The organism is Cupriavidus sp. a3 (assembly GCF_051015765.1).
In the GTDB taxonomy this organism is placed as follows: domain Bacteria; phylum Pseudomonadota; class Gammaproteobacteria; order Burkholderiales; family Burkholderiaceae; genus Cupriavidus; species Cupriavidus oxalaticus_A.
Window position 1 is genome coordinate 2,562,784 of sequence record NZ_CP170643.1, and the last position, 56,395, is coordinate 2,619,178.

General features: G+C 61.6%; 51 protein-coding genes and 7 pseudogenes (1 of these 58 cut by a window edge). 27 read left to right on the forward strand and 31 right to left on the reverse strand.

The window, feature by feature from the left end; translation table 11 throughout:
- Positions 1-73: 73 nt before the first annotated feature.
- The 4 genes and pseudogenes from ACAD63_RS12440 to ACAD63_RS12455 form a co-directional block, all read right to left on the reverse strand.
- Positions 74-967 (reverse strand): glycogen synthase, encoded by an 894-nt coding sequence (locus ACAD63_RS12440; RefSeq protein ID WP_434032749.1) that lies wholly within the window; start codon positions 965-967, stop codon positions 74-76.
- A 708-nt stretch (positions 968-1,675) separates the two neighbouring features.
- Positions 1,676-2,263: pseudogene (locus ACAD63_RS12445) on the reverse strand (TauD/TfdA dioxygenase family protein); the annotation flags it as partial.
- 144 nt (positions 2,264-2,407) lie between these two features.
- Positions 2,408-3,016: a plasmid pRiA4b ORF-3 family protein gene (locus tag ACAD63_RS12450; protein WP_434032750.1), complete on the reverse strand. Its 609-nt coding sequence runs from the start codon at positions 3,014-3,016 to the stop codon at positions 2,408-2,410.
- A gap of 221 nt (positions 3,017-3,237) precedes the next feature.
- Positions 3,238-3,636 (reverse strand): cupin domain-containing protein, encoded by a 399-nt coding sequence (locus ACAD63_RS12455; RefSeq protein ID WP_434032751.1) that lies wholly within the window; start codon positions 3,634-3,636, stop codon positions 3,238-3,240.
- A gap of 590 nt (positions 3,637-4,226) precedes the next feature.
- Between ACAD63_RS12455 and ACAD63_RS12460 the strand changes: the two are divergent.
- Both ACAD63_RS12460 and ACAD63_RS12465 read left to right on the forward strand, forming a co-directional pair.
- Positions 4,227-4,829, forward strand: a pseudogene (locus ACAD63_RS12460) (MFS transporter); the annotation flags it as partial.
- Positions 4,824-5,129: pseudogene (locus tag ACAD63_RS12465) on the forward strand (tyrosine-type recombinase/integrase); the annotation flags it as partial. The pseudogenes ACAD63_RS12460 and ACAD63_RS12465, both read left to right, overlap by 6 nt.
- 92 nt (positions 5,130-5,221) lie before the next feature.
- On the opposite strand, the gene ACAD63_RS12470 reads toward ACAD63_RS12465, so the two are convergent.
- From ACAD63_RS12470 to ACAD63_RS12495, 6 genes are all read right to left on the reverse strand, one after another.
- Complete coding sequence (locus ACAD63_RS12470; protein WP_135706525.1) at positions 5,222-5,458, reverse strand: XRE family transcriptional regulator; 237 nt, start codon at positions 5,456-5,458, stop codon at positions 5,222-5,224.
- A gap of 21 nt (positions 5,459-5,479) precedes the next feature.
- Positions 5,480-6,463: a tripartite tricarboxylate transporter substrate binding protein gene (locus ACAD63_RS12475; protein WP_434033985.1), complete on the reverse strand. Its 984-nt coding sequence runs from the start codon at positions 6,461-6,463 to the stop codon at positions 5,480-5,482.
- 32 nt (positions 6,464-6,495) lie between these two features.
- Positions 6,496-7,566: a cyclase family protein gene (locus ACAD63_RS12480; RefSeq protein ID WP_018008385.1), complete on the reverse strand. Its 1,071-nt coding sequence runs from the start codon at positions 7,564-7,566 to the stop codon at positions 6,496-6,498.
- A gap of 10 nt (positions 7,567-7,576) precedes the next feature.
- The gene (locus tag ACAD63_RS12485) at positions 7,577-8,509 is read right to left on the reverse strand and encodes an NAD(P)-dependent oxidoreductase (protein ID WP_434032752.1); all 933 of its coding nucleotides are present in this window, start codon (positions 8,507-8,509) and stop codon (positions 7,577-7,579) included.
- Complete coding sequence (locus ACAD63_RS12490; protein ID WP_434032753.1) at positions 8,506-9,204, reverse strand: RraA family protein; 699 nt, start codon at positions 9,202-9,204, stop codon at positions 8,506-8,508. Before ACAD63_RS12490 ends, ACAD63_RS12485 begins: the two co-directional genes overlap by 4 nt.
- A gap of 117 nt (positions 9,205-9,321) precedes the next feature.
- Entirely contained in the window at positions 9,322-10,239 is a 918-nt protein-coding gene (locus tag ACAD63_RS12495) for a Bug family tripartite tricarboxylate transporter substrate binding protein (RefSeq protein ID WP_240746111.1), read from the reverse strand.
- A gap of 146 nt (positions 10,240-10,385) precedes the next feature.
- On the opposite strand from ACAD63_RS12495, the gene ACAD63_RS12500 reads away from it, so the two are divergent.
- The gene (locus tag ACAD63_RS12500; protein ID WP_135706521.1) at positions 10,386-11,147 is read left to right on the forward strand and encodes an IclR family transcriptional regulator; all 762 of its coding nucleotides are present in this window, start codon (positions 10,386-10,388) and stop codon (positions 11,145-11,147) included.
- Positions 11,148-11,404: 257 nt separating this feature from the next.
- Here the strand turns inward: ACAD63_RS12500 and ACAD63_RS12505 are convergent, their stop codons facing one another.
- The 3 genes from ACAD63_RS12505 to ACAD63_RS12515 form a co-directional block, all read right to left on the reverse strand.
- On the reverse strand, positions 11,405-12,802 hold the full coding sequence (locus tag ACAD63_RS12505) for an ISKra4 family transposase (RefSeq protein ID WP_434032754.1): 1,398 nt from the start codon (positions 12,800-12,802) through the stop codon (positions 11,405-11,407).
- A gap of 36 nt (positions 12,803-12,838) precedes the next feature.
- Complete coding sequence (locus ACAD63_RS12510) at positions 12,839-13,447, reverse strand: plasmid pRiA4b ORF-3 family protein (protein WP_135706519.1); 609 nt, start codon at positions 13,445-13,447, stop codon at positions 12,839-12,841.
- Between the two features lie 135 nt (positions 13,448-13,582).
- Complete coding sequence (locus tag ACAD63_RS12515; protein ID WP_434032755.1) at positions 13,583-13,735, reverse strand: IS1096 element passenger TnpR family protein; 153 nt, start codon at positions 13,733-13,735, stop codon at positions 13,583-13,585.
- Positions 13,736-13,939: 204 nt separating this feature from the next.
- On the opposite strand from ACAD63_RS12515, the gene ACAD63_RS12520 reads away from it, so the two are divergent.
- A complete protein-coding gene (locus ACAD63_RS12520) occupies positions 13,940-14,176 on the forward strand; it encodes a hypothetical protein (protein WP_135706516.1) in 237 nt (78 codons plus the stop codon).
- Positions 14,177-14,609: 433 nt separating this feature from the next.
- Here the strand turns inward: ACAD63_RS12520 and aceE are convergent, their stop codons facing one another.
- Positions 14,610-17,306, reverse strand: coding sequence for a pyruvate dehydrogenase (acetyl-transferring), homodimeric type (aceE, locus tag ACAD63_RS12525; protein ID WP_434032756.1), 2,697 nt, complete (start codon positions 17,304-17,306; stop codon positions 14,610-14,612).
- Positions 17,307-17,554: 248 nt separating this feature from the next.
- Between aceE and ACAD63_RS12530 the strand changes: the two genes are divergently transcribed.
- The 4 genes and pseudogenes from ACAD63_RS12530 to ACAD63_RS12545 all read left to right on the forward strand — a co-directional run bounded on the left by ACAD63_RS12530 (position 17,555) and on the right by ACAD63_RS12545 (position 20,196).
- Positions 17,555-17,857 (forward strand): hypothetical protein, encoded by a 303-nt coding sequence (locus ACAD63_RS12530; RefSeq protein WP_135706514.1) that lies wholly within the window; start codon positions 17,555-17,557, stop codon positions 17,855-17,857.
- Between the two features lie 97 nt (positions 17,858-17,954).
- Positions 17,955-18,380, forward strand: coding sequence for a cupin domain-containing protein (locus ACAD63_RS12535; RefSeq protein WP_135706513.1), 426 nt, complete (start codon positions 17,955-17,957; stop codon positions 18,378-18,380).
- A gap of 211 nt (positions 18,381-18,591) precedes the next feature.
- Positions 18,592-18,850 (forward strand): annotated as a pseudogene (locus tag ACAD63_RS12540) (ISKra4-like element ISBte1 family transposase); the annotation flags it as partial.
- 386 nt (positions 18,851-19,236) lie between these two features.
- Positions 19,237-20,196, forward strand: coding sequence for a LysR family transcriptional regulator (locus ACAD63_RS12545; protein WP_434032757.1), 960 nt, complete (start codon positions 19,237-19,239; stop codon positions 20,194-20,196).
- 270 nt (positions 20,197-20,466) lie between these two features.
- On the opposite strand, the gene ACAD63_RS12550 is transcribed toward ACAD63_RS12545, so the two are convergent.
- A complete protein-coding gene (locus ACAD63_RS12550; RefSeq protein WP_434032758.1) occupies positions 20,467-21,864 on the reverse strand; it encodes an ISKra4 family transposase in 1,398 nt (465 codons plus the stop codon).
- 38 nt (positions 21,865-21,902) lie between these two features.
- A complete protein-coding gene (locus ACAD63_RS12555) occupies positions 21,903-22,511 on the reverse strand; it encodes a plasmid pRiA4b ORF-3 family protein (protein WP_434032759.1) in 609 nt (202 codons plus the stop codon).
- Between the two features lie 90 nt (positions 22,512-22,601).
- Here ACAD63_RS12555 and ACAD63_RS12560 point away from each other — a divergent pair, with 90 nt between their 5' ends.
- Positions 22,602-22,895, forward strand: a complete 294-nt coding sequence (locus tag ACAD63_RS12560; protein WP_434032760.1) for an ABC transporter permease — start codon at positions 22,602-22,604, stop codon at positions 22,893-22,895.
- 177 nt (positions 22,896-23,072) lie between these two features.
- On the opposite strand, the gene ACAD63_RS12565 is transcribed toward ACAD63_RS12560, so the two are convergent.
- On the reverse strand, positions 23,073-23,696 hold the full coding sequence (locus ACAD63_RS12565) for a CGNR zinc finger domain-containing protein (protein WP_135706510.1): 624 nt from the start codon (positions 23,694-23,696) through the stop codon (positions 23,073-23,075).
- Between the two features lie 174 nt (positions 23,697-23,870).
- Here ACAD63_RS12565 and ACAD63_RS12570 point away from each other — a divergent pair, with 174 nt between their 5' ends.
- The 4 genes from ACAD63_RS12570 to ACAD63_RS12585 are packed head-to-tail and all read left to right on the forward strand — an operon-like array spanning position 23,871 to position 30,649.
- Positions 23,871-24,725 (forward strand): alpha/beta fold hydrolase, encoded by an 855-nt coding sequence (locus ACAD63_RS12570; RefSeq protein ID WP_135706509.1) that lies wholly within the window; start codon positions 23,871-23,873, stop codon positions 24,723-24,725.
- Positions 24,726-24,772: 47 nt separating this feature from the next.
- Complete coding sequence (locus ACAD63_RS12575; protein WP_434032761.1) at positions 24,773-26,002, forward strand: efflux RND transporter periplasmic adaptor subunit; 1,230 nt, start codon at positions 24,773-24,775, stop codon at positions 26,000-26,002.
- A gap of 4 nt (positions 26,003-26,006) precedes the next feature.
- Positions 26,007-29,180 (forward strand): efflux RND transporter permease subunit, encoded by a 3,174-nt coding sequence (locus tag ACAD63_RS12580; protein WP_434032762.1) that lies wholly within the window; start codon positions 26,007-26,009, stop codon positions 29,178-29,180.
- On the forward strand, positions 29,177-30,649 hold the full coding sequence (locus ACAD63_RS12585; protein WP_135706506.1) for an efflux transporter outer membrane subunit: 1,473 nt from the start codon (positions 29,177-29,179) through the stop codon (positions 30,647-30,649). Before ACAD63_RS12580 ends, ACAD63_RS12585 begins: the two co-directional genes overlap by 4 nt.
- A 748-nt stretch (positions 30,650-31,397) precedes the next feature.
- Here ACAD63_RS12585 and ACAD63_RS12590 read toward each other — a convergent pair.
- Both ACAD63_RS12590 and ACAD63_RS12595 read right to left on the reverse strand, forming a co-directional pair.
- Positions 31,398-32,279, reverse strand: a complete 882-nt coding sequence (locus ACAD63_RS12590; protein ID WP_434032763.1) for an FAD synthetase family protein — start codon at positions 32,277-32,279, stop codon at positions 31,398-31,400.
- A gap of 91 nt (positions 32,280-32,370) precedes the next feature.
- Positions 32,371-33,342: a LysR family transcriptional regulator gene (locus ACAD63_RS12595; protein WP_133098452.1), complete on the reverse strand. Its 972-nt coding sequence runs from the start codon at positions 33,340-33,342 to the stop codon at positions 32,371-32,373.
- 148 nt (positions 33,343-33,490) lie between these two features.
- Between ACAD63_RS12595 and ACAD63_RS12600 the strand changes: the two genes are divergently transcribed.
- From ACAD63_RS12600 to ACAD63_RS12635, 8 genes are all read left to right on the forward strand, one after another.
- Positions 33,491-34,042, forward strand: a complete 552-nt coding sequence (locus ACAD63_RS12600) for a flavin reductase (protein WP_062799594.1) — start codon at positions 33,491-33,493, stop codon at positions 34,040-34,042.
- Positions 34,043-34,146: 104 nt separating this feature from the next.
- Positions 34,147-35,700, forward strand: coding sequence for a 3,5,6-trichloro-2-pyridinol monooxygenase TcpA (gene tcpA, locus ACAD63_RS12605; RefSeq protein WP_135706504.1), 1,554 nt, complete (start codon positions 34,147-34,149; stop codon positions 35,698-35,700).
- A 52-nt stretch (positions 35,701-35,752) separates the two neighbouring features.
- Positions 35,753-36,343 carry a malonic semialdehyde reductase gene (locus ACAD63_RS12610; RefSeq protein WP_062799591.1) on the forward strand — a complete coding sequence of 197 codons (591 nt, stop codon included), beginning with the start codon at positions 35,753-35,755 and terminating at the stop codon, positions 36,341-36,343.
- 17 nt (positions 36,344-36,360) lie between these two features.
- Complete coding sequence (locus ACAD63_RS12615; protein ID WP_434032764.1) at positions 36,361-37,191, forward strand: intradiol ring-cleavage dioxygenase; 831 nt, start codon at positions 36,361-36,363, stop codon at positions 37,189-37,191.
- Between the two features lie 97 nt (positions 37,192-37,288).
- Complete coding sequence (locus tag ACAD63_RS12620; RefSeq protein ID WP_434032765.1) at positions 37,289-38,269, forward strand: SphA family protein; 981 nt, start codon at positions 37,289-37,291, stop codon at positions 38,267-38,269.
- Between the two features lie 39 nt (positions 38,270-38,308).
- Positions 38,309-39,376 (forward strand): maleylacetate reductase, encoded by a 1,068-nt coding sequence (locus ACAD63_RS12625; protein ID WP_434032766.1) that lies wholly within the window; start codon positions 38,309-38,311, stop codon positions 39,374-39,376.
- A 97-nt stretch (positions 39,377-39,473) separates the two neighbouring features.
- Complete coding sequence (locus ACAD63_RS12630) at positions 39,474-39,698, forward strand: DUF2798 domain-containing protein (protein ID WP_062799582.1); 225 nt, start codon at positions 39,474-39,476, stop codon at positions 39,696-39,698.
- A gap of 70 nt (positions 39,699-39,768) precedes the next feature.
- Complete coding sequence (locus ACAD63_RS12635; RefSeq protein ID WP_062799580.1) at positions 39,769-40,113, forward strand: Dabb family protein; 345 nt, start codon at positions 39,769-39,771, stop codon at positions 40,111-40,113.
- Positions 40,114-40,133: 20 nt separating this feature from the next.
- Here ACAD63_RS12635 and ACAD63_RS12640 read toward each other — a convergent pair whose 3' ends face one another.
- A complete protein-coding gene (locus tag ACAD63_RS12640; protein WP_135706500.1) occupies positions 40,134-41,663 on the reverse strand; it encodes a PLP-dependent aminotransferase family protein in 1,530 nt (509 codons plus the stop codon).
- Positions 41,664-41,852: 189 nt separating this feature from the next.
- Between ACAD63_RS12640 and ACAD63_RS12645 the strand changes: the two genes are divergently transcribed.
- Both ACAD63_RS12645 and ACAD63_RS12650 read left to right on the forward strand, forming a co-directional pair.
- Positions 41,853-42,608, forward strand: a complete 756-nt coding sequence (locus tag ACAD63_RS12645; protein ID WP_062799577.1) for an SDR family oxidoreductase — start codon at positions 41,853-41,855, stop codon at positions 42,606-42,608.
- A 294-nt stretch (positions 42,609-42,902) separates the two neighbouring features.
- A complete protein-coding gene (locus ACAD63_RS12650) occupies positions 42,903-43,361 on the forward strand; it encodes a cupin domain-containing protein (protein ID WP_062799576.1) in 459 nt (152 codons plus the stop codon).
- Positions 43,362-43,630: 269 nt separating this feature from the next.
- Here the strand turns inward: ACAD63_RS12650 and ACAD63_RS12655 are convergent, their stop codons facing one another.
- Together ACAD63_RS12655 and ACAD63_RS12660 are read right to left on the reverse strand one after the other, a co-directional pair.
- Positions 43,631-43,795 carry a hypothetical protein gene (locus ACAD63_RS12655; RefSeq protein ID WP_434033986.1) on the reverse strand — a complete coding sequence of 55 codons (165 nt, stop codon included), beginning with the start codon at positions 43,793-43,795 and terminating at the stop codon, positions 43,631-43,633.
- Between the two features lie 614 nt (positions 43,796-44,409).
- Entirely contained in the window at positions 44,410-44,727 is a 318-nt protein-coding gene (locus ACAD63_RS12660; protein WP_135707082.1) for an H-NS histone family protein, read from the reverse strand.
- 738 nt (positions 44,728-45,465) lie between these two features.
- On the opposite strand from ACAD63_RS12660, the gene ACAD63_RS12665 reads away from it, so the two are divergent.
- From ACAD63_RS12665 to ACAD63_RS12680, 4 genes are all read left to right on the forward strand, one after another.
- The gene (locus tag ACAD63_RS12665; RefSeq protein ID WP_135706499.1) at positions 45,466-45,738 is read left to right on the forward strand and encodes an XRE family transcriptional regulator; all 273 of its coding nucleotides are present in this window, start codon (positions 45,466-45,468) and stop codon (positions 45,736-45,738) included.
- 1,166 nt (positions 45,739-46,904) lie between these two features.
- On the forward strand, positions 46,905-46,976 hold the full coding sequence (locus tag ACAD63_RS12670; RefSeq protein ID WP_434033987.1) for a hypothetical protein: 72 nt from the start codon (positions 46,905-46,907) through the stop codon (positions 46,974-46,976).
- A gap of 383 nt (positions 46,977-47,359) precedes the next feature.
- A complete protein-coding gene (locus ACAD63_RS12675; protein ID WP_135706497.1) occupies positions 47,360-47,734 on the forward strand; it encodes a PHA-granule associated protein 4 in 375 nt (124 codons plus the stop codon).
- Positions 47,735-47,911: 177 nt separating this feature from the next.
- Positions 47,912-48,790 carry a hypothetical protein gene (locus tag ACAD63_RS12680; RefSeq protein ID WP_240746076.1) on the forward strand — a complete coding sequence of 293 codons (879 nt, stop codon included), beginning with the start codon at positions 47,912-47,914 and terminating at the stop codon, positions 48,788-48,790.
- Between the two features lie 262 nt (positions 48,791-49,052).
- Here ACAD63_RS12680 and ACAD63_RS12685 read toward each other — a convergent pair whose 3' ends face one another.
- The 9 genes and pseudogenes from ACAD63_RS12685 to ACAD63_RS12725 form a co-directional block, all read right to left on the reverse strand.
- On the reverse strand, positions 49,053-49,520 hold the full coding sequence (locus ACAD63_RS12685; RefSeq protein ID WP_135706496.1) for a fumarate hydratase: 468 nt from the start codon (positions 49,518-49,520) through the stop codon (positions 49,053-49,055).
- Positions 49,521-49,780: 260 nt separating this feature from the next.
- Positions 49,781-50,659 carry a hypothetical protein gene (locus tag ACAD63_RS12690; RefSeq protein ID WP_167884633.1) on the reverse strand — a complete coding sequence of 293 codons (879 nt, stop codon included), beginning with the start codon at positions 50,657-50,659 and terminating at the stop codon, positions 49,781-49,783.
- Positions 50,660-50,707: 48 nt separating this feature from the next.
- Entirely contained in the window at positions 50,708-50,974 is a 267-nt protein-coding gene (gene rpsR / locus ACAD63_RS12695; RefSeq protein ID WP_434032767.1) for a 30S ribosomal protein S18, read from the reverse strand.
- A gap of 207 nt (positions 50,975-51,181) precedes the next feature.
- A pseudogene (locus tag ACAD63_RS12700) lies at positions 51,182-51,319 on the reverse strand (30S ribosomal protein S6); the annotation flags it as partial.
- Positions 51,320-52,090: 771 nt separating this feature from the next.
- Positions 52,091-52,232 (reverse strand): annotated as a pseudogene (locus tag ACAD63_RS12705) (DNA-binding protein); the annotation flags it as partial.
- A 67-nt stretch (positions 52,233-52,299) separates the two neighbouring features.
- Entirely contained in the window at positions 52,300-52,629 is a 330-nt protein-coding gene (locus tag ACAD63_RS12710) for a hypothetical protein (RefSeq protein ID WP_434034038.1), read from the reverse strand.
- Positions 52,630-52,666: 37 nt separating this feature from the next.
- Positions 52,667-52,984 (reverse strand): hypothetical protein, encoded by a 318-nt coding sequence (locus tag ACAD63_RS12715; RefSeq protein WP_434032768.1) that lies wholly within the window; start codon positions 52,982-52,984, stop codon positions 52,667-52,669.
- Positions 52,985-53,388: 404 nt separating this feature from the next.
- Positions 53,389-53,689, reverse strand: a pseudogene (locus tag ACAD63_RS12720) (universal stress protein); the annotation flags it as partial.
- Positions 53,690-53,724: 35 nt separating this feature from the next.
- A protein-coding gene (locus ACAD63_RS12725) for an SNF2-related protein (protein WP_434032769.1) crosses the window boundary here: on the reverse strand, positions 53,725-56,395 show its 3' portion. Its footprint extends 1,343 nt past the window's final position; 2,671 of the gene's 4,014 nt are visible here — the last part of the coding sequence; its start codon lies off the right edge, out of view; the stop codon is at positions 53,725-53,727.

Here is a 56,395-nt window from a genome sequence, read left to right on the forward strand (position 1 = left end):
TCCCCACCAAGTTCTGATGGTGACTACTCTGGATACATTCACCTTACGCGTCTACACGGCCTTCATCGGACGGTTACTTTCCGCGCAAGTCGCTGCAGGAATAATTGTGGGAGAGATGCGGATCGGTGCATGGATCCCACTGCTGCGCATCGATACCATTGAGAATGCCCACGAGATCAGCACGTCTGGCTCGAAACAGCCCATCCATGCCAAAACCGAATTCTGGCGTGCAGATTTCATTTGCGTATGTCGGGCTGACGGTGGTCACCTTGTCGGCATAGCGCACACCGGCCTTCAGGAATGAGAGCTGGTCGTAGTATTCGATGCCCTCGGGGGTCAATACGTCTTGAGGCAAACTTAGCTGCGCGGCCAGGGTGAATGGAAAATTGCCTTGGAACGCGGCGTTATGGACGGTAAATACCGTGCGCGGTCGCAGTTGGCCACTCAACGCTAATAGTAATGGCACTAGCCCGGCATGCCAGTCATGCGCATGAACGACGTCCGCGCGCCACTCATGTACGGCTTGTCCCAGCGCAACCCGCGCGGCCGCGTGACAGAACGCCCCAAAGCGCTGCGCGTTGTCCTCCCATTCACAGCCACGCGGGTCCTGATAAGGCGTCCCAGGCCGATCATATAGTGCCGGGCAGTCGACCAGCCATACCGGCAAGCCAGAATCCGGCATCGTACCCGCGATCAGGCGGGCGGAGACCCCAGGAAGTAATTCCTCCAAATCGGCCACCTGCCGCGGTGCGTCGAGACGAGCCAAGGCTTCCGGATAACCGGGCATTATTAGGCGCACGTCGATTCCAAGCCGGGCTAGGGCGGTAGGGAGCGCGCCGCAGACGTCGGCTAAGCCGCCTGTTTTTGCCAGAGGAACGATCTCCGAAGCTACAAATAACACGTGCGGAGTGCCTTGTTCGCTACAAAATGGAGCGAAGTTTGGCGCGGCGTCAACCATCTCGTCCATACTGGCTCCCTACGTCATTTGTTCCTATTTTTTGCGTTGTGAGCACTTAGGAATTGATCCCGGTCAAGCCAACTGTGAAATCTTTCGACCAGAGGCCGTCATAATCACTTTGATTGCGTAGAGGTGTGAGCTTGCCCCCGAAAAACGAATCCCTTGCTGAGCGTTTAAACTCAAGCAAGGAGAGTCAAGAAGATGTGAAAGTGAAAAGAAGTTCGTCACGGATGAGCGAGGCTGCGGGATGGCGGAGAACTTTATCAAGGAATAATGCGCGACGACGTCGCTCTTAGCCCCGCTGCTCTCAGGCAGCGACGACGATGGCATCGTCCAGATGAAGGTCTTGACTCAGGCGCGGACCAAGAATCCGGCCTTGCCAAAGAGCTGGACAGCTCGTGCGATTCGAGACAAGGACTCAGATCGCATCCTGTTGACCGTCATTGACGGACCGGCAACGCTTCAAGCCCACCGATATCCTTCCGTCCTACCGCCGCCGTTGGGAAATCAAAACGAGCTCTGCGCCTGATACAGGGTGAACTGATCTGGGCAGCCGGCATGGCCCCAGGCAAGCTGCCGGCAGCGCATGCGCGCCAAATTTCAGTTGGCGATCGTACAAAAACGACGGGGGCGATTTGCCCCCGTGTGGTCAAAGCCCTGCCTAAGCTCTACACCGTCCGGTACCTCAGAAAGGACTTAACTGAACGGCATTACTTTTCAAGCGGGCACTTCGCCCTTTAGGGTGACCCGGTTCAAAAGGCGCTCGTGGTTGCCGTAGTCGTGGACCGCATAGTGCATGGTGCACCGGTTATCCCACATCAGCGCATCGCCGACGCGCCACATGTGGCGGTAGATGTTGTCCGGCTGCGTGCTGTGCTCATATAGGAAGTTCAGCAAGGGCCGGGCTTCGGCCTCCGTCATGCCCTCAATGCCCAGCACATTGTCCGGATGCCCGATGTAGAGCGCCTTGCGGCCGGTCTCCGGATGCGTGCGCACCATCGGATGCACGGCGGAGGGCACATCCGACTCGCACACGCCTTGGGAGCGGGCCAGCCGCACGGCGCGGAAATGGACGCGCAAGCCTTGCAGCATGCGTTGCATGACGGGAGTCAGCCTATCGTAGGCGAGATATTGGTTGCACCACATCGTGTCGCCACCCACCGGCACCACCTGCGCGCTGAGCATGGTGATCTTGGGCGGCACGGGCGTGTGCGGCGCATCGTAGTGCCAGGCCTCGGTCGAAATCAGCTCCTTCGGCGCCGTTCGGATCTGGACCACTTCGGGATACTCATCGAGCCGGTGCAGCCCCAGCGAGCCCACATCAAGGGCATCTCTCTCGAACTGGGCTATCTCGGTGACGGTGGCTGGCGCGCCTCCATCGTCCTGCACGACGAGTTGCAAGCTGATACGCATGGCCGCCCTCCTTCCTTGGAAGCTGCGGCGACCAGTCTACCCCTCGAGCTCTCGCAACCGATCATTGACGATCCGACGATCAAAGCGACGATCCAGCCAAATCAGCCACCTATCGACCTCCTCGCGCAGGTCTTCCAGCACGATTGGCCCTTCGCGCAGCGACTCGATCCAATCGACGAACTCATATTCACTGTGTTCGTCCCTGGCCTCCAGATACCTCTCGATTCCGCCAATGTCCTCGGGCGGGCACGGCCCGCAACCCGCCACGCAACGGGGCAACTGGCCAGGCTGTTGCCGCAGCATACGCCGCTCCATGCGGATCTCGTGGCGCCACCACGCGTTGAAGTCATACACATAGACGAAGCCTTCGTGTTCTCGGAGATGAAACGCGGTCAACGGAAGTTCGCTGGCGACTGTGCAGAACTGCAAGACGCCCTCCTGAGCTTCGCCGTAACGCCTGCAACGAATGCTGAACGTGTGCGGATGCTCGTCGGCCCAGCCCATGACGACCTTGATAACATGGTGCAATTGTCCGAGCGTCAAGTGCTCGGGAACGAGGACGCGCCGGCAAACCGACGGGCTCAGGCCGCGCAGAGCAATTCGAAGTTGAAGGACGGAGATCGCCGGCCCAGGATCGGAAGCCATGCGCGCATTGTAGGTGCCTCATTGGCCTCTCAGTAGCTGTCCGGTCGTCAGCCCCCGCTTTGGCGCGGTCTCCGGCAAGGGCTTTCACATGAAGCTACAATGCCGCAGCCACGTCGCGGTGGTGCGCGGTCAGCATGCAACTTACTCCAAATGGGACCGAAGCTGGCCGGCTACAAGGGGCCTGGAAGCATCGCGGATTCGTCCGGCGTTGGGCCGACAAGCTATTTCTTTCTTGGATCCTCCGCGGGATTCAAGTAGCTGATGCCCCAGGGACCGGTGCCATGAATCTGAATGATGGTTTCTTTGCTGGTGGTGTAGGCGAACATAGGCATTCCCGCGGGCATCATCGTGACGCCGCCAGCCGGATAAGCCCTGGCCTTGGCGCGATCGAACGTCTCGCCGATACCCAAATGGAGCGTCCCGGACAACACTGTGACTCGCTCAAACACGGGATGAGTGTGGGCTGGGATCTTGAAGTTGGGAGGAAGCTTGATTCGCATGGTGAACGGCGCGGCTTGCTTGAGATCACCTTCCAATACCGCCAGCTTGGCGCCAGGTCCGATAGATGGGGCCTCGGCCCACTTGACTTCGGACGGGACGATCGAAATGTGGCCTTCCATAGCGGGTTCCGCTGCCAGAGCGGGGGCCATAATGAGCGCACCCAGCGCGCATGCCGTCGAGGCTCCAATCATTCTTAAGTTGCGCATTCTCTACTCCTCTGCGCTCGCATTTCCCCGGTCAACCCGGCCACCGGTGCCGGCAGTCACCGGCCGGCCTGAGATCGCGCTAACCGGTCCGCGTAAGCGGTGAGATGCGCCGCCTGCCTGGAACCCGGCCTGAGCGCGGGCTGAGGCAAAGGACGGGTGTAACCCCACGGCAGCAATTTCAGCCTAGCGTGCCGGATACCGGGAAGCAAGCAGCGCGGGTCCTGATTCGATGAAGATTCGGTCGCCCTTCCATTAGCAAGCCAAACGGGCAATCTTCATAGGACAGTGAATGCCGGCCGTAGTCGTGAAGGGGGCGATCTCGAGCGCCTACCAAGTGACGGGAAGGGTACGAATCCGGCACGCTGTGGTGGAACCTGAACGCGTTCCGCATCGAGAGCGAGGAGGAGTTCGTCCGCTTCATGCTCGACGATGTACCGCCGCCGCCCGAAGCAGCCCGCATACGAGCAGTCAATTCCGGCCGCCGCGCACTTGGAGCGTAGCTGATGGGAGAGGCAGTAGTTGCGTCCGCTCGGCCTTCAATTCGACTAGGGCTCAAGGAAAACTGGCGGCAGTTTTCACTGCTTGTACTGATCAATGCCTTTGTGGGTGGTATGGTCGGCATTGAGCGGACGGTCGTGCCTCTGATTGGCGCAAAAGAATTCCACATCGAGTCCACGACGCTCATTACCTCCTTCATCATCAGCTTCGGGGTGATCAAGGCCCTCGCCAACCTTGTTTCGGGACAGCTCGCGGACACGTGGGGCCGCAAGCGTGTCTTAGTCGTCGGATGGCTGCTTGCGCTGCCAGTGCCTTTCATGATCATTGGCGCACCGCACTGGGAATGGGTGATCGCTGCCAATGTCCTGCTTGGCGCCAGCCAGAGCTTTGCATGGTCCATGACCGTGATCATGAAGGTAGACCTGATCGGCCCGAAAGGGCGAGGTCTGGCGGTGGGTCTTAACGAGTTTGCTGGCTATTTCGCGGTGGGCCTAACCGCGTTTCTCACTGGCTATCTGGCGAGCCGGTACGGTCTTCGGCCGATTCCAATCTACCTCGGCATCTTTTATGTGGCAGCCGGGCTAATTCTGTCGATCCTCGTAGTGCGTGCTCGTGGACTCAAGCTGGGCGACTATCTCTTTCCGAGTCGTTTACACGCCTCACCGCACCTGTCAACGCGACAGTACGCGAGGATCGTTCATCGCTGGGTCGCCTCCATTGGCCTTGACGATTCAGCTTACGGAACGCATTCCATCCGATGCACCAAAGCAGCGTTGATCTACCGACGTACGAAGAATCTGCGAGCCGTTCAACTGCTTCTTGGCCATACCAAGCTGGAAAGCACAGTGCGCTACCTTGGCATCGAGGTGGACGACGCGCTCGAGATGGCTGAGCAGACCGAAGTGTAGTTAGGGGACTTGGCCGGCCATTGGAATGGGGCCAGCGACCGACTGAAATAGGTCCGCAAGCCGCCTCGGATCGAGATTTCTGGGTTAAGGCCTTACATAGGCGAGGAGCTCAGACGATCCAACCAGCTACGCAGCTCGGCAGGGCGAAAGTCCAGGAGCTTGCCACATGGCGGCACACCAAGAATGTCGGCGGCGTCCTGCAACACGATGCCGCCTGATCGGATGTGCCAGGCACCTTCCTTCACAATCTCCGCCTTGATTGCCACTTCGGATAGATCCATGAAATCAAGCTGCGCATAAGTGCTGCTCGTATTGCCGATAGACATCATGGGCCTTGGTGCTGAGTATCGTTATTCGGCCCGGATGCTGCCTTGCTTGATGACCTTGGCCCATTTCGCGGTCTCGCCCTCGACGAACTTGCGGAAGTCCTCGGGCCGCGAGCCGGCCGGTTCGGCGCCGATGGCGGCGAGCCGCTTAGAAACCTCTGGAGAGTTGAGCACTTCGCGCGTCAGCGCGCTGAGCCGGTCGACAATCGCCTGTGGCGTACCGGCCGGGGCAAAGAGCCCGTTCCATTCGTAGACCTGATAGCCCGGCAAGCCGGATTCGGCAATCGTGGGCGTGTCCGGCAACGCGGCAGACCGCTTCGTTCCCGTCGTGGCCAGCACCTTGAGCTTCTTGCCCGCGACTAACGGGTATGACGCCGCCATATTGCTGAACATCATGTCGACCTGGCCACCCATCAGGTCGCTTAGCGCAGGCGCGCCGCCCTTATAGGGAACGTGCAGCAGATTCAGTCCCGACTGCTGCCGGAACAACTCCGCTGCCAGGTGCTGTGCCGTGCCCGGTCCCGCTGAAGCATAGGTCAGCTTGCCCGGCTTCGCCTTAGCGGCATTAACAATGTCCTTCGGTGACTTGAATGGAGAATTGGGCGGCACCACTAGCAGGTTCGGCACCAGCACCACCAGCGAGATGGGGGCGAAGTCCTTAACGGTGTCGTATGGCAAGCGCGCCTGCAAGCTTGGATTGACCGAATGCGCGGTGGCATCGAGCAGCAGCGTGTAACCATCGGGCGCGGCCTTTGCCACCGCGCCCGCGCCAATCACGCCGCTTGCACCGGGACGGTTGTCGACCACGATGGTCTGGCCCAGCTTGGCGCCAAGCGGCGCGGCAAGAGTGCGCGCAACCGTGTCGGCGGCACCGCCCGCGGGATAGGGCACAACCAGCCGGATGGGCCGGTCCGGATAGGCTGCGGGTGCGGCGTGGGAGGCGTTCGGCGAAATGCCGAGGCCAAGCAATGCGAGCGAAAGCAGCCGGGCAGTGATGGGCTTGAACATGTCTCTACTCCAGATTCTTATGTGATGAAAAATCAAACGGTAGCGATGGGAGTTGCCGGGGATCCGACCGCGCCGGGCAAGCGCAGCGGCGGTGCGGTCAACAGGAAGCGGCTGCGCCGATGTGCCCGCAGCCACCGCGCCAACGGCGTCAGGTGCCACAGTTCGCCCAGATGAATGCCATTCTTGAACAGGCAATGCTCGTGCAGCGGCAGCCGGGGCCCACGGATCGGCGATGGCGTCAGCGGCTTGGGCACGACAAGCTCTACGGCCGGGTTGTCTGCCAGCAGGCAGGCGAGCCGCACGTCGGTGATCCAGTTGAGCAGCTTCTTGTCGTGGCCGTCCAGCCCGGTCCCGGTTTCATGCAGCACGCGCAGGTCGGGCATCTTGTTCATCGACAGCAGCGTGTCCGCGAAGCCGGTATGCAGGCACACCATGTCGCCTGGTTCGACCGCTATCTTGTCGGCCTCGAGTATGCGCATCAGTGCGTCATAACCGACGGCGTTGCGCTTGCGGCCGATGTGGTGCTCGAGGTCAATCATGACGCCTCGCCCTTGCGCCCCATGCTCGGCCAGCACCGCAATGCTCAGCGCGCGAGCTTCGGGATTCTCGTAGCGCGCCCACGGTTCAGTGGCCTGCATCTCAGTGCCCGCGATGACATCCTCGCCGCCCCGGTAGCCGTTATAGAACACCGGCTCTTCCTTGCCATCGCCATCCGCGTCGAAATGGCTGCCGACATGCGCAAGACTGTCCCATTGCGTCGAGTACTGCAGGCTCATCAACACCACGTCGTCGTTGACGACATCGGTCAGGTCGGGGTCTTCCGACTGATATGACCAGCAGAAGCCTTGCTGCCCGGCGCTCTTGCCGTCGCGCAGCACGGCAAAGCGACGCGGTGGCTGACGGCGAACGTTCATCGTTTGCCCGCCCGGATAGTCGAGCGGCAGCGACAGGCAGAACGTGACGCCCTCGCGAACTTCCGCCACACCCTGCAGCACCTTAGCGCGGTCGACCAGGTTCATCCGGCCGCGTTGATCATCCGGGCCGAATTCGCCCCAATGACTGCCTTCGGGCTGCCGCTTCCAGCGAAGTTGAGTTGACGCCATGCCCCGCTCCTTAGTGTTGCCCGCCGAGCACCGCCAGCGCGTTCGTCGCGGCCGCTACGCCCATGTTGACGTAGGCGTCGCTGGTCACGCCGCCGATATGGGGGCTCAGCACGAACTTCTGATGACGGAAGAACGGATGGTCCGGAGCAGGAGGCTCCTGTGCCAGCGAATCCAGGCCGGCTGCTGCAACCTTGCCGCTCTCCACCGCCGCAAGCAGTGCCGCCTCGTCGATCAGGCCGCCACGCGCGGTATTAACCACGATGACACCGTCCTTGCAAGCCGACAATGCGTCTGCACCCAGCAAGCCCTTGTTGTCGGCGGTAAGCGGGCAATGGAACGACACGACATCGGACTCGCGCCAGATCGTATCCAGGCTGACCGCACGGATATCGTCGGGTACCTCTGTAGCGAAGGGGTCATAACCCAGCACGTTCATGTCCATGGCGGTTGCCATGCGGGCAAAGCGGCGGCCGATCGCACCCAGGCCGATGAGGCCAAGCGTACGCCCCTTCAATTCGAGGCTCTGGTGCGTCGCCTTGTCCCAATGCCCCGTGCGCGTGCGCTGGTCCAGGTGCACCACGGATTTCGCACAGGCAAGCAACAGCGCCATGGCTTGCTCCGCCACGGCCGCAGCATTGGCGCCGGCGGCCGCCACCACCTTCACGCCACGCGCCTGCGCGGCTTGCTGGTCGATGTTGTCGATGCCGCTGCCGTGCTTGGACAAGACGCGGATGGACGGCGCCGCGTCGAGCGCCATCGCACCCACCTTGCTGGTGCGCACGATGATCGCCACAGGCGCATGGCGGCGACACAGTTCGGCCGTTTCCTCTTCGCTGGCGGCCTTGCCGGCATAGATCAGTTCGTAATCGGATAGCAAGGCGACGGCTTGCGGGGCGAGATTTGCCGCAGTCACCACAATGACAGGCTTGCTGGCGGCGCTCACAGTGCCTCTCCCGCCTTCAGCACGCCCGCTGCGCGCAGCGCGTCATCCAGCCAGGCCGGACGCAAAGCCTTGCCCGATTTGATTCCGTCGATGCGCTTGCGCTCGCCGGCTACTTTCTCGGCCGCGGCGGCGATCAGCGAAGCCGCCTTATCGCGTTCGATGACCACGACCCCGTCGGCGTCCCCGATCACCAGGTCGCCCGGGCATACGCTGACGCCACCGCATTGGATCGGGTGGTTGACCCGGCCCGGCACGAACTTGGTCGGGCCATTGGGGTTGGTGCCAACGGAATACATCGGGAAGCCCGCATCCCGGATTTCATCGGCATCCCGCGACGCGGCATCGAGCACGACGGCGGTCACGCCCAGCGCGATGCACTGCTGGACCATGATGATGCCCATCAGCGCGCTGTTCTGGTCGGCTTTGCCATCGACCACGATGACGTCGCCCGGGCGGGCCAGCGCCATGGCCGCATGGATCATCAAGTTGTCACCCGGTCGCACTTCCACCGTCAGCGCGGTGCCACAGAAGCGGCTGGTGGGGCTGAGCGGCGCAATGCGGCCGTGCATGCCGCCGCGGCGTCCGGCCACGTCAGCAAAAATGGATGAAGCGAACTCCGAAGCCTGCCGGACGATCTCGGCCGGTACTCGTTCAAAATCACGGATGACATCAGGGAGGGTCGGTTGCGCGGACATGGTTGCTCCTGAAAAAGTGCGAATGCATCCCACCGCCCGCCTGGTTACCCACGGCGGGAGGTTCTGCAGTGATGCGAAATAGTTGGGAAGTGCTTGGTGACGGAAGCGCGTCGGCGCTCAGTCGATGGTGGCGCCGGAGTCCTTGACCACCACGCGCCAGCGGGCCAGGTCTTTCTGCATCAACGATGCGAATTCCGTGCTGCTGCCGCCGAGGACACGACCGCCTTCGGCTTCGATCTTGTTTTTGACGTCAGGCGTCTTCAGGGCCCGGTTCAGTTCGGCATTGAGCTTTTCCAGGATCGGCGCAGGCGTGCCGGCGGGCGCGAGCAGGCCGAACCAGGTATCGGCTTCAAACTGCTTCACACCGGCCTCCGTGACGGTAGGCGTCGACGGAAGCTGGGCGGAGCGGTGGGTCGAGGTCACCGCCAGGCCGCGCAGCTTGCCGTTCTTGATCTGCCCCATGACGGTCGGCACGGAACCGATATAGATGGCAACCTGCCCGCTCAGCACGTCAGTCAGCGCCTGCGACGCGCCCTTGTAAGGGATATGCTGCAGCTTTACGCCGGCCTGCTTTTGCAACAGTTCCATGGCGAGATGAGCCACGGTGCCGTTGCCTGGCGTGCCAAAGGTGACGGTGCCCGGTTTTGCCCTCGCTGCTGCCAGCACTTCGCCGAGGTTGCGGTATGGGGAGTTGGCCGCCACCACGAGCGCCAGTGGCGCGGAGGCGATCAGCCCGATCGGAGCCAGGTCCTTGCCCGGGTCGTACGGGAGCTTCTTGTACAGCGAGGGATTGATGGCCAGGTTGCTGGTCTGGCCGAACACCAGCGTATAACCGTCTGGCGCCGCCTTCGCAGCGGCTTCAATGCCCAGATTGCCCCCGGCGCCGGGCTTGTTTTCGATGACTACCGTCCACTTAAGGTCGCGGCTCATCTGATTGCCGATGGCGCGCGAGAAAGCATCCGGCGCTCCGCCCGGCGGGAACGGCACAATCAGGCGAATAGGCTTGGTGGGATAGGTCTCGGCCACTGCGAACAGCGGCAGTAGGCCGAAAATGGCGCAGGCGGCCAGAAGGCGGGTGGTCCGTTTCAAGGTTGTCTCCGTGGTTAGCCTTGTTCTATGCGCTAACTATAGGGAGTCGTTGCGAGGTGTACAATCACGTTGTCTACTACGGAACGCATGCCATGGACCGGAACACTTCGCCCGCTTTGGAAGATGCCAAAGAAAGTGTCGATAAAGACACCATCATCGCAGTAACGCGGGCATTACAGATCCTGGAAGCGTTTTCGGCCGACGACACTGCGCTCACGCTCGCTGAACTCAGCCGTCGCGTCGGCATGGGCAAATCAACCGTCTTGCGCACCGCGAGGACGCTCGCTCAGTCCGAATATCTGGTGCAAAGGGACGATGGCCAATGGCGACTCGGCGCTGCGGCGGGATGGCTCGGCGCACGCTATCAGGCCGCCTTTCGCGTTAGCGAAACGGTCGAACCCGTGTTGCGACGCATCTCGTACGAGACTCGGGAGAGTGCCGCGTTTTACGTCAGGGAGGGCGACACGCGGGCCTGCCTGGTGCGTGTGGAAGGGCCCGGCGCGGTGCGACACCACGTGCGCGTAGGTGAAAGGCTGCCGTTGATTGGCGCCCCCGGCCGTGTTTTGCGGGCCTTTGCCGGTGAAATGGGCGAGCCCTACGAAACGATCCGCAAAGACGGCTATTTCATCTCTATGGGGGAACGCGAGCCAGAAGTTTCCAGCATTGCAGTTCCCGTGTTTGGCATTAACTGGACGCTAGCAGGCGCGCTTTGCATCTCTGGCCCGATCAGCCGCCTGACCCGCGACAAGCTGAGCGAATACGCCGAACTGATGCTGGCTGCGGGCCGCGAAATGTCGTATCTGATCTCCGGCTCCCGCGGGCAGACCGCGAAGCCATCCACTTGGCATCCTTGAGACAATTGTTCGGGAGAACTTCACTGATTTGCACAGTCGAGTGGGAATCGTCTTCATTGAAACCCATGTCGGCCATCGCAAAGCTGCCACTGGAACTACCCGCCTCAGTGGCAGAGACGGGTCGGTAGGCGCCCTTGATTCTCTCAACAACTTGGCGCTAGCCGCCGTATCCCCAACTTGGAACGGTTGAAGTAGACATTAAGGCCGCGCCCCGGGCCCTCACCTCTACTCGGAGACCGCGCCAAAACGGGGGCTGACTAAGCGGCAAGGCGGTGGCCTTCTTCTAGGGCAATGGACGGATACCATCGTTCAACGTAAGACCGGAGCTGGTTGTTGAGCACGGCCGTCCGGATTTGCAGCAGGTTGTCCGCGTGCCGAGGCCGCCAGGCCATCTGCTGCCGTTTGACGAACCGCTTGCTGACCACCTGGTTGACGGCAGACTCGACAAAACCTGAGGCAATGGGCTCCCCATGCCGATAGCGGTCACCGTAGTTCACGATGAAGTGCCGATTGTTGTCGAGGTAGACAATGAACTCCTCAAGCTTGCCGAGGAGTTTGGCCTCTTCGGGGCTGGCTTCAGCGTCCAGATCCCAGCCTAGGCTTTCCAGTCGGCGCAACGCCGGATAGGGGCAGCCGTGCCACAGGTGCCACTTGGCGCCATGCAGATCCTTGATAAATGCCGCGTTGGTCGGGCCGTCGCAGTGTGCCGGCCGGCCCTTGATCATCTGTTCGAGGTTCTGTACCCGCATGGCGATGTGGAACCAATCGAGAACGTACTCACCGCGGTCACCAAAGCCGAGCTGGGAAAACCGTACGGTATCCCCGCCGTCCGACAGGAAGGTGACCGGCTGATCGGGTTGCACACCTTCTCGTAGCAGGAAGTTCCACATACGATAGGCCGGTCGGCGCTCCAGCTTGTGCACGTAGGCAAAACTATGCCCGCCATCCTGATCCCGCAGGGACTTCCCGACAATCACTTCAAACCAGCCGTCCTGGCGGCGCCGGTGGCCGGCCCGCCGAAGGTAACCGCCGTCAATGCCGACCGCGCGGACCGGACTGGGCTCGGGGATCTCGGGCAAGCGGACACTCGCCGCCACCTCCGCCTGCTGCCGGGCGTCGGTGGCCTGCTCCGCTTCCAGCCGGCGACCGAGCTTGGTGACCTGGCGCCGGATCGAGCTGGCTGCCAGTACATGATCGAGCGGCAATACTTCCTGCAGGACGTTGACGGTCAGACCATACGACATCAACGCGGCAAACTTCACCTCGAGATACTGCAGTTCTGGACTGACCCGCTCAGGCAAGCAGTTCGCGACCGGACTGAAGCTAGGGGCGTCGCCCTGGCACTGCCGGCAGGGGTACAGCCTCGGACTGTCAATCGACAGCCGTCCGAACGCGCTACGGAAAACCAAGTGATGGTGGCCCTTGCAAGCCAGCTGCGCCCCGCACGTCGGACAAACGCTGGTCCGGGCAACTGCTTCGGCAACCTGTGCCGTGACCATCGTGCGCTGCAGCCGGCCCAGCAATGATTTCGCCTCCTGCAGATGCAGCCCCAGCGAGCCCACATCAAGGCCATCTCTCTCGAACTGGGCTATCTCGGTGACGGTTGCTGGCACCCCTCCCTCGCCCTGCACTATGAGTTGCAAGCTGATACGCATTGCCGCCCTCCCCCCTTGGGGGCTGCGGCGACCAGTCTACCCCTCGAGCTCTCGCAGCCGATCATTGACGAGCCGACGATCAAAGCGACGATCCAGCCAAATCAGCCACCCATCGACCTCGTCGCGCAGGTCTTCCAGCACGATTGGCCCTTCGCGCAGCGACTCGATCCAATCGACGAACTCATATTCACTGTGTTCGTCCCTGGCCTCCAGATACCTCTCGATTCCGCCAATGTCCTCGGGCGGGCATGGCCCGCAACCCGCCACGCAACGGGGCAACTGGCCAGGCTGTTGCCGCAGCATACGCCGCTCCAGGCGCATCTCGTGGCGCCACCACGCGTTGAAGTCATACACATAGACGAAGCCTTCGTGTTCGCGGAGATGAAACGCGGTCAGCGGCAGTTCGCTGGCGACTGTGCAGAACTGCAAGACGCCCTCCTGAGCTTCGCCGTAACGCCTGCCACGAATGCTGAACGTGTGCAGGTGTTCGTCGGCCCAGCCCATGACGACCTGGATGACATTGTGCAATCGCCCGAGTGTCAAGTGCTCGGGAACGAGGACGCGCCGCCAAACCGGCGGGCTCAGACCGCGCAGCGCAATTCGAAGTTGAAGGACGGAGATCGCCGGTCCAGGATCGGAAGCCATGCGCGCATTCTAGGTGCCTCATTGGCCTCTCAGTAGAAGCCTTATCGTTTGCCCCCGATTTGGCGCGGTCTCCCTGTTCTGAAGTTCCAGGCGTGGCGCGCTACCTTCACAGCTTGATGAGGATAACAATCGACATCAGCCGCCCATGACCACCTGGATGACATTGTGCAATCGCCCGAGTGTCAAGTGCTCGGGAACGAGGACGCGCCGCCAAACCGGCGGACTCAGGCCGCGCAGAGCAATTCGAAGTTGAAGGACGGAGATCGCCGGTCCAGGATCGGGAGCCATGCGCGCATTGTAGGTGCCTCATTGGCCTCTTAGTAGCGGTCCGGCCGTCAGCCCCCGTTTTGGCGCGCTCTCCTGCTCCAGAGACCAAGCCATCGCCAATGCGCTGAATACCAGGCCGCGGAAAACGCTAGGTTGGAAGACACCCGCAGAAGCTCTGGACGAATACTTAAAATCTGTTCAACAATCTAGTGTTGCGAGGACCGCTTGATAAGCCGCACCGGCCAGCCGTTCCTGCGTGGCAAGCTGCCGATGCTGGCCGGCATGGCGCTGACTTTTGCCGCCGTCGCCACGCTGGCGTCGGCCGTTGGCGCCTGGGCTGTGCAGGCCAACGCCTATGGGCGCCTGGCCGCCCTGGCGCTGCTGCTCGCCGGGGGCGTGCTGAAGATCGCCTATGACCTCGCGATGCTGCGCGCATTCCATCGAGTCGAGCCACGCCACTGAGCCGCCGGAGCCAAATCCTGACCGGCCTTCAGGCCGCCCTTGTTTCGCGAGCGACCTCGATGACGAGGTCGCGCAACCACTGGTGCGCACGTCGACCGGCGCGGCCAGGATCGTCAGCCGTACTTCGCGCGCCAGGTGGCGCCGGATCAGGCCGGCCAGTGTCGCGCAAGAGGTGGGCAAATCGTATGATATCCCGGACCTTCACGTAGAAGGAAACTCCACATACGATCGGCCGGATTTGCAGCAAAACCCGGATCTTCGAGAAGGACTTGAAACGATCGCACCCGATAAGGTTCGATCCGTGCAGTGAGCCGGCCGTCCCTGGACCAAAGAACCGCGCGACCGGATGGCATCGCTGCCTGCCTCGCCGCTCTGCCGGCGGCAGCATTGCGCGGCCGCCGGCCGCCGGCCGGCGTGCCCGATGGCCCATCGTTCAGGCATGCAGCGGGTTCGCCTTCTCCGGATCGATCCCGTACTTGTGAATCGCTTCCGAGACGCGAGTGCCGGGGATGGTCCCCTGATCCGCCAGCGCCTTCAATGCCGCGATCGCGATCCAGTGGCGATCCACCTCGAAGAAGTGGCGCAGCGCCGCGCGGGTATCGGAGCGGCCGAAGCCGTCAGTACCCAGCACGACGAATTTCTGCGGCACATAAGCGCTGATCTGGTCCGCGAGCGCACGGATATAGTCGGTCGCGACAATGACCGGCCCCGGCGCATCCTGCAGCAGCCGGGTCACGTGCGGAACGCGCGGCGGCGCCTCGGGATGCAGCAGGTTGTGCCGTTCGGCCGCACGGCCGTCGCGTGCCAGTTCCGTCAGGCCCGGCACGCCCCACACATCCGCAGCGACGCCCCAGTCCTGCAGCAGCAATGCAGCTGCGGCGATGACCTCATTGAAGATGGTACCAGCGCCCATCAGTTGCACGCGCGGACAGGATTCGGCAGATTCTGCCTTGCTGAAGGCGTACATGCCCTTGAGGATATCCTGCGCGACGGTCGGGCCGGCCGGCATGGCCGGCTGCGCATAGGTCTCGTTCATGACGGTGATGTAGTAGTAGACGTCTTCCTGCTCCTGCACCATGCGGCGCAGGCCGTCCTGCACGATCACAGCCAACTCGTACGCAAACGACGGGTCATAGCTGATGCAGTTCGGCACCGACGATGCCCACAGCAGCGAATGGCCATCCTCGTGCTGCAGGCCTTCGCCGTTGATCGTGGTCCGTCCGGAGATTCCGCCCAGCAGGAAGCCGCGCGCCCGCATATCGGCCGCCGCCCAGGCGAGATCGCCCACGCGCTGGAAGCCGAACATGGAGTAAAAGATATAGAACGGCACCATGGGCTCGCCATGCGTGGAGTACGATGTCGCGGCAGCGATCCAGTCGGCCATGCCTCCCGCTTCATTGATACCCTCCTGCAGGAATTGGCCGGTCGTCGACTCCTTGTAGGATGTCAGCGTCTCGGCATCCTGCGGGGTGTAGCGCTGGCCGTCCTGGTTCCAGATGCCGATCTGCCGGAACAGTCCTTCCATGCCAAACGTGCGGGACTCGTCCGGTACGATCGGCACGATGCGCCGGCCCAGTTCCTTGTCCCGCAGCAGCGTGCCCAGGATACGGACGAAGGCCATCGTGGTCGACATGCCCCGCCCTTCAGGCGTGGCCCTGAGCAGCGCGTCGAATGCCGACAAGGCGGGCGCCGGCAGCGATGCGGCTTTCTGGCGCCGCGCGGGCAGGTAGCCGCCCAGCGCCTCGCGGCGTCCGCGCATGTAGGTGAGCTCTTTCGATCCCTCGGGCAAGCTGATATACGGGACGTCTTCGATTTCCGTATCCGCAACGGGCAATGCATACTTGTCGCGCAAGGCCAGCAGGGCCTCACGCTGCACCTTCTTCTGCTGGTGGTTGACGTTGGAGGCCTGGCCCTGGTCTCCCATGCCATAGCCCTTGATGGTCTTGGCCAGGATCACAGTCGGCACGTCGCTGCCGCGCGCGGCCTCAGCGAATGCGGTAAAGACCTTCACCGGATCGTGGCCGCCGCGGTCCAGGCTCCAGAGGTCGTCGTCGGTGTAGTCGGCCACCAGCGCCTTCAACTCAGGCGTATTGAAGAAATGCTCGCGCAGGTATGCCCCGGATTTCGAACGGTAGGTCTGGTATTCGCCGTCGACGACCTCCATCATGCGCCGTGCCAGCGCCCCACTCTTGTCGCGTGCGAACAGGTCGTCCCAGCGGCCACCCCATAGCACCTTGATCACCCGCCAGCCAGCGCCCAGGAAGATGCTTTCCAGTTCCTGCACGATCTTTCCGTTGCCGCGCACCGGTCCGTCCAGGCGCTGAAGATTGGCGTTGACGACGAACACAAGGTTGCCCAGGCGCTCCCTGGCCGCCATGCCGATCGCGCCGAGGGACTCGGGCTCGTCCATTTCGCCGTCGCCAAGGAATACCCAAACCTTCCGGTCATCGGTCTTCGCGATGCCGCGCGCCTGCAGGTACTTCATGAAACGGGTCTGGTAGATCGCCATCAACGGGCCGAGCCCCATTGAAACGGTGGGAAACTGCCAGAAATCGGGCATCAGCCACGGGTGGGGGTAGGAGGACAGTCCTTCCCCGCCGACTTCGCGTCGGTAGTTGTCGAGTTGCTTGGCATCCAGCCGACCCAGCAGGAACGCGCGCGCGTAGATGCCGGGCGCCACGTGGCCTTGCACGAAGACAAGGTCGCCGCCGTGATCCGCTGTGGGCGCGCGCCAGAAATGGTTGAAGCCCACGTCATAGAGCGTGGCCGCGGAGGCAAACGAGGCGATATGCCCGCCGACATTCGAAGTCTTGCCGGCCCGCACCACCATCGCCATGGCATTCCACCGGGTATAGGCGCGAATGCGACGCTCGATCTCGCGGTCGCCTGGCATGCGTGGTTGCTGGTCGGCGGTAATGGTGTTGACGTAAGGCGTGCCGCCAGAGTGCGGCTGCAATTGCCCACGCAGCCGCGCATGGGCAATCTGCCGCTCGATGAGATAGTGCGCACGTGCCGGGCCGACGTTGCCGAGGACGCCCTCCAGGGCTTCCAGCCATTCGGCTGTCTCCTGCGGGTCGTCGTCCCGTGGATCAATTGTCAATGCGATTTCGTCATGTTGCGTGGCGGTCACGACAAGTCTCCGTTAAGGAATCCGGTGAAAACCAGTATAGATGATAACTACGACTTATTAAGTCGTAGTTATCGGTTTAGAGCAATCCATGGGCTGTTCATGTCTGGCACTTGACGGGAGACAGAGCTGCAAGAGCTTCTCCCGATGCTTGTTTCGGCGCCGTCCATGTGCCCGCTTGCACTTCGATGGACGATCGACTATCGTTACTACGACTATAATGATCGTAGTTAAAGCAACCGGAGTTCACTATGAAACCGATCCACTGGATCAGCGCACTTTGCGCCACCGCGATCCTGTCCACCGGCGTGACCGCATGGGCATCCGCTTCCGACTTGGCCTGGGCGGCCGGCCGCCCCATGACTGCCGGCCACGACCTGAAAGGCGTATCGGCGCAACCGAGTCACCCCCGCAGCCTCCGCGATACGCTGATCGCCGGCCAGGACCTGAGCGGCGTTTCCGCTACGCCCAGCCGCGCCGGCGAGAGCGGCGCGGGGGATGAAGCCAGCAAGGCTTCGGGGCCGCCCAACAAATCGCTGCCTCGGCTCGCCTGAGGCTGTGCCTCCCGTGACGAAAACGCGTTCCGGACTGGAAACCGCAGACCGGCATCCAGGCTCTACCCGCTTCACGCGCTTTGCCAAGGAAACAGACATGAAAGCCCAACACCTTCTTTTGCCCTTTCTCGCCGCCACCGTGATGGCATTTCCCGTCGCCGCAGCCGCACATGGAACCGATGACACGGTCAAGGAGAACTTCTCCCGGGCCATCCCCAACATCCCCGGTAAGACCCTTATCGCGCTGGAAGTGGATTACGCGCCCGGCGCCTCGTCCTTGCCTCACTACCACGCCAAGTCGGCATTCATCTATGCCTATGTCGTCTCGGGCAGTATCGCCAGCAAGGTCGATGACGGACCGGAACGGGTCTACAAGGCGGGCGAGAGCTTCCATGAAGAGCCGGGCTCGCACCATCCCGTCAGCCGCAACGCGAGCAAGTCAAAGCCCGCCAAGCTGCTGGCCGTGTTTATCGTGGACAGCGGCGAAAAGGACCTGACCACTTATGAAAGGAGCGCGAAATGAGACTGGACTACACGAAGGCCGCCCCGGGGTGGCGTGAAGGCATTCGGCAGTGTCTACGGCTACATCATGCAGTGCCATGGGCTGGACGGACGATCACCTGCACCATCATTCGTGGCCGGCGATATGGCGAAAGCCGCGAAGGCGCTCTGCAATTTTCCACGGCGGCAACCGCGCTAAAGCTGAGCGCATTCGCTCTGCGCGAGCACGAGGCAACCGGCACTTCATCGTGAACTATGGTGACCGCTATCGGCATGGCGAGCCCATTGCCTCAGGTTTTGTCGAGTCAGCTGTCAACCAGGTGGTCAGCAAGCGGTTTGTCAAACGGCAGCAGATGGCCTGGCGGCCTCGGCACGTGCACAACCTGCTTCAAATCCGGACGGCCGTGCTCAATAGCCAGCTCGCTCCGGTCTTACGTTGAGCGCTGGTATCCCTCCATCTCCGGAGAAAAAGACCACCGCCTTGCCGCTTAGTCGGCACCCGGTTTCGCGCGGTCTCCAACCCTTCGCAGCCGTTTAAAGCCACCTTCCTGCAACGACCGCTTCCGAAGAACAACGGCCGAGCGAGGAGCAACTGACAGAAACAGGTAGCAGCGCACTGACTCGAGGTGAGTCTCCATGCAGGGGGACACCGCCGACGCCGAATGCCTGCCGTGTCATGCCTGATCCGGCAAACCGCATGCCGCCGTCATCTTGTCCGAAAACCACGCTTTCAGCGATTTCACCCCTTCCTGAAGCGCGGCCGCATGGGGATGTACCAGGTAGTAGCCACTTGATAGCGGAAGCGCCTTGCCGAACGGCTCGACCAGCGTTCCGGTATGAGAAAGCAGATTTCTCGCTGAAAGATAGCTGGAGCAGGGATGCAAACGGAAACAGGGCAGGAGCTCACGCTCAAGGCGCTGGCGACCTTCGTGGCCGTGGCGCGCACGGGCAGCGTTTCGGGCGCCGCGGCGCAGCTCGGGCTGGCGCAGTCGGCCATCAGCCGGCAGGTCGCCGAGCTTGAGCGGATGTTCGGTGGCGCGCTGTTCTACCGCACCGGGCGCGGCGTACGGCCGACCACGCTGGCTGCGCAGGTGCTCGCCGATGCCGAACCGCTACTGGCCGGCGCCCGGCAACTGGTGGAGTCGGCGCGGGGCGAGGCAGGCAACGTCAGCGGGATGGTCACACTCGGGCTGGTGCCGGCGGTGGCGCCGCTGCTCTCGAGCCGGCTCTACGCCGCCGTGCAGGAACGCCTGCCGGCCGTCCGGCTGCGCATTGTCGAGGGCTATAGCGGGGAGATAGAGACCCGGCTGACGCAGGGCAGCATCGACCTTGCAGTGCTCAACCGCTACCGCGCCGAAGGCAGGAACAGCTACCGGCGCCTGCTCGACACGCCGCTGATGCTGGTGGGCCGGCGTGCGGCCTTTCAGGCCCACTGGCGCACGGTGGGCGGCAGGCCGGCGTCGATCACGTCGCGCCAGCTCGCCGGCGTGCCGCTGGTGCTGCCGGTGCCCCCCAACGCCATCCGCAACCTGCTCGACGAGCTGGCCATCGCCCATCGCATCCCGCTCAATGTCTGCATGGAGGCCAGCTCATCGGTGGTCATCAAGCGCATCATGTTCGACCATGCCGCGTTCTCCGTGCTGCCCTACCACGCGGTCTCGGCCGAGCTGGAGAGTGGCGACTTCGACGGCGTGCCGCTGGCGGACCGCGCCTTGCGGCAATCCGTCGTGCTCGCCACCAGCAGCCAGCGTCCGTTCACGGCGGCCGCCAGGCAGGTAGCGCAGATGATCCCCGGCATTGCCGAGGCTTTAACCCGCGAAGGGAAGTGGCGACAATGACGACGAACGTGAGCCACGGAGAAGGGCTGAACAGCCATTAGGTTGGTGAAAGAACTACCCGAGGTCGGGCTTCGGCAATGGCTTCTACGACAACTTGGGAAGGAGTTCTGCAATGTCCGTTAGATTTCCAGCCGGCATTGCCGAGTTCGGCTTGCTCTACGTCTACCCATTCAAGGCGTTGACGCGATCATCGGCGGTGTCGCGGCTGCGGGTCGAGGGCGATGGCAATGTCTCTCTGTATAGAGGAGACCGCGCCAAATCAGGGGCAGACTAAGCGGCAAGGCGGTGGCGTTCTCCTCCGGCGACGGAGGGATACCATCGCTCAATGTTCGATCGGAACTGGTCATTGAGCGCGGCCGTCCGGATTTGTAGCAAGTTGTGCGCGTGCCGAGGCCGCCAGGCCATCTGCTGCCGTTTGACGAATCGCTTGCTGACCACCTGGTTGACGGCCGACTCGACAAAACCTGATGCAATGGGCTCCCCGTGCCGATAGCGGTCACCGTAGTTCACAATGCAGTGCCGGTTGTTGTCCAGGTAGATGATGAGCTCTTCGAGCTTGCCGAGGAGCTTGGCCTCTTCCGGGCTGGCCTCAGCGTCCAGATCCCAGCCGAGACTTTCCAGTCGGCGCAACGCCGGATAGGGGCAGCCGTGCCACAGGTGGCACGTTGCGCCATGCAGCGCCTTGATCAATACCGCGTTGCTGGGGCCATCGCAGTGTGCCGGCCGGCCCTTGATCATCTGTTCGAGGTTCTGTATCCGCATGGCGATGTGGAACCAATCGAGGACGTACTCACCGCGGTCACCAAAGCCGAGCTGCGCAAACCGTACGGTATCCCCTCCATCCGACAGGAAGGTGACCGGTTGATCGGGTTGCACACCCTCTCGTAGCAGAAAACTTGACATCCGATCGGCCGGGCGGTGCTCCAGCTTGTGCACGTAGGCAAAGGTGTGGCCGGCCTCCTGATCCCGCATTGATTTCCCGACGATCACTTCAAACCAGCCGTCCTGGCGGCGTCCATGGCCTGCCAGCCGCAGGTAGCCGCCGTCAATGCCAACTGCGCGCACCGGGCTGGGCTCCGGGATATCTTGCAAACGGCTGCCCGCAGCTATCTCCTCCTGCTGCCTGCCATCGGTCGCCTGGTCCGCTTCCAGCCTGCGACCGAGCGCGGTCACCTGACGTCGGATCGAGCTGGCCGCCAGGACGTGATCGAGCGGCAAGATCTCGTGCAGCACGTTGACGGTCAAGCCATAGGACATCAGCGCGGCAAACTTGACCTCGAGATACTGGAGTTCGGGGCTGACCCGCTCGGGTAGACAGCGGGCGACCGGACTGAAGGTCGGGGCGTTGGCCATACATTGCCGGCAGGGATACAGTCTGGGACTGTCAATCGAAAGTCGTCCGAACGGCGTGCGGAAAATCAGCCGATGGTGCCCCTTGCAGGCCAATGGCGTACCGCACGTAGGACAAATGCTGGTCCGGGCAACCGCCTCGGCAACCTGTGCCGCAACCATCGTGCGCTGCAGCCGACCCAGCAATGATTTCGCCTCCTCCAGATGCAGGCCCAGTGAGCCCACATCAAGGCCGTCTCTTTCGAACTGGGCAATCTCGGTGACGGTGGCGGGCATCTCCCCTTCGTCCTGCACAACGACTTGCAACGTGATACGCATGGCCGCCCTCCTCCCGTGAACATCTTGCGGCGACCAGTCTACGCCAGCAGTTGTCGCAACCGATCATTGACGACTTTCCGGTCGAAGCGGCGGTCCAGCCAGGTCACCCACTGGTCGACCTCATCACGAAGCTCATCCAGATCGATCGAACGCTCGCGTAAGGATTCGATCCACTCCATGAACTCCCATTCGTTCCACCCTTCTCCAAGCTCCAGATATCGTTCGACCCCGCCGATATCCTCCGGCGGACAGCCCCCGCTTCCTGCCACGCAACGTGGCAACAGCACGCTATCCTGCCTCAGCACGCGCCGCTCGACGCGGATATCGTGCCGCCACCAGGCATTGAAGTCGTACACGTAGAGGAAGGCCTCGTGCTCGCGCAGTGCGAATGCGCTCAGCGTCAGCGCGGTTGCCGCCGTGGAAAATTGCAGAGCACCTTCGCGGCTTTCGCCATATCGCCGGCCACGAATGACGAACTGGTGCAGGTGATCGTCCGTCCAGCCCATGGCTGCCTGGATGACTCCGTGGAGCCGAGCCAGCGTGACGTGCTCGGGAATTAGCAAACGCCGCCAGACCGGCGGGCTCAAGCCACGCAGAGAAATTCGGAGTTGCAGGACGGCGGTAGCCGGCCGAGGATCGGACGCCATGGGCCCATTCTAGGTGGCTCATTGGCCTCTCAGAAACGGCAAGGTCGTTTGCCCCCGCTTTGGCGCGGTCTCCTTATCCTGTGCCACGTGATGCTGGTGCTGCCGTTTGTGCTGAAGAGTGTCTATGTTTCCATGGAAAACCTGGACGCAAGGCTGGAACAGGCGGCAGCAAGCCTCGGTGCGTCGCCGCTGAAGGTGCTTTTCACGATTCCGCTGCTCGCGCCGGGCCTGTTTGGCGGCTGGTTGTTTGCGGCGATCATGTCGTTCAGTGAATTCACCGCATCGCACGCAGACACTGCCGGTTTCCATGTACAACTATGTCCGGGAGTTTGCCGATCCGACGCTGGCTGCACTGTCGGTCGTCTATATTGCCGTGACAGCTAGCGTGCTTGCCTTCGCGAACTATTTTCTGGGCCTGGGGAGAATCCTCAATATCGAGGAAGGGCATTGACCGGCATGCACTGCTGAAAACCGAGAAGCGGTAGGACGAAGTCGCGCAAATCCTTGCAAGGCGAGTGGCCTATCGCTCCTGGACCAGATCGAGGGCGGGCTGGGGAAACGTCAGCCGGCATTCCCGTCCTTGAGGCGCTTGCGGTGTGCCGCAACCTTGGCGCGATTGCCGCAAATCGCCATGCTGCACCACCTGCGGGCGTGGCCTCGCGTGTGATCGGCAAACAACAAGGTGCACCGCTGGCCTTCACAAGCCTTCACATGGGTGAAGTCCTCCTCGCACACGAGTCTGGCGAGTGCCTCCGCGATTGGCATCAGCAGTGACTCCGGCGATTGCCAGCGCCGCTTGGCACGGAAAACCAACCCCGAGTCCGCGTTGCCAACGATCTCGCAGTACTGCGCGTCACGCTCGAGCCATCGGTTCAAAGGCTCGAGTTCGGCCAAATCTCTGGCGCGCAGCGGGTGACCCTTTCTCTCCAGCACAAATCCCCTGAACCACTCACGCATGCCACGTGCTTTGGCGGCGATGTCATCCAGAACCTCGGGCGTGTGCTGCGCCCGCAGCACCACGAGAGCCTCTGCCGGCACCAGTCCAGCCTGTTCCAGCCAGGCCATCAACCCCTCGCCATTGCTGATCCAGTCGACCTGCTCATCCACTGGCGTCGCGACCGAGTTCAGGAAATCGAGTCCCGGCACATCGGCGACGAACATCGCCGGAATCTGGCGGTAGTCCATATGGAAAGACTGCTGCTGTTCACGATGCTTACATCGTAACCGCCAAATGCTACCTTGACAAGTTACGTCCTCGGTTTGTAACCTGTAAAAATGCATCGGATAGGTTACCGAACAGCTGTGCTGGGTCAACCTGTCCGGTTCGAGAGGAACCGCACACTCAGGAAAGGAAAGGCCATGCCCACAGTCGCTTATCGCCATGCGGACGTCGACGGATTCAACGTGTTCTATCGGGAGGCCGGCCGAGCGGGCACGCCCAAGCTGCTGCTTCTGCATGGATTTCCGAGTTCGAGCCACATGTTCCGGGACCTGATCCCCCGGCTGGCCGACCGCTTCCATATCGTCGCGCCGGATCTGCCGGGATTTGGTCTCTCAGACATGCCGAGCCGCGATACCTTCGCCTACACGTTTGACAACCTCGCGAACGTGATCGACCGCTTTACGGAAGTGATCGGGTTCGACCGCTTCGCGGTGTATGTCTTCGACTACGGTGCGCCAACGGGATTTCGGCTTGCGGTCAGGCATCCGGAGCGGATCACCGCGATCATTTCGCAGAACGGAAACGCCTATGAAGAGGGATTGAGTGCTGGCTGGAACCCGATCCGGGCCTATTGGCACGATCCCACGCTCGAGAACCGGGAGGCGCTTCGCACGCTGCTGGCGAAGCAGACCACCATATGGCAGTACACCCACGGCGTCAGCGATGCGGCGTCGGTATCCCCGGACGGATACTCGCTCGACGACTACTATCTGAGCCGCCCCGGCGCGGACGAAATCCAGCTTGACCTGTTCGGCGACTACCAGAGCAACGTCGCGCTGTATCCCGCATTCCAGCAGTATTTCCGCAACCACAAGCCTTCCTTTCTTGCTGTCTGGGGCAAGAACGATCCGTTCTTCCTGCCCGCAGGGGCCGAGGCATTCAAGCGCGACATCCCCACGGCGGAGGTCCGCTTCTTTGATACCGGCCACTTCGCGCTGGAGACGCATGCCGCGGATATCGCAGCGGCAATTTCCGATTTCCTGATCCGATGAACGCGGACTCCCCGAGCCGCTTCCACAAGATCAAATGAGGAACGAAGATGAATGACGACATCGCCCGGCTGGACGCCGGAATCCGCGAGAGCCAGGCTTCCGGTAAAAAGCGAAAAGCTGTATGGGTTGGCTCAATCACCGCGGCTGCAGTTGTTGTGGCAGGCAGCGCGTTGACGCTTTACGTGGGAGGTTCAAACAAGGTCCAGGCCGCTCCGACCAAGGCACCCATTGTGTCCGTCAGTGCCCCACTCCAACGTGACATCGAGACACGCATCGGCTTTCTCGGTCAATTCTCGCCGGTCAAAAGCGTGGAGTTGCGTGCACAAGTTGGCGGCGCCTTGAAGCAAATCCACTTCAAGGACGGCGATATCGTCCGCGAGGGCGACCTTCTGTTCGTCATCGATCCGGAGCCGTATGAAATCGCACTTGGCAAAGCACAAGCCCAACTCGACAGTGCGACTGCTCGACTTGAACTAGCCGGCCGGGAACTGACGCGCGCTGAAACGCTGAAGAACACCGATGCGGGTACGCAACAAAACGTTGAGCAGCGTCTGGCCGAAAAGCGTGCCGCCCAGGCGGCACTGAACGACGCGAAGGCACACATCCGGGACGCACGATTCGACCTCGAGCGCACGCGCGTCAAGGCACCGTTCACTGGCCGGATTGGTACACACCAAGTTTCAGCAGGCAACATCATCGCCGGCAGTCGCGCAGCCAATGGTCCGACTACCCTGCTCGCCACCATCGTGTCGATGGATCCGATCTACCTGAATTTCGACATGAGCGAGGCTGACTACATGAAGTTCCAGCAGCAGCGCGCGAAGGAGAAGGGACCACTCGCCAACAAGATTGAGATCTCTCTCAACGGCGAGTCGACGTACGACCGCCACGGCACACTGGATTTCATCGACAACACCATTGATCGCTCCAGCGGCACGATCCACGCGCGTGCCACGATCCGCAATCCTGATCTGAATCTGACCCCGGGCGGCTTCGCACGCATTCGGCTGGCTGTATCCAACCCCGAACCGGCTCTGCTGGTGCCGGATGCTTCCGTCCTCGCGGATCAATCGGAACACATCGTCCTCACGGTGGGCAAGGACAACATCGTGACGCCGAAGAAAGTTGAGATCGGGGACATTCGCGGCGGGCTGCGCGTGGTGCGCTCAGGCCTGGCTACCACCGACCAGGTCGTCCTCGACGGTGTACCGTTTGCGACGCCGGGTTCGAAGATCGCGCCACAGCCAGGCTCTATCAAGCTCGCCGAACAGGACTGAAGCCGTGAAGCTCGCTCACTTCTTTATTGACCACCCACGATTCGCCGCGGTGCTCAATATCTTCCTTGTTCTGTTCGGGCTGGCAGCAATGACCACGCTGCCCGTGGCCCAATATCCGGACATTGTTCCGCCAACCATTCAGATTACGACTACCTATCCAGGCGCGTCTGGCGAGACCATCGCTCGCACGGTGGCCACGCCTCTCGAACAGGCCATCAACGGCGTGGAAAACATGTCGTACATCAGTAGCCAGTCGACAGGGAACGGATTACTCACCATCACTGTCATCTTCAAGCTCGGCACGGATCCGAATACCGCGCTGATGCTCACCCGCAACCGGGTGCAGGACACGTTGTCCCGGCTGCCACAAGAAGTTCAGCTTCAGGGCGTGCAGGTAAAGAAGACCATTCAAGCCCTGCTGCTTGGTGTGCTCGTCTATTCGCCGGACGGCTCGCGCAGTGCAGAGTATCTTTCCAACTACATGCTCCGCGTGAGGGACGAAATCGCACGCGTCCCTGGTGTCGCTGACTTCTGGGTACTCGGCGAGCGCCGCTATGCCATGCGTATCTGGATCGATCCGGATAAGGCAGCCGCATACAACATCAGCGCAAGCGAAATCATGGCAGCGCTTCGCGCCCAGAATGCTCAGGTGTCGGCCGGCGCGCTGAATGCACCGCCCGTCGCGAACAGCGCGGCATATCAAGTGAACGTCGAAGCGCTGGGACGTCTGACCAAGCCCGAAGAGTTCGGTGACGTCATCATCAAGGCCGACAACAAGGGGCGTGTCACCCGCATCCGCGATGTCGGCCGCGTGGAACTGGGCTCGGTGGACTATGGCTCCAAGGCCTACACCGACCGCTATGTGTCGGCGCCCTGGTGGGTCATCGCCACGCCGGATGCAAACGTAGTTGAAGTGCAGCGTGCGGTCTGGGACAAGATGACGGAGCTCAAGAAGGATTTCCCGCCGGGTGTCGATTACATGAGGACTTACGATCCCACCAACTTCGTAATGTACTCGATTGAGGAAGTCATTTTGACCATCTTCATCGCCATCGTTCTGGTGGTGGGTGTGGTCTACGTGTTCCTCCAGAGTTGGAGAGCCACGATTATCCCGGTGATTGCCATCCCGATTTCGCTGCTCGGCACCTTTACGGTCCTAGCTGCCCTCGGAATGTCGGTGAATAACCTATCACTGTTCGGCTTCGTCCTGGCAGTGGGGATCGTGGTGGACGATGCCATCGTGGTGGTCGAGAATGTCGAACGCAACATGAGTCTTGGCATGACGCCACGCGCGGCCGCTCGCCGGACGATGACAGAAGTCTCGACGGCTTTGATTGCCATCGCGTTGACACTGTGTGCCGTGTTCGTCCCGACGGCCTTCATCTCGGGGATTTCTGGCCTCTTCTTCAAGCAGTTTGCCATCACAATTGCTGCTTCGACGGCTATTTCTTGTTTCGTCTCGCTGACGCTGAGCCCGGCTCTGTGCGCAGTCATGCTTAAGCCGCACGAGCACACGCATGAAAAGGCTCATGGCATTGGTGCCTCCTTCCGTCAATGCTTCGGCAAGTTCAACACCGGTTTCGAATGGCTGTCGGATCGCTACGGCAGGATGACTGCTCGCCTGGCTCGCGCCGGCATGATTGTCGCGTTGGCGTACGTCAGTCTGATCGGCCTTGCAGGCCTGCAGATGTCCCGCATGAGCACTGGCTTCATTCCTGAGCAGGACATTGGCTATCTCGCAGTGATTGTCAATTTGCCACCAGGGTCAAGCCTCGAGCGTACCCACAAGGTCGTGCGTGAAGTCAATGAAATTGCCCTCAAGACGCCTGGTGTCTCGCACACGTCGGCAACGGCAGGCTTCGATGTCACCACGTCGACCGTGGCGCCAAATGTGGGGACGGTTTTCACTTCCCTGCCTTCGCTCTACGGTGAGCACATAAAGGGTGTCACGGCTGCGTCGATGGTTCAAAGACTGCAGGAGCGGCTGTCTGTCATCAAGGACGCCTATGTCATCGTCGTGCAACCCCCAGCAGTTCAAGGCCTCGGTGCCGCCGGTGGCTTCAAGATGATGCTGCAGGATCGTGATGGGCTCGGACCGCAGGCCCTGGCCAAGGCAGCAAATACGCTGGTCGCCGCAGCGAACAAGGACAAGACGTTTGGTGGCATCTTTACGCTGTACAACGCCGGCTCGCCGTCGATCTATGCCAATATTGACCGTCTGAAGGCCGAGAAGATTGGTCTGACGACTACCGATATATCCTCTACTCTGCAGCTGTATCTTGGCTCGCAATACGTCAATGACTTCAACTATCTCGGCCGCACCTATCAAGTGCTCGCCCAAGGCGACGAAGCGTTCCGCAAGACGCCTGGGGATATTGCGCGGCTGAAGGTGCGCAATGCAGACGGGGCGATGGTTCCTATCGGTTCCGTGGCCACGTTCAGGGATATGACTTCGCCGTATCGCGTGCCGCGACACAACCTGTTCCCGGCAGCAGAAGTGATGGGTGTCGCAGCGCCGGGGGTGGCTTCCGGTACAGCGATAAAGCGCATGGAGGAGCTTGCCAGGGAAGTGTTGCCGCCAGGCATCGGCTTCGAGTGGACCGACCTTGCATATCAGCAGCAGCAGCACGGTACCCCGACGATTGCCATTTTCGCTGCTGCGGCCCTGTTCGTATTCCTCGTGCTGGCCGCGCAATACGAAAGCTGGAAGACGCCGTTGGCCATCGTCCTGATTGTTCCGATGTGCTTGCTTGCATCGTCCTCGGGCCTGCAACTGCGCAATATGCCGATCGACATCCTGGCCCAGATTGGATTCGTGGTGCTCCTTGGACTAGCGGCGAAGAACGCGATTCTCATCGTCGAATTCGCCAAGCAACGGCAGGATGAGGATGGTGCAAACGCAGAAGATGCGGCAGTGCAATCGGCTCGGACTCGCCTGCGCCCGATTCTGATGACATCGTTCGCCTTCATCGCCGGTGTGGCACCGCTGGTCGTAGCCACCGGCGCCGGTTCTGAGATGCGCCAGTCTCTCGGTACCGCGGTGTTCTTCGGAATGCTCGGTGTGACGATCTTCGGTCTGCTGTTCACGCCTGCCTTCTACAGCATGATCCACCGAGTCCGTAACAAACCGGCTGTGTCGGACGTCATGAACCGACTCGGCATTGGGAGGTCAGCATGACCCGCATTCCGTCGAAGCTGTCCAAGACAGCCGTAGGCACCCTGTTGTTGAACGCACTGCTGGCAGGCTGCGCCGTCGGCCCCGACTACACATCGCCGCCAACAAACGATATGACGCCGTTCCACAGCACGGCCGCCGCAGCGAATAAAGCAGCACCGGCGCCATCACTGGAGAACTGGTGGCACGGGTTTAACGACCCGATGCTTGTCAATATCGTCCAGCGTGCACTTGGCCAGAATCTGGATCTGGCGGCATCGATAGCTCGTGTGCAGCAGGCTCGTGCAGTAGCGAGTAGCGCCGGAGCGCAGCTTCTTCCGACTGTGGATTTCGATGCCGCAGCAGGCTATACCCATCAGAGCCTGCGTGGCCCCCTCGGCTCTGTTGCGTCGGGAAGCCCGGCTTTCAAGCGGAACACCCCTTTCTACACGGTTGGTCCGGCTGCAAGCTGGGAAATCGATCTGTTCGGTGGGCTGCGGCGCGGTGCCGCGGCGGCCGAATATGAGGCCATCGCAGCAGAAGCCGATCATGCCGGCACGCGTGTGATGGTCGCGGCCGACGCAGCTGACGCGTACTTACAGATCCGCGGCTACCAGGCGCGACTGGCCATCGCCGGAAGGCAGATTGAGACGGATGAACGTCTGCTACGGCTGGTACGTGACCGCTACGATGCTGGCGCGGCACAGGGACGGGAGATTGCGCAGGCCGACGCGCTGCTGAAGCATGCGTTGGCCTCTGTTCCTCCGCTGCGCATCGGCTTGGAGCAACAGCTCAATCGACTCGATGTCCTGATGGGGGTTCAGCCTGGTACGTATGTACAAGAGCTCGGTGCGGTAAGTGATATTCCGGCAGTTCCTGGAGTGCCTGCGGATGCTGAGCCACAGGAGGTGTTGCGTCGTCGTCCCGACATCATTGCTGCGGAGCGCCGTCTGGCTGCATCGAGCGAGCGCATCGGGGTAGCGATCTCCGACTACTACCCCAAGATTTCACTGTCTGGCGCTCTGGGATTCGACAGTCTGAACGCTGCGAAGCTCTTCACTTCCTCCGCCTTCACGGCGACGGGTGGCGGTGCGTTGCGCTGGAGACTGTTCGATTTCGGCAAGGTGGACGCAGAGGTGGCTCAGGCACGCGGCGCCAATGCCGAGGCGCTGGCGCTCTATCGCAAGACTGTACTTCGCGCTGCCGAAGACGTGGAGAACGCATTCACCGCCCTGACTCAGACCGAGATTCATGTGGTCCAGCTTCGGAATGAGGTTCAAGCGCTTGTGAAGTCCCGTGACCTGTCGGAGCAAGCGTATCGCGCCGGATCCATCACGTTGACTGATGTTCTGATCGCCGATCGCCAACTATTGACCGCACGCGATGAGCTGGAAGCAAAACGCGCAAATGCTGCGAGAGCCGCCGTTGGCGTGTTTCGTGCACTCGGTGGTGGATGGGAGCCCGCGCCGACGAATGGAACGAAAGCTAGCTGACCGCAAGGAAGATAACGGCGGCATCCGCCGTCGGTGGGTTGCTGCAATCCCGGCCGATTGCCCACCGCCAGGCCACGGCTGTCTCTGACCGACCCTGTCTGAGACAGTCGCATTGCTCGACGCGAACAACCGCTCTTTGTTCGATGACCTACCGCGCACCGCCCAAGGACTGCATCACCTTCGCGTGGTGACGACGCGATAAGGACAACGTTATCGCACCTTATCGCCGCCTACCGCCTACCGCCTACCGCCTACCGCCTACCGCCTACCGCCTACCGCCTACCGCCAACGCCGATTCCGGATTTCCACACACCCCGCGACACACATAGGTTTGGCAGCGTACACCACCCGCAGCCAGTCAAGGCTGGCCTCGGAACGCAAAGGCCCGGGGCTTCGCTCTCCCGATCCATAGCCGTCATCGGAGCGCGTGCTGTGCCGCCGCAATGAGCGGCTCGATAAAAGGGCTTTCCAGATCGCGGCGCCGGCAGACGGCTAACTCCAGGCTCTCTCTATTCAGGTAGATACCCAAGGAAATCAGTAGCGTCCGGCATTCGGAATGGCAAAGGGCGAATGGTTTTACGTCTGACAGACGCCTTGGTTGGTGGGAAGATCTTCCTGTCCGGCGTAGTCACAGTTGTGCAGGGGAGCTAAGCGAGGCCTTGCGATGTGGGTCATCCCTTAGCGCGCTCTGCCGTGGGCTTCTACCGGAAATCACGCGGTACCGGTTACTTGGTTGGTACACTGCTGGTCACAGCCGTGCAGGGCGTTGCAGCGGATATTTGTCCGAGCACGGCTTCGCCGGCGCCGCGCCGAAGAAGCGCACCGACACCGCACTGCCCTGCCTCGGCGCGAACTGCGCGTCGCTGAACACGCGCGCCATGCCGTCCGCTCCTGTCAGATGCACGAGCGCCGGGCTCCAGCGTTGGGCACCAATCTGGACTCGGACCGCGGCAGCATATTGCCCCACAGGCGGCAAGCAGATTCCCTCCGGAAGACGAATCTCCGCCGCGCCGCTGGCGCGGGCGGGCGTCCTGGTCACCACCATGGCGCGGATCTCGTGCGGACGCGCCAGCAATGCAGCAGCAGCGCGCACGTCGCCACTCTGGATCAGTCGGCGGGCCTCCGTGGATGAACAGCGCACGCCTGCCCCGGCTGCATCGGTGGCCCGCAGCCGAACCGGCTCGACGGCATAGCCGTACGCTTTGCCAAGCTGGCCGAGGTAATCGACGTTGCCCTGTCGTCCTCGTCCGCAGCAAAAGTTCGCGCCAACCACCAGCCGCCGCATGCCCAGACGCGCCAGCAGCAGTCCACGGACAAAGTCATCCGCACTGGCTTCGCTGAGGGCGCGGTCGAACGGCAGTACCAGGCAGTGGTCGACGGCGCCGCTTTCAGCCAGCAGCGCGATACGGTCATCAACGGTGGAGATCATGCGGGGCGCGCTCTGCGGCTGCAGGAACGCACGCGGATGCGGGTCAAATGTCAGCAACACGGTCGGCAGCCCGAGCGAATGCCCCGCGGCGCGCAACTCGGCCAGGACCGCGCGGTGCCCGCGGTGCACGCCGTCGAAGGTGCCGATCGAAACAACGGATGCTGCCAGCCGCAGCGGGTCGGCTCGTCTTGTCACCTGCATGATGGACTCCTCGTCTTGTCATGAACCGCATGCTAGGAGGGGACGGCGCGGGATGCCAATCTCTTGTTCTCATGACGACTATAACCGGCGCTCATCCCTCCATGCCAATCCCGGCACCCGCGTCCGCCACGGCATCATGGCGGGCAAAGAGCCTGTGTACCAGCGCGCGAATCCACTGGTTGCCCGGCTCCCGGTGCACGCGATCGTGCCAGTGCTGGGCGATGTCCATGCCGGGCAGCGACAGCGGAGGCGCCACCACTGCCAGGTCCAGGTCCGCGCATAGTGCCCGGGCCAGCGTCAGCGGCAGGATAGCCACCGCGTCCGAATGCCGGGCGATCAGGGCCGCCGTGGCAAAGCTCGGCACGCGGCAGACGATGTTGGTATGCGGCACGCCGGCTTCGATGGCGCGCTCGACGCTGAGGTGTTCATGACCGGTCCCGACCGCGGAAACCAGCACATGCTTCTCGGCTATGAAGGCGTCCGGCTCGCCAAGCTGCGCCAGCCGCGGATGGTTCTTGCGTACCACGGCGCCGTAGGTCTCACGCCATAGCAACTGGCGACGGATGCTCTGCGTCAGCGTGGGGAACGAGCCAATCGCCAGATCGACAAGGCCATTTTCCAGCCAGAGATCGAGATGCGTGGCATCGGCGTTGACCGCCTGCACTAGGATACCCGGCGCTTCCTCCGCCAGCCGGCTTAGCAATGGTGGCAGCATTTGCGAGGCGCCGGCATCTAGCAGGAAGAAGCGGAAGCTGCGCTGGCTGGTGCGTGGATCAAAGCTGGCATGGTCTGAGCGCAATGCACGCACGCTCTGCAGAATGTCCCGCACCGGCTCGCCAAGCTCCATTGCCTTGGGCGTGGGTTCCATGCGCAGGCCCACCCGGACGAACAGCGGATCACCGAAATAGTGGCGTAGCCGCGCCAGGGTCTTGCTCAGCGCCGGCTGGGTCAGGTTGAGCACGCGCGCGGCCTTGGTAAGGCTGCGCTCGCTGAGCAGCACATCAAGCACCAGCAGGTGGTTCAGGCTGAGTTCGTCTTCATGACGCTGGGGAATAGTGTCCATGACGCGAGGTGATTAGCAAACGGGCCGACTCGGCTGTAGTCTAGTTTCACACAGCTGACACAGATCAGAAAGCAGGTTTCAAGAGACGAAACTTCGTCTACGCCCTGTTGCAGCGCGAGGACGAAGGCCCCATCACGAGGAGATTGCCATGTCGTCCGCAGTATCCATCGAAGCCGTAGCAAGCCGCATTACCGATCCTGGCATCGATGCCGCAAGCTTTCGCGATGCCTTGTCGCATGCCGTCACCGCCGTGACCGTGATCGCTACCGACGGCGCAGGCGGTCGTGCCGGCGTCACGTGCTCGGCGGTCTGTTCGGTCAGCGACTCGCCGCCCACTGTGCTCTTCTGCATCAACCGCCGCAGCGCCGCAAACAGCGTGATCAAGACCAACGGCGTGGTCAGCATCAACTGGCTGCACGCGAGCCAGACCTCGGTGTCCCAGCTGTTCGCCGGGGCCGGCGCGGTGCCGATGGCGCAGCGCTTCGATGGTGACAGCTGGGGCGTGTTCACCACCGGCGCGCCATACAGCAAATCCGCGATGGTCGCCCTCGACTGCAAAGTGGTCGACCAGATCGAGATCGGCACCCACAGCGTCTTCGTCGCGCAAGTCTTCGGCAGCGCCGGCGGCGAACGCGGCAACGACACGCCGCTGGTCTACTGCCGCCGCAACTACGCCACCACGCACCCGGTCGCGGACTGACGCGCGCGCCCCGCAGCACCGGAATTCCATATCCATGTCCGTATGCCCTTCTCCAGGGCAGGGACTGTCACACCCCGAACATCATCCACAAAGGAGACCTCGCGATGATTCGCACTGGCAAGCAGTACCTGGAATCGCTCAACGACGGCCGCAACGTATGGGTAGGCAACGAGAAGATCGACAACGTCGCGACGCACCCCAAGACACGGGACTACGCGCAGCGCCACGCCGATTTCTACGACCTGCACCATCGCCCCGACCTGCAGGATGTGATGACCTTCGTCGACACCGACGGCGAACGCCGCACCATGCAATGGTTCGGCCACTTCGACAAGGAGCAGCTGCGCCGCAAGCGTAAGTACCACGAGACCATCATGCGCGAGATGGCCGGCGCTTCGTTCCCGCGCACACCGGACGTCAACAACTACGTGCTCCAGACCTACATCGACGATCCGTCGCCGTGGGAAACGCAGACTATCGGCGCTGAGGGCAAGATCAAGGCAAAGAACATCGTCGACTTCGTCAACTTCGCCAAGCAGCATGACCTGAACTGTGCGCCGCAGTTCGTCGACCCGCAGATGGACCGCTCGAACCCCGATGCCCAGCAGCGCTCGCCCGGGCTGCGCGTGATCGAGAAGAACGACAAGGGCATCGTCGTGTCAGGTGTCAAGGCGATCGGCACCGGCGTCGCCTTTGCCGACTGGATCCACATCGGGGTGTTTTTCCGCCCCGGCATCCCGGGCGACCAGATCATTTTTGCCGCCACCCCGGTCAACACCCCGGGCGTGACCATCGTCTGCCGCGAGAGCGTGGTCAAGGACGATCCCATCGAGCATCCGCTCGCCTCACAGGGCGACGAACTGGACGGCATGACTGTATTCGAGAATGTCTTCATCCCCTGGTCGCACGTGTTCCACCTAGGCAACCCCGAACACGCCAAGCTCTACCCGCAGCGAGTGTTCGACTGGCTGCACTATCACGCCCTCATCCGCCAGTCGGTGCGCGCCGAACTGATGGCCGGCCTGGCGATCCTGATCACCGAGCATATCGGCACCAACAAGATTCCCGCAGTGCAGACTCGCGTGGCCAAGCTGATCGGCTTTCACCAGGCCATGCTGGCGCACATCGTCGCCAGCGAGGAACTGGGCTTCCATACGCCTGGGGGCGCCTATAAGCCGAACATCCTCATCTACGACTTCGGCCGCGCGCTATACCTCGAGAACTTCTCGGAGATGATCTACGAGCTGGTCGACCTCTCCGGGCGCAGCGCACTGATCTTTGCCAGCGAGGACCAGTGGAACGACAAGACCCTGAATGGTTGGTTCGAGCGCATGAACAACGGCCCGGTCGGCAAGCCGCACGACCGCGTGAAGATCGGTCGCGTGATCCGCGACCTGTTCCTGACCGACTGGGGCAACCGGCTGTTCGTCTTCGAGAACTTCAATGGCACCCCGCTGCAGGCCATCCGCATGCTGACCATGCAGCGCGCCGAGTTCTCCGCAGCCGGTCCGTACGGCACCCTGGCCCGCAAGGTCTGCGGCATCGAGCTCACCGAGGTCCACGAGAGCGAATACAAGGCCACCGCCGGCTACGCCCAGGCACTGGATTCGGCGCGACACCAGGAAAAGCTCGCGCTGAGCGGCACGATGACCGTATGACCGCCGGCAGGCCCGTCCGGCCGGAACACCTGAACCAAGGAAGGAGTGCAAGATGCAAACCAATGAACTGCTCGACAAGATCTTCCGCGGCGCGCGCAGCCAGAACGGCTGGCTGCCCACGCCCGTGCCCGACAGCAAGCTGCATGAACTGTATGAGCTGATGAAGTTCGGCCCTACCTCGGTCAACTGCTCGCCGGCCCGGCTGGTGTTCGTGCGCACAGAGGAAGGGAGGGAGAAGCTGCGTCCGGCACTGGCGCCGGGCAACGTCGAAAAGACCATGGCCGCGCCCGTCGTCGCAATCGTCGGCTACGACACCCGCTTCTACGAGCACCTGCCGGATCTGTTTCCGCACAACCCGGCGGTCAAGGCGTGGTTCGAGGGCGACGAGAAAGTGGATTTCGCCACCACCACGGCGTTTCGCAACGGAACTCTGCAAGGCGGCTATCTCATCGCCGCGGCACGCGCGCTGGGCCTCGATTGCGGCCCCATGTCCGGCTTCAACAACCAGGCTGTCGACCAGGCCTTCTTTGACGGCACCAGCATCCGCTCTAACTTCATCTGCGCCCTTGGCCACGGCGATCCCGAAAAAGTGTTCGCCCGCAGTCCACGCCTGTCGTTCGACCAGGCCTGCCAGCTCGCCTAGCGGCAAGGAGTCTCGCCATGCAAGAGTACGACCAGCATAACCTGACCAGCGCCGTCATTGCGCGCCTGGCCGATACGCCTGACCGGCGCACCAGGGAGATCATGACCAGCCTCGTGGGGCACCTGCACGACTTCGCACGCAAGATCAGGCTGACCGAAGCCGAATGGATGCGCGGGATTGAGTTCCTTACCGCCACCGGGCAGAAGTGCGACGACAAGCGCCAGGAGTTCATCCTGCTCAGCGATGTGCTGGGCCTGTCGATGCTGACGGTGGCAATGAACCACCAGAAGCCCGATGGCTGCACCGAGGCTACCGTGTTCGGGCCCTTCCATGTCGAGGGCGCGCCGCACTACGAGCACGGCGCGGATCTGGCGAACGGGGCCAGGGGCGAGCCCTGCACGGTCTACGGACGGGTCACAGGCGCGGACGGGCGGCCAATTGCCGATGCCGTGGTGGAAACCTGGCAGGCCGACGCCGACGGCCACTATGACGTGCAGTATGAAGGGCTGGAAGTGGCACAGGGCCGTGGCGTGCTGAAGTCGGGCGATGATGGCCGCTTCCACTTCCGCACCATCGTCGCACAGGCCTACCCGATTCCTGACGATGGCCCCGTGGGCGAGCTACTTCGCGCCACCGGCCGTCATCCATGGCGGCCCGCGCATCTGCACTTCATGATCAATGCACCTGGCTACGAGACACTCGTCACGCACGTTTTCCGGCGCGGCGACAAGTACCTCGACTCCGACGCCGTGTTCGGCGTGCGCACGTCCCTGATCGGCGACTGGGTCCGCCTGACCGATGGCACCTACCGGCTCGACTTCGACTTCGTGCTCAACCCAGCCCGCTAGCATCGGCACCTGGCGCGCCGCCCGAGCGGGCGGTGCGGATGCAACCACGCACCGCGGCTTCCGGCCCGGTGCTCCATGCGGTCATTCGGAGTGGCAAATGGGTTCGATTGATGGCACGAAGGCCCAGCGGGCGCGCGCACTGCTGCCCGTCCGGTTCGGGCGGCTGGCCCTCGCCGCGGCCTGCGCGGCGAGCAGCGTGCCGGCACGCGCCACCGAGGGTGGCGGCAACTCCTACCCCATCGGGGTCGACAATCTCTATTCCGGCCTGATGCTGCCCGAGGGCGCCAACTGGCTGCTGTTCTACCAGCACTACGATGCGGGCAGTTTCAAGGACAACACCGGCCACGACAACCCCAAGCTGGCCAGTTTCCACTTGCGCCTCGATGCGCTGGCGCCGCGGTTGTCGTATGTGTGGCCCGACGTCAGGCTGTTCGGCGCCAACCTGGAAACGCGCGTGGTGGTGCCCGTCGTGTCGGCGAATCTCGCCATGTCAGTGGTCAGACAAGTTCCCCTGCCGCCGCTCGCCAAAGGCGGTAACAAGACTGGCCTGGCCGACATGACGCTGGCGCCGGTGGTCCTCGGCTGGCACGGCGGCGCATTCCACCAGATGGCGGGCGTGGAGTTCCACCTCAAGACCGGCGCCTATGATGTTCACGACCCCGTCAATATCGGCCGGAACTACTACCAGATTGCACCGAGCTACGCCTTCACCTGGTTCCCCACGCGCAACGTCGACATCAGTGCCAAGCTCCGCTACGGCTTCAACACGCGCAATGAGGCCACCGGCTACCAGTCGGGTAACGAGGCGACCATCGAGTTCAGTGCCGGCTACCGGGTAACGCCGAGGCTGACGCTTGGCCTGAACGGCTATTACTACGTCCAGACGACCGACGACACGCAGAACGGCGCGCGCGTCAACGGCAATGGCAACCGTGGCCGGGTCACGGCGCTGGGGCCGGATATCTGCTTCCAGCTCACCGACAAGGTCAGCTTCTCGATCAAAGGGCAGTTTGAGTTCGGCGCCCGCAATCGCCCCGAAGGCAACCGCATCTGGGCCATGGGCCGAATCTCGTTCTGACTGGCCTGAACCATACCGAGCAGCATTGGAGACCCTACGATGAACGCATTCCAGTACTCCTCCCGTGCCCAGCGCGTCGTCTTCGGCGCCGGCACCATCCAGCGGGTTGGCAAGGAAATCGATACGCTGGGGGCGTCAAGCGTTCTGGTGCTAAGTACACCCGAACAGCGCCCGCTGGCTGAACACGTGGTGGACCTGCTTGGCGCCCGCGCGATCGGCATCTTCGGTGGTGCAGTGATGCACGTGCCGGTCGAGGCGGCTCGCGCGGCCTGTGCGATGGCATTTGAACTGGGCGCCGACAGCGTGGTGGCGATCGGTGGCGGCTCTACCACCGGGCTTGCCAAGGCCATCGCACTTGAAATGGGACTGCCAGTACTGGCGATTCCCACCACCTATGCCGGCTCAGAGATGACTGCGATCTACGGCCTCACCGATGCGGGACTGAAGCGCACAGGCATTGACGTGAAAGTGCTGCCGCGCATCGTCATCTACGATCCTGAACTCACTTACTCGCTGCCGGTTGCGGTCAGCGTCACCAGTGGCATCAATGCGCTGGCCCACGCCGCAGAGGGCTTGTACGCCCACGACCGCAACCCGATTTCGGATTTGATGGCGACGGAGGGCATACGGGCCATCGCAGCCGCGTTGCCGGTACTCGCGACCGAACGGGATACGGCCATGCTGCATGAAGCGCGCGCGCAAGCCTTGTACGGAGCATGGTTGTGCGGCGCCGTGCTCGGCACCGTGGGAGTGGCGTTGCATCACAAGCTCTGCCACACGCTTGGCGGCAGCTTCAACCTGCCGCATGCCGAGACGCACACCATCATCCTGCCGCACGCGCTTGCCTACAACGAGAAGGCTGCACCGGGTGCCATGGCCACCATCGCGCAGGCCATGGGCGCAGCCAGTGCTGCGCAAGGCGCTTTCGACCTGGCACGTACGACCGGCGCCCCGCTCGGCTTGCAGCAAATCGGCATGCGCGAGGATGAACTCGACAAGGCGTGCGAGATCGCGTTGCAAAACCAGTACCCCAATCCGCGTCCGCTCGAAGCCGGTGCGATCCGGGAACTGCTGCAGAACGCCTGGGAGGGACGCCGGCCGGTCTGACGCCGGCGTAACGCTTGACCGCTACCTGCGCAATTCGCAGCAGCGCCGCAGGCTTTCGCACAGGTCACCGTTTCGGACAAATATTCAAAGGTACGAGATGTGGAAGCTTCCAAAGGAATACAACCATTTTGCGTTTGGCGTGATACAGGCTGGCGTCACGTGTGCGGTCGCATCGGCGATCGCAAGCATGCAGTTCGTGGCGGAAGGCACCTTTGTTTCGCATTGGCTGCGTGCGTACTTGTATTCGTGGGTGGCGATGCTACCCGTCGTCGTGGTCGCGGCGCCGTTCATTCGCTGGCTCGCGAACCGAATCACGCGTTAAACGCTGGCGGAGGTTCTGGCGGCCGCAATGCGGCTCGTCTCAACGGTACATATCCATTGGGTGGATAACGATGATCAAACATATTGTGATGTGGAAGGTGAAGGGTTCGACCCCGGAAGAAAAAAGCGAGGGCGTGCGTCGCATACAGGCTGCATTCCACGGACTGGTTGGCGTCATCCCGGGCCTGACGGCTCTGGAGGTGGGCGCCGACGTCAGTCGCATCGACTACGCGTGCGATGTGGTGCTCTACACGGAGTTCGATTCCCAGGAGGCATTAGACTCATATGCTAGCCATCCTGACCACCTGAGGATCAAGCGCGAACTGGGCGATGTCAGGATTGCCCGTCACCAGGTGGACTACGTCATTGGCTTGCGGGCGGGTATGTGCGGCGCCTCCGTGCGGGATGTACCCTGAGCAGCAACATGGCGCGCAAGTCAGCCATCCAGGCATGCCCGTAACGTACGCGCGAGACGGCCCGCTTCGTTCGCATCGGTGATGTTCGCGAAACCCATCACCAGGCCTCGCGGCGTGTCCCGCATACGGCCGTGCGCATACCAGATCGAAAGTGGCAGCACCGCAAGTCCCGCCTGGCGGGCACGCGAGGCAACGGCGACATCATCGACCGGACCATGGGCAGCCTCGGCGAATTGCACTGAGAATTGGATTCCGCCGGACGGCAATTCAACGGTCAGCTGTTCGCCAAACGTCTGCTTCAAGGCTTGCGCAATCAAGAGGCGCCGCTGTCCATACAACGTGCGCATCCGCTTTACATGCCGCGCAAAATGGCCCTGTTCAAAGAAATCTGCCAACGCCGCCTGAAACAGCGTTGGCGCGCCGGCATTCATGCTGCACGCCACCCGTCCAACACGCTCGACCGCGCGCTCCGGCACCACCGTGTACGCGAGCCGCAGACCGGGGAACATCACCTTGCTGAACGTGCCGCAATAGAGCACGCGGTCATGCCGGTCGAGGCTCTTCAAGGCCGGCAAGGGTCGACCCAGGTAGCGGAACTCGCTGTCGTAGTCGTCTTCGATAATCCAGCGAGACCCTGTCTCCGCCCAAGTCAGCAACGCCATGCGCCTTGCGAGCGACAGCGTGTTCCCCAGGGGGCTCTGATGCGATGGCGTGACGAGCGCGAAGCGCGCCTCCGGGTCCCGTTCGATGCCGCGCTCGACATCGATGCCTTCTTCATCGATGGGCACCGGGACGAGCTGCACGCCGGTCTCGGCCAGGAAGCTGCGCGCAAGCAGATAACCGGGGTCCTCGAACCACATGCGGTCGCCGGGGCTCGCAAGACTGCGCAATACCAGCTCGAGCGTCGCGCGGTAGCCACTGGTAATGAACACCTGGTCGGGCAGACACGTGACGCCACGCGACAGGCCAAGATAGGTGGCGATATGCTCGCGCAGCGGCAGATAGCCCACCGGATCCGGGTAGGCAAGCAAAGTGCGTTCGCCGCTGCGCGCACGCCGCGTAACGAGCCGGCTCCATATCTTGCGTGGAAATGCATCAAGCGCCGGGAGCCCTGGCTGCAAGGCTCGCGGCTCGCCGCTCAGGGCGACGGCGATCGCCGACTGGCGTGCCCTTGGCTGGCCGCTGGGTGATGCGTCTGGCGTCTTCGCTGCGCCAGCGGCCTCAGTGGTCTGCGCGTCAGGGGCATCCTGGCTGCCGCCTGCAGGTGCCGCTTGCATCAGGGATTCTGATAGCGAAGGCGATACAAAAGTGCCGGCAGCGCCACGCATCTGCAAGTAGCCCTCGTCGACAAGGATCGTATAGGCCAGTTCGACGGTGCCTCGCGCCGTGCTCAACTGCGCGGCGAGGCCGCGCAAGGCCGGCACCCGATCACCCGGGCGAAGATGTCCCGCCGCAATCGCCGTTCTGAAACGCTCGCAAATCTGCAGATAGATCGGCAACGGCTTCTGGCGGTCGATCTCAATGGCCAACGTCGGGTTTCGTACGGTCATGACAGTCTCGCGGGCAAAAGGGGTGCAGAAAGAACTTGGACTAGTCGAATGGTTAATTCTTGGCCCTTATCCATAGGGCATGATTGTTCCACAATGGCCTCATGCGATGCGACGGGGACAGTCACTTTCAGTGATGCCGCCACACCAGGTGCGCAGCGCGTTCCTCTACCCTCATATGGAGAATCTGCCATGAAGATCGTTGTAATCGGTGGTTCTGGCCTGATCGGCTCACGTCTTGTCACGCTGCTCAATGAGGCGGGCCATACGGCAGTCGCCGCATCGCCGCGTACCGGTGTCAACACGGTGACGGGCGAAGGCCTAAGCCATGCACTGGTGAATGCGGATGTGGTCGTTGACGTGACGAATGCGCCGTCTTGGGAGCCGCAGGCGGTGCTCGACTTCTTCCGCACCTCGGCACGCAATCTCGGCAAGGCCGAGGTGGCCGCGGGCGTGCGCCATCACGTCGCGCTGTCGATCGTCGGTACCGACCGCATGCCCGACAACGCGTACTTCACGGCCAAGGTTGCACAGGAAGCGGTGATCGACGCGGCCGGTGTGCCGTACACGATCGTGCGCGCCACGCAGTTCATGGAATTCATCGGCGGCATTGCGGACTACGGCATGGATGATGGTGGCACTGTGCGCATGGGTGACGGGCTGTTCCAGCCGATCGCTGCGGATGACGTCGCGGCAGCGCTTGCGCAGGTCGCGCTGGCGGCGCCGCTAAACGGCACCATCGACATCGCCGGACCGGATCGCGCGCCCTTCGCGGAGATCGTTTCGCGCTATCTGAAGTCGGTGGGCGACTCGCGCACCGTCGTGACAGATCGTGACGCGCGATATTACGGCGGCCACGTCGAGGAACTGTCGCTCGTGCCGCTGGGGGACGCGCGGATAGGCCGCACCAGTCTTGATCAGTGGCTGGCGCGCGCTCATGTGGAGTAAATCCCCGCCGTGGCGGCTCCAGTCAATGGCATCGACGAAATCGCCGGTCCGGAGAGTCAACCGTTCGACGACATTGTCAGCTGCCACGTGGCTATGAGCGGTGACACATGCCAGGTAGCTCGCGACCCCGAAGCGAAGTACTTCGGGCGGGACCGTCGGCGAGATGTCCCTCGTGCCCCTCCCTCGGCGACGCTCGACTTGGCGCGGCTACACAGGGCGCTTGGTTTCAACGCCAACAGCCCGTCTGCTGATATCGACTGTGAGCGATATACCTACACCCACCGGAGACACAGCATGAAGCTCCTTATCGCGTCTATGATCTTGGCCGCCCTGCCCTTGCAGGCAGCCTTCGCCCAAGACCATTCCGGCCATCAGGCAACTGTGCCAGTGCAAGGATTGGCAACCACCTCCACGGGCGTGAAAGTCACGCTCGTGTACCAGCAGGAAATCCCTAACTTGCCGGGCAAGAGTGTCAAGGGCGTACTGGTGGAGTATGAGCCGGGGGGCGTCAACGCCGCGCATACCCACGCCAAGTCGGCAATGATTTACGCAACAGTGCTGGAAGGCGCCGTGCTGAACCAACTCAACGGAGGACCACTTCGCACGTTCACGAAGGGGCAGAACTTCACCGAAATGCCTGGCGACCGGCACGACGTCAGCGCCAACGCGAGCAAGACCGAGCCCGCCAAGCTGCTTGCGGTGTTCGTCGTGGACACGAATGAGACCGTGCTAACCACACCATTGAAGCGTTAAGGCAACCTTCGTAGCCAAGCCAGCTATCTGACTTGGCTTTGATGGTCTGAGCCTCCAAGATCCGCTTTGGTACGTCATTTCGGCCCGAAGAAGCGGCACCTGACGACCGCGGCGAACGAATGGGCTAGATCGGGTGTTATGTTGAACGAGCGATCCAACTAACCCATGACAGGGCAGCCTACGCATCGGCGAAAGCTGAGGCCGTGCGGGATCGGAGGCACGCCTCCAGTTGAGCAACGACTTTCCAAATCTCAAGCAAGGCAGCCATCTCACTCTGAATCGTCTTCCTCCGGCCGGACCTCCAGCTCCAGTTCTTGCGTTAGTGTTTCGACGCTCGGCAGGCTTTCCTGCAACTCGGCGGGGAGTTCCGCCACGAATTGGTACTGAGCCACGCCGATCGGATTGCCCATGCCACGTAGTGCGTACTCCACCACCAGTCGATTGTGCTCCTGGCAAAGGAGCAGCCCAATGGTCTCCAAGTTGAAAAGCGGCGATCAGTGGACGATTCAGGATGCCCGCGAGTACCTGAGTTTCCAGGTGGCCGACCCTTGGAGGGCTACTGGGACACCAAGCAGGTGTTGACTGGGGCCCTTAAGCGGTTGGGCTAAGCGGTATGTGCCTCAATCGGCCCATGTTCGCGACTCGGCGTCAGACGGGGACTTTCAAGCTTGAAAGTGCTCCTTTCGTTGCCCGGGGCTGTGTTGGACGTAAATCAGTGCCAAAAAAGGCGTTTAATTCAGATTTAGATTTTTCTTACCGCTCGTATGATGTCTCGGCAGTCCTGCTACCGCCCGCATCCATCGTCCCCCCGGCATGCGGGCGCTTTTTTCCTCCGGCGTAACGGAGGCGAGTGTTGGGATAGATCAATTTGCCTAGCACGGTGCGACGGGGCCATACTGAAGGCGGGTAGGGCAATCTTTACCCGATTTCTTCATGGACGTTGCGCGGCTCTCTGCTATTGCTGGAGAGCCGTCTTTTTCACGCCGATCGCCTTTACGCAGAACTCGTGAGGAACCCGCTGAAGTCCCGCGACCAGGCGCCTATTCGCTCAACCCTGCTGCTCAATCAGGAAGCGCTCGGGCCGTTTGCTTAGCCATGCCGGCGTCCGGCCGCGCCCCGACCATGTTTTTCCGGTTTTGGGATCCATGTACTTCGGCGGTAGCGGGGTTTTCTCCGCCCCATCCGATGCGGCACCGGCAGGCCGGCCCCGACGACGGCGGGGTGCCACGTCTTCCGGCGACAGGTCATACCTGAGCATCAGCTCGCGGATCTGTTCGATGACGCCTGCCACTTCGGTGGAACGCGCCTCTGCGATCTGCGCTTCCAAAGCTTCCTTTTGCTGCAGCAGTTGCTGATACGTTGCCATTTTGGCCTCCAATTTATCGATCACCATTAACTTATACGCATTCCAAAGAAGACCTGCAAGGATCGTTTCTAAGTCGGCCGCCAATGCAATTTGGCGTCTATGCTTCTTTCCGACAAAGGCGAAGTACAGAGAAATGGTGCACTGTAAGCGGGTGACATTTGTACCGAATTGCGCTCACTGCCGCGTTCGCAGAAACGGGTACGCCGCTGCACTAGGCGCGAATCACAGCGATGCAAGTTTTCAGTCAAGTCGATGGTATGGAGGCCTTCCTGACATCGTCGGCACTCGAATAGGGAAGGCCTAGTCTTAAGGCACATCTGTGTGTCAGTCTGCACTAACAGTTGCCGGCGGAACTCACCTGTGAACCGGAAGGGCTCTGTCGTGAAGATGTCCAGCGCAAGTCAGAGTAAAAAATCGAAGGTCCGTCGTCAGGTTCGGTCAGTCTGTCCCGATCAAACAGTCGTATTACTTTCAGGAGCCAAGGGCGCTTCACTGCATCTTCAAGCGAGATCGACATTGGCTCAGCCATGGCAGACTGTTTGATGATCTTGCGGTGGATCAAGTAACAGACGCGCACTCTGTGTCAAATTCATGGCATCTACAGGTACTGGGGCGCTTGCGGCGCCTCGGTATTTCCCCGAAGTTGTCTTCACATTGCCTTCCCTGAATAATCGCGCCCTCAGCCAACCATCACGCCTGTGCAGGGAGACGTTGTTGTCCACGAACAAAGGAGTCCACATGTTTCGCTTTGAGTATGGAACGAGCAATGTTTATGCGCAGCTGGGCTTCGCGGACGCCGATGAAATCCCGCTCAAGGCGGGCATTGTGAAAGACATCACGGACCGGATTCGAGCTACCGGGTTGACGGTCTCGCAGGCTGCTGCCCTTCTTGGCACATCTCAGACCGACCTATTGCTGGCAATCGCCGGGAAATTCCAATCCTTTCATGCAGCCGAGCTACGTGGCTGGCTCAAGCATTTAAGCTCGCCGTTGCCGTGTACTACGCAGTAAGCCCAGAAACCAGCGACTAAGCCGTTGTACCTATGGCAAGCGCGTTACTCGGCTTTTCCATCTGGTAATGCAGTCGACGTGGGTATTGCATCCGACGCCGCATCAGCCGGCTGGTGAATACCATTTTGGCGACTTTGGCCGGCCTTGTTCACTTCGCACCAGCGATTACCTGGCACTGCTGCGGCGCAGCACAAACTTGACTTGCCCACCATGGCAAAGAAGATTACGGTAAGGGCTCGGTGTGCGCATCCCCTGCGCGTCCTTGCACCGAGGCGTTCATCGTCGTTCTCATCATTCTTCGTGGAGTTCGATCCACGGACCAGCCTGTTGTAGGTTCCGATTTTCCGATCTCGGCAAAGGAGGCCACATGCTAAGTCCACACGAAATCGCTGCATTACTTCTGCTGGGTGATGCACCCGATATCGATGATCTGGAACCTGAGCAACTGGACGGCTTGCTGGCTCACAAACTGGTCACGATGGAACACGGGCATGATGGCGGCAATGCATATCCCCGCCTGACATGCCAAGGACACTCAATGCTCGAGGCAGTCCGAAGCATTCGGTAAGCCCTTGTTCTGGGCTGTTTATCGACGCATTCCGGCACGCCATCCCTACATGCACCCTCGCTGTATGGGGTTTAGGGATGTCGTAAGCGTAACGGCAGTGGCCCGCCCGTAATTGAACTTCCTTGTCCAGACGTTGTTCCCGAGCACGCTGCCCGGGATCGGTCTCAATTTCCACTGGTTGCGCTCGATGTTACGTCGTCGAAAGAAAAGCCCTCGACCAATTGGTCGAGGGCTATGAGTGTTGACGGGTTGTTCGCAGACCCGTCACTGACATCATCGCATTCCAGTTCGCTGGTGGTCGCCCCCCATTAGTGGGTGACCGAAACGAGCGCATAACGACACCGCCGCATCTTTTCGCCCAAGCTGGCCAGCTAGCCTGGTGCAGGCACGGACCTTTTGCTATGACGTCGGAAGCAGTTAAATGCACAGTGCATAACAGGCGGTGGGCAACGTCGGCAGGGACCAAAAAACACTGCCGCAATCGCCAGACGATGGACGGCCGCGCGGTAACGCGGATCTGAACTACCATATTCTCGTTATTGCGCGCGGTCCCACCCCTACCCCATGATGGCTGCCGCCGGACTGCGGGCATTATGGCCTGCTCTCTGGTCAAACCTGGCGTACCGAAGTACTTCCGAGCGTTAGGGACATGACGCGGCCACACGTGTAATCGCCTGTGGTTGGCGTCCGCCCTACCTGCACTATTGCACTCGTGAGGCGGCGATTCTAGTGCCTCTCGGATCTTTGCCGCTAGGTTATTCGGCTTGGTGACGCACGCTGCGGTCGAGTCTCACGTCGAAGCACCGCGTCTCGAGCCGCTACGCGTCGTGTCGTTGCTGCTGCCGATACCGAGGGGGCCATTCCTGCCCCCTGCGATTCGAAGGCAACGAACTTAAGAGCGCGGAAGCCGCGAAGCAACAGTCTTTCAGCTCTTCTCCATCGCGACGGACCTAAGTCGACGGATTCCCGCTTACAATTTTGCGGTGCAACAAGACCGGCGGACCGATAAGTGTGTGTAAAGCGGCACATGGCCTGTCGGCGTTGGAGGAGAAAATGGGGATAGTTCAAGCTGCCACCAAAGGGCAGGCGCTGAAGCTCCTGGAAACAGAGGGCGTAACGGTCGTGGATTTGGATTACGAGACTGGTTGGCAAGATGCGGTCGAACTTGGGCGTCTGGGAGACAAGCGTGGAGTACGCGTGCAGTATCGCGGCCATGAGAGCATCGCGGTCAACTCGCCTGCGGCGCTTGCTGCTGGACTGAGTCGGCTGAAGGGTACGTTCCGTCAGCGCAATCTCTACTGCCAATTTGCACTGAGCGACCTGCCCGCCAGTGAACTGGAGCGCCTGGAGTCAAAAGCGACGCAACTCGGCGACTACATCCTCGCGGGGCATTTAATGAGGGATGTCGACGCGGTATGGAGTGAATAGCGGCACGCCAGTCAGGGTGGCAAGCCGAAAGCTCGCCACAAGGCCCGCTTCTGACCTGTATTGCACCGTCCACGGGTCCCGCATTGCAGTTAAGTCCGGCTGATCACCGTAGGTTCCTTGTTCAGGTGATCCCGAGCTGAACCTGCAACGGTGCAACTGGACAAAGGCGCAAACACCATGACGAATCAGCTCGACCTATTCAACGATTGCCGTGATGTCATGCTTCGTAATGACGTGCTCGTGGCGCTTGAGCAGCGCAATGCCGCCGACGGGCGTGAAGCGCTTAATCGGCTGACCGCAGAGTATCACGACGATGAACTGGTACCAACCCTCGAGACCCTGGTGCGCGTTCTTGAACGTCCAACCCGCGGGCCCGTCACCTGCCACATAGCACTGAGAGATATGTGCGAGGCATGGTGTTTTCCGAGCGTGCCCGCGGCACGCCGGGCATTCGGCGATGCCCTTGGCGTAGCCTGGTGCAAGCCGCTGTGGCGCGCCATCGCAGAAGCCGCTACGCAATTGCCGTTCCACCGCGAAATGCCAGAATGGCATGCAGCGCCGCTATGGATGCGGGCGGCGGACTGGGCTTCGGCACGCGAGAGTATCCATCGGATCGAATCATGGCGGCGTATTCCAGTCACGCTCGCATGGATGGCGGAGACGGTCTATCGGCTCGAGGGGCTCGAATCAGCATGGCCGCTCCTGGCCGAGCTTGGCTGGTTGTCACCCAGCAAGCTTGGTGCGCTGATACCAATGCTCGAGGATTCGTCGCTGCTAGCGCTACGCCGGGCGTTCGATTCGAATTTCGACGGTGAGGGAACCATCGATGATCTTGCCTGGTTTGCGGCTTATGCGATCACGGAGAAACCCGGTCTTGCTGCGCACTTACGCGTGTGTGAGCCCTCGACGCGCACCTTACCGGAAAAGGGGATGCGAATCCTGCTGGAATTATTGACCCTCGAACGCGAGGGCCGACAGCATGATTTGATTGAACGACGAAAAACATTGCGCGGCATGCATTCGGGCCTCTTTGACGCCTACATGCGTACGCGATAAGGGCATCTGATCGCGCTATATCGGCAGAGTTCGCGTGGCTCGCCGTAGACTGGGCGCGCGGGCCAGAGGCGGCGTCGTCAAGTACGGAGGTCGCGACCGGGGCTATGGCGCCAAGGTCGCTTGTATATCCTATCCAAAGCGGGACGGCCAACGCCCTGCGCGGCGCGTGCGTTCCCAGTCGATGCGGGGCGTAGCATTGAGATACGCCCCCGCATCTTTGGGCAATCAGCTGGTTGGCAACATCGCCTAACCGAGAAATGAATTAGGCCGCCACTGCAGGGGATGCCGCCGGCGCTACCGTCTTCTTTGCGGGGGCTCGCTTCTTCGTCACGACTTTCACTGCGGCCGCTTTCGCAGACGCTTTCTTCGCTGCGACTTTATTGCCAGCCACTGCTTTTTTTGCAGCCGGCTTCTTGGCAGCCACCTTACCAGCTGCTGCCTTCTTTGCGCCGGCGGCCTTGGCCTTCTTTGCAGCCGCCTTATCCTTCGCCGCTTGCTTTTCAAAGCGAGCTGCAGCCTTTGCGGCCTCCGTTGCCTTGGCGACATCGCGCTTTGCTGCTTCGATTGCCTTCTTCGTCTCGGTGCGCAGATTCAGCAAACGCTTCTTAGCGGCGAGCGCCTCGCGCGCGAGCACGCTGGCCTTCTTCGTCGGCACGGCAACCTTCTTTGCGGCAGGCTTGCTCTTGGCAACCGCATTTACCCGAGTTGTTGATTTATTTGCTGCGACCATGTTGGTTATTCATCGTATTGTGGAGTGCAAAGTATAACCTCGCACGTGCGAAAAAATGGAAATCGATCGCATTGGTTTCCGAAGCCGTGCTTCGATGATCCGACCGTTTGAGGTGCGGAGATCGCCCGCAAGCCACGTTCTTCGAGCAGGGAACTGAGTAATCCGAGCCACGCGGGGAAGCGCAAAATTATCAGCAGTGCTTCAGGCTCCGCAGTATCCGTCGGTATGTGGCGCGCGGTGCGAACGCCAGCTTCAATTCCTTACCGGCGCAAGACATCTTCAACCATGTTGACGAAGGCTGGTGCGATCCGGTCGTAACCTTTCGCGGTCAGATGAATTTCATTCAGCCAGTTTGGGTCCGTGGCGTTCGGATCGGCCGGGGCCGGAGGGGCCATGGCTCGTGAATCAAGGACGTGGAAGTTCTCCAGGCCTGCCGCCTCAATTATCTCGTCGTGCAGCAAATCAATGAAATGCCTGGTAAGTTCCAACCAATCGGTGGGCGGCACCTCATAGGCTAGCAACGATGGGAAGAGCCAAGGTCCCAGTGGCCCCGCCCCGACATTGCGAGGCTGCGCATAGGCGTAACAATGCGTGAAAATTGGAACTTGGCGGTTCTTTGCGCTGCTGGCACGTAACGAATCCAGGGCGCTGTATTGCGCAAGCATGTGCTCACGAAAAGCAGCCCAGCCGTCCTGAGACACGTACCGATCAATATTACCCGTGGCGGCCCTCTCTAACCTGGTGAGCAGCAGACGCTCTCCGGTCATACGTGGTATCCCATTCGCGTCGCGCGGCAACACCGCCAGCGCGTCAATCAGATCATTTCCGCCGCCGGACAAGAGCAGTCCATCCCACTTTTCCTCGAACCCTGCGCCTGCGGCGAAGTGCCTGAAGAAAAAGGGATCTCGACGCCATTCCACCATATGTTTGAGCGTATCCGCAGGATCGGCACAGTTCACTATCGCGGTGTCCACACTGAACTTCATTCTCACGAGCAGCGATGACGCAGCAAACAGGCTCAAGCCGTTGATGGAGAACCAGGAATCGCCTTGTGCCAGCAGCTTTAGGGCGAAGAGGTTGAAGTCGGGCGCTGCGTCAGTCTGAAGGTGCGAGGCCGGTGCTATGCGGACAATCGGCATGATTCCCCATCTCCGCGAATGCTCTCTACGCTGGAGAGAGCCCGTAAGTCAGGCTACCTCAGGCAGCAGCGCGAGGAAGCGCGCGCGCTTGATGGCCGTATCGAGCTGACGCTGATAGTGCGCCTTGGTGCCAGTCAGGCGAGCGGGCGTGATCTTGGCATTGTCGCCGATGAAGTCCTTCAGGGTGTCCAGATCCTTGTAGTCGATCTGTTCCACGCCAGCCACGGTGAAGCGGCAATAGCGCTTGCGCTTGAACAGTGAGCTTTCCTTTTTGAAAGGCTTCTTCTTTTTATCGCTACGTTTGATGAATGCCATGATTCGATCCCCTACCGATGCCTTACATATCAGCGATATGGAAGACGAGAGCCTTGCCGTTGCGGCGCCTGCGAGCCCGCGGCGGTCAGGCCAGGTGCGAAGCGTGAGCGCAGTGCGGGGGAGCCCAGGCCAACTTACAGTAGTACGACTCTCATTGTGCCCGATCGTGGCCGCCATGAAAGCCTGCGCCACAACACTACTTGATGCTCAGGCCGCTACTGGGGTTTCGGCAAGCGACTGGAGTGCGGCCTTGTGGGCTTCTTCGCGCTGCACTTCCTTCATCTTCGGCGACGGCGCGGTTTCGGCGTTCTTGGTCTGGACGATGGGGTGACGCAACACGGCATCGTAGTGACGGGCTACGCCGTCTCGGCCTCCCGCTCGCGGGCGGTGCTGGCGACGGTGCAAGCCTGGTCAATGGGCCGAGGGACCGGCTTCGCCGCGGCCTCAGCCGGCTCGGCCTGCTCCAAGGATGTGGCCGTCACCGCGCTGGTTGTTTTTGGCGACGGACGCAGCCACGCCATCAACGCCGCCCAGCGCTCGTTGCGGCGAGAGCGAGGCGACAAGGTCGTCGGGGTATGCCGCTGCTGGGCCGCTTTCTCTCGCGGGCGATCCAGATCACGAATCCGGTAGCACATGGGACACCTCCTTTCGGAAGGTGGAGACGAAAACTCGTCCCCACGAGCATCGCTGCATTCCGGCGGGGGCGATCACTTCCAGTATGGAATGTGCACGCGCTGAGCGCCACCCGAACTGGCTGTTTCACCAACCGGGGCACCCGGAGCAGCCATGCCACAGAGCGCGGTACTACGGGATACTGGCCGCTCCTGCCTGCTGGCCACTGCCCTCGCCTACCTGGCGCGGGCCTCCCGGCAGTTGGCCTGCGAGCGCCGCTTTCGGCTTCGGCCCACTCGGCCCGGAACTGCGCCGCGGCGCGCAGCGCGGTCAATTCCGCCTCCAGTCGCGGTATCGCTTCCATCCGCAACTGCGCCTTGGCAATCCAGTACGCCCTTGCGCCATCCTCTCTGCACATTTAGGGGTGATCGTACCTTTCGTGCAAACGCGGGAGGGATAATACAACTATTTGATGCGAAAGGATTTTTAGGCAACACCGCCATATTTCGCACGAAAGGTACGATCACCCAGCTCACGCAGCGCGCGCCGCTCGCTGGCCTCGGCCCGCTCCTGCGCGATGACGACCTGCTCGCGCGCGCTCCAGCTCGGTCGAGAATTGGGTACGCAGTTCGGCCAGCTGAACTCCCTGACTCCCGCTCTTCGCATCGAGATCCGTGCCATGCGAGTTCAGTGCGGCGTACAGCGAAACGAGTTCACGCGCGTCTCGCGCGCGGGTCGGCTTTGGCGTGTTCGATCGCCGTAAGCGTTTCTGAGTCCAGCGCTGCCTGGGCGTCGGACGAAATGGCAAACAGTTTGCCGTCGATGTCATGGACGTGTACCTGCTCATGGGTGACAGCATCCGTCACCAGCGCGCGGCCGGTCAGCCGCAGGGCGGCTTGGAGATGTGATTGTCCCGAGACGATCCGGTAATTGCGTCCTCCTAATTGTCTCACCACCGCGTCAGTGGGGATCTCGCCGAGCTCGATAGTGCCGAATCCGGGGAGCGACATTTCCTCGATACGATTCTTGATGCATGCGACCATCACGGCCGCGCCGGGGCGCTCGGTTGCCGCAAGCCGTTCATACTGACTGAGGAGGATGTTGGCCTTCTCGATTGAGTTGCGTCGTATAGATAAAGGATTGGATGGCGGTCGGCGGGCGAGTCAACCGGGTCGCCATGATCGCGAATGCCCAGTCCCTTTTGAAATTGCAGTGTGGGCAAACCCAGCCGTATTTGGTGGCAATCAGGATGCCAGGGGCGCCACCTTCGACTCCGTGGCGATGATCGGCGCTGTTCCTGCAGATGAAGGCGCGCAGAACCGGGCCGCCGAGGCCGACCTGGTTCTCGTTGAGCTTCTGGACCTGATCGTCGGTGAACGGTGCGCGAATGTAACTCATGGCATTTGAGACGGCAGCTTCCGCGTGGCGTGGCTATCGCCGCGCAGCCGGCACCCGGGGCGCTCGGGAGTCTGTCCGGCGGCTAACAGAAACGCTGGGCGCCAAAACACACTGCGGCCGCCTCCTTGCAGTTTATGCCCGGGAGAAGGTCTATGTTGCTTTGGCCGGGCCCGAACCCATTGTGTGCTGCTCGACCTCAATCCATTCCCAGGAATGGCCGGAATTGCGGTCTCGCGAACGGGCGCTGCAGGCGCAGTACCCCAACCCGCGCACGCTGGGCGCAGCGGGCATCTGGGCGCTCCTGGACGACGCGTTCCACGGCCGGCGGCCGGGGGGGATACCGGCCCCGAAAGCCTGCCGGCATAGCGTGCGAGTGTAGCGCTTCGCACTCGCACGCCAGTTCGTCAGCGATAGACCAATACCGGAATCCGGCAGTGCGTCAGCACCCGTTGCGTCTCACTGCCGACCAGCAGGCTTTCGAGCCCACGTCCTCCGTGCGACGCCATGAAAATGACGTCACATCCATGCTTGGTCGCCGCATCGATGATCCCCTCGTACCGCATTCGAGATCGTCATTTCGGTCTGGCATGTGACGCCTGCTGCCTTGGCTGCCGCCACAACCTCGGCCAGCCTGGTGTTGGCCACTTCTGCCGCACGTCCTTCGAACGCCTTGCGGCTTGCATGCCCGGCATCGCCCGACGACAGACGCGACTGCAGAAACCTCACCAAGCATTTCTAACTCAGCTTTCTGCCAAGCTGAACAGCGTCTTGAGCTCGTCCCCGCTAAGATTACCGATCCACTGTTCGCCCGTGCCGACTGCCAAGTCGGCCAGTTCCCGCTTGGCGCGAATCATGTCATTGATACGCTCTTCAAACGTAGCGCGAGTGATGAATCGGTGGACCTGAACGTTGCGCTGTTGGCCAATGCGATAGACTCGGTCCGTTGCCTGCGCTTCCACCGCTGGATTCCACCATAGATCGTAGTGGATGACGTTGGAGGCCGCGGTCAGATTTAGCCCTGTCCCGCCGGCTTTGAGCGACAGGATAAAAACGCGCTCGGTACGGTCGTTCTGAAATCGCTCGACCATCGCATCTCGTTTGGTTCGCCCGACACCCCCGTGCAGAAATAGCGGATCGCGGCCATATCGCTGTCGCAGCCAACTGCAGAGAAGGTTTCCCATCTCGCGGAACTGGGTGAAGACCAACACCTTTTCGTGGCTGGCGTGGATATCGTCGATGAGCTCGAAGAAACGCTCCGCTTTGCCAGACGCCGCCGCGTCAGCCTGTCCCTGTTTCAAATATTGCGCCGGATGGTTACAGATCTGCTTCAATGCCAGAATCATCTGCAGCACCAGACCTTGGCGCTTGAAGGTGTCGGATTCCCCCGAGATGACTCGCAATCCTTCCTGTACCACCGATTGATACAGCGCCGTCTGAGCCTTGGTCAGCGTGCAGTATTGATCCTGCTCGATCTTGTCGGGCAGATCGCTGATGATGGCCTTGTCGGCTTTCAGGCGTCGCAGCAGGAAGGGGGCCGTGACCCGCTTGAAGCGCTGCACGACATGCTGATCGCGCTGGATCTGAATCGGCATCGCATATTCCCGCGCGAACTGGTTGAGGTTTCCCAGATAGCCCCGGTTGGCGAAGTCCAGGATGCTCCAATACTCGGACAAGCTGTTCTCCACCGGCGTCCCACTCATGGCAATAAAGCTGGTGGCCGGGATCGCCTTCACGGCCTTGGTCTGGGCAGCAGCCGGGTTCTTGATGTTCTGGGCCTCATCCACGACGACGATGCGCCATGCCAAGGCATGGAGGGAAGCAGCAGCCGTACGCGCGATACCGTAGGTCGTCAGCAGGACATCGGGCCGAATCATCGCGAGTTCACGCTTGCTGCCGTGGAAGATGCCAACCTCCAGATTGGGGGCGAAACGCCCAATTTCCTTCTGCCAATTGGTCAACAAACTGGTAGGCACGATGACCAGGGCCTTGGCTTCGTCAAGCGCGCCATCCTCCTTGAGCTTTTGCAGCGTAGCGATGACCTGCAGTGTCTTGCCCAACCCCATGTCATCGGCGATCACGCTGCCCAATCCGATTCGCGCGTTGCGATAAAGCCACGCATAACCCCGCTGCTGGTAAGGGCGTAGGGTGGCGTTGATACCACGAGGCAACGGGACCGTGCCGGCTTCCACCAAATCTTGAATGATCTTGCGGGCCTTGGCATCCAGGCCAACGGTCGTGCCGGCGAATTCGCCTGCGAGGGCAACGCGCAACAGTTCAGCGCCCGAAGGTGCCAATGGCTTAAGCAGTTGGGCACGCAGGCGCTCGATCTCGTTGGGATCCAGATAGACGTACGCCCCTTTGAAACGTACAACGCCTGCGGCATCCTTCACCAACCTTTCAAACTCGGCGCGCGTAATCAGATGGTTACCGACGGCCACTTTCCAGTCGAAGGCAAGAACATCGTCGGCGCAAAAAAATCCCGCAGTATCGGTCGCCGTACCCTTGATCTGCATGGACAGGTGAGGTCGCAGTAGATGGTCGAGCGCCTTCGGTAGCAGCGCGCGAATCCCGAGCAAGCGGATTACCGGCAGCGTCTCAAACAGCAAGGCCGGCAGCTCATCCGCAGCAATCTTGACGGGGGTCTTGGCGCCAGCACTGATATAGGCATTGAGCGGTGGGAAAAACTCGGCCAATAGCGCGATTGTCTGCAGAATGCCAAAACGGGCCTTCGACCAGGCCTCATCGGTCAGAATCACTGCCAGTGGTACAGGTTTCTTCGGCGCTGCCGAACGATGCTCGATCGCGAGTGCCAGCCCGAAACGGCCCGCTTTTGCCTCCTCGAGGCATAGCACCGGTACATGTTCTCGGCGCGCCAGATGGTATCGGGATAGCCAGGTGTGAATGCCGGCGGCGATTTCCCCTTCACCGGGACCGTCGTAGCGGGCTCGGCCGGCGCAGAAGAACAAGGCCATCGTCTTATTCCCGAGGGGCTTTTCGCTGGCGCCATCCGCCCATGCGTGAATGAAGTGATTCAGAAACAGGGAACAGAGGAACGTTGCCTGGGCCTCCTGGGTGAGGACGGCATGCTTCCTTCCCTTCCCGGTCTTGACCAGGCCAGCTGGCAACGCAGTGGCAAGGCGCTGCATGACGGTCGCCACGAAACCATCGAGCGTGGCTGGGAGCCAGCGCAGCAAGACAGTGTCGGTATCCTCCAAGAGGATTTGCGGGATTACCGCGCCATGCGCGATCAACTGCAGTGCCAGCAGGCGCACGTGGAACAGCGCGGCAACCTCGGGCTGCACGTCTGGCAGATTGCTCACATCGACGTGAGCCAGTGCCGCTTCCAGCGCTTCGATGGTGGTGATGTCCTTCGTGCCGAACACCGACGGGTGCAATCTTGCGTCCAGTTCA

Excerpts from the sequence above, each read along its gene's own strand:
- tcpA (WP_135706504.1), top strand. The coding sequence starts at position 34,147 with ATGATTCGCACTGGCAAGCAGTACCTGGAATCGCTCAACGACGGCCGC.
- ACAD63_RS12690 (WP_167884633.1), bottom strand. The coding sequence starts at position 50,659 with ATGCCGATTGTCCGCATAGCACCGGCCTCGCACCTTCAGACTGACGCA.
- ACAD63_RS12590 (WP_434032763.1), bottom strand. The coding sequence starts at position 32,279 with ATGCAGGTGACAAGACGAGCCGACCCGCTGCGGCTGGCAGCATCCGTT.
- ACAD63_RS12600 (WP_062799594.1), top strand. The coding sequence starts at position 33,491 with ATGTCGTCCGCAGTATCCATCGAAGCCGTAGCAAGCCGCATTACCGAT.
- ACAD63_RS12610 (WP_062799591.1), top strand. The coding sequence starts at position 35,753 with ATGCAAACCAATGAACTGCTCGACAAGATCTTCCGCGGCGCGCGCAGC.
- ACAD63_RS12665 (WP_135706499.1), top strand. The coding sequence starts at position 45,466 with ATGTTTCGCTTTGAGTATGGAACGAGCAATGTTTATGCGCAGCTGGGC.
- ACAD63_RS12625 (WP_434032766.1), top strand. The coding sequence starts at position 38,309 with ATGAACGCATTCCAGTACTCCTCCCGTGCCCAGCGCGTCGTCTTCGGC.
- ACAD63_RS12595 (WP_133098452.1), bottom strand. The coding sequence starts at position 33,342 with ATGGACACTATTCCCCAGCGTCATGAAGACGAACTCAGCCTGAACCAC.
- ACAD63_RS12685 (WP_135706496.1), bottom strand. The coding sequence starts at position 49,520 with ATGGTCGCAGCAAATAAATCAACAACTCGGGTAAATGCGGTTGCCAAG.
- ACAD63_RS12645 (WP_062799577.1), top strand. The coding sequence starts at position 41,853 with ATGAAGATCGTTGTAATCGGTGGTTCTGGCCTGATCGGCTCACGTCTT.
- ACAD63_RS12680 (WP_240746076.1), top strand. The coding sequence starts at position 47,912 with ATGACGAATCAGCTCGACCTATTCAACGATTGCCGTGATGTCATGCTT.
- ACAD63_RS12470 (WP_135706525.1), bottom strand. The coding sequence starts at position 5,458 with ATGATGTCTATCGGCAATACGAGCAGCACTTATGCGCAGCTTGATTTC.
- ACAD63_RS12555 (WP_434032759.1), bottom strand. The coding sequence starts at position 22,511 with ATGGCGTCCGATCCTCGGCCGGCTACCGCCGTCCTGCAACTCCGAATT.
- ACAD63_RS12615 (WP_434032764.1), top strand. The coding sequence starts at position 36,361 with ATGCAAGAGTACGACCAGCATAACCTGACCAGCGCCGTCATTGCGCGC.
- ACAD63_RS12635 (WP_062799580.1), top strand. The coding sequence starts at position 39,769 with ATGATCAAACATATTGTGATGTGGAAGGTGAAGGGTTCGACCCCGGAA.
- ACAD63_RS12675 (WP_135706497.1), top strand. The coding sequence starts at position 47,360 with ATGGGGATAGTTCAAGCTGCCACCAAAGGGCAGGCGCTGAAGCTCCTG.
- ACAD63_RS12570 (WP_135706509.1), top strand. The coding sequence starts at position 23,871 with ATGCCCACAGTCGCTTATCGCCATGCGGACGTCGACGGATTCAACGTG.
- ACAD63_RS12620 (WP_434032765.1), top strand. The coding sequence starts at position 37,289 with ATGGGTTCGATTGATGGCACGAAGGCCCAGCGGGCGCGCGCACTGCTG.
- ACAD63_RS12585 (WP_135706506.1), top strand. The coding sequence starts at position 29,177 with ATGACCCGCATTCCGTCGAAGCTGTCCAAGACAGCCGTAGGCACCCTG.
- ACAD63_RS12515 (WP_434032755.1), bottom strand. The coding sequence starts at position 13,735 with ATGGCTCCCGATCCTGGACCGGCGATCTCCGTCCTTCAACTTCGAATT.
- ACAD63_RS12660 (WP_135707082.1), bottom strand. The coding sequence starts at position 44,727 with ATGGCAACGTATCAGCAACTGCTGCAGCAAAAGGAAGCTTTGGAAGCG.
- ACAD63_RS12575 (WP_434032761.1), top strand. The coding sequence starts at position 24,773 with ATGAATGACGACATCGCCCGGCTGGACGCCGGAATCCGCGAGAGCCAG.
- ACAD63_RS12490 (WP_434032753.1), bottom strand. The coding sequence starts at position 9,204 with ATGTCCGCGCAACCGACCCTCCCTGATGTCATCCGTGATTTTGAACGA.
- ACAD63_RS12480 (WP_018008385.1), bottom strand. The coding sequence starts at position 7,566 with ATGGCGTCAACTCAACTTCGCTGGAAGCGGCAGCCCGAAGGCAGTCAT.
- ACAD63_RS12715 (WP_434032768.1), bottom strand. The coding sequence starts at position 52,984 with ATGAGTTACATTCGCGCACCGTTCACCGACGATCAGGTCCAGAAGCTC.
- ACAD63_RS12650 (WP_062799576.1), top strand. The coding sequence starts at position 42,903 with ATGAAGCTCCTTATCGCGTCTATGATCTTGGCCGCCCTGCCCTTGCAG.
- ACAD63_RS12455 (WP_434032751.1), bottom strand. The coding sequence starts at position 3,636 with ATGGAAGGCCACATTTCGATCGTCCCGTCCGAAGTCAAGTGGGCCGAG.
- ACAD63_RS12545 (WP_434032757.1), top strand. The coding sequence starts at position 19,237 with ATGCAAACGGAAACAGGGCAGGAGCTCACGCTCAAGGCGCTGGCGACC.
- ACAD63_RS12710 (WP_434034038.1), bottom strand. The coding sequence starts at position 52,629 with ATGGTCGCATGCATCAAGAATCGTATCGAGGAAATGTCGCTCCCCGGA.
- ACAD63_RS12640 (WP_135706500.1), bottom strand. The coding sequence starts at position 41,663 with ATGACCGTACGAAACCCGACGTTGGCCATTGAGATCGACCGCCAGAAG.
- ACAD63_RS12505 (WP_434032754.1), bottom strand. The coding sequence starts at position 12,802 with ATGCGTATCAGCTTGCAACTCATAGTGCAGGGCGAGGGAGGGGTGCCA.
- rpsR (WP_434032767.1), bottom strand. The coding sequence starts at position 50,974 with ATGGCATTCATCAAACGTAGCGATAAAAAGAAGAAGCCTTTCAAAAAG.
- ACAD63_RS12535 (WP_135706513.1), top strand. The coding sequence starts at position 17,955 with ATGAAAGCCCAACACCTTCTTTTGCCCTTTCTCGCCGCCACCGTGATG.
- ACAD63_RS12530 (WP_135706514.1), top strand. The coding sequence starts at position 17,555 with ATGAAACCGATCCACTGGATCAGCGCACTTTGCGCCACCGCGATCCTG.
- ACAD63_RS12450 (WP_434032750.1), bottom strand. The coding sequence starts at position 3,016 with ATGGCTTCCGATCCTGGGCCGGCGATCTCCGTCCTTCAACTTCGAATT.
- ACAD63_RS12630 (WP_062799582.1), top strand. The coding sequence starts at position 39,474 with ATGTGGAAGCTTCCAAAGGAATACAACCATTTTGCGTTTGGCGTGATA.
- ACAD63_RS12475 (WP_434033985.1), bottom strand. The coding sequence starts at position 6,463 with ATGTTCAAGCCCATCACTGCCCGGCTGCTTTCGCTCGCATTGCTTGGC.
- ACAD63_RS12560 (WP_434032760.1), top strand. The coding sequence starts at position 22,602 with ATGCTGGTGCTGCCGTTTGTGCTGAAGAGTGTCTATGTTTCCATGGAA.
- ACAD63_RS12500 (WP_135706521.1), top strand. The coding sequence starts at position 10,386 with ATGGACCGGAACACTTCGCCCGCTTTGGAAGATGCCAAAGAAAGTGTC.
- ACAD63_RS12565 (WP_135706510.1), bottom strand. The coding sequence starts at position 23,696 with ATGGACTACCGCCAGATTCCGGCGATGTTCGTCGCCGATGTGCCGGGA.
- ACAD63_RS12440 (WP_434032749.1), bottom strand. The coding sequence starts at position 967 with ATGGACGAGATGGTTGACGCCGCGCCAAACTTCGCTCCATTTTGTAGC.
- ACAD63_RS12510 (WP_135706519.1), bottom strand. The coding sequence starts at position 13,447 with ATGGCTTCCGATCCTGGACCGGCGATCTCCGTCCTTCAACTTCGAATT.
- ACAD63_RS12550 (WP_434032758.1), bottom strand. The coding sequence starts at position 21,864 with ATGCGTATCACGTTGCAAGTCGTTGTGCAGGACGAAGGGGAGATGCCC.